The organism is Pseudoxanthomonas beigongshangi, from assembly GCF_016820515.1.
Lineage (GTDB): Bacteria > Pseudomonadota > Gammaproteobacteria > Xanthomonadales > Xanthomonadaceae > Pseudoxanthomonas_A > Pseudoxanthomonas_A beigongshangi.
The window spans coordinates 1-55,831 of the sequence record NZ_JADHDV010000021.1 but is presented as its reverse complement, the minus strand read 5'-3'; the positions used below and the strand labels follow the sequence as shown (position 1 = coordinate 55,831).

Genomic DNA, 55,831 nt, shown 5'->3' with positions numbered 1-55,831 from the left:
GCGTGGAAACATCGCCCAACTCATGCAGCAGGCGCAGAAGATGCAGGAAAACCTGCAACGCGCCCAGGAAGAGATCGCCAAGCTGGAAATCACCGGCAACGCCGGCGGCGGCATGGTCAGCGTGACCCTCACCGGCGCCAAGGAGTGCCGCAAGGTCCGCATCGATCCGTCGCTGCTCGGTGACCAGGAAATGCTGGAGGATCTGGTGGCCGCCGCCTTCAACGACGCCTCCAACAAGATCGACGCCGAATCCAAGTCGCGCATGGGCGCGCTGACCGCCGGCATGCCGATGCCGCCGGGCATGAAGCTGCCGTTCTGAGCCCACGGGTGGACGACGTGCCGACGGGTTCCGATGAACGCCCGCCGCGCGTGAACCGCTTCCGACGGATGCATGCCATGCCGCCCGCCGCGTCGGGCGGCTTCTTTTCCTTCGCACGTCCATGTCCCTGTCCCTGCTCGAACAACTGATCGAATCCCTGCGCGTGCTGCCGGGCGTGGGCCAGAAGACCGCCCAGCGCATGGCCTACCACCTGCTGGAGCGCGAACGCGAGGGCGGCAAGCACCTGGCCGAGACCCTCTCCGTGGCGCTGGAGCGGATCGGGCATTGCAGCCAGTGCCGCGATTTCACCGAGGGCGAGATCTGCGCGATCTGCGCCAGCGGCAGCCGCGATCGACACCTGCTGTGCGCGGTGGAATCGCCCGCCGATCGGCTCGCCATCGAGCAGGCCACCGGCTATCGCGGGGTGTACTTCATCCTGCAGGGCCGGCTGTCGCCGCTGGACGGCATCGGCCCGCGCGAACTGGGCCTGGAACAGCTTGGCGAACGCCTGAAGCAGGGCGAGATCAGCGAGCTGATCATCGCCACCAATCCCACCGTGGAAGGCGAGGCCACCGCGCACTATCTCGCGCAACTGGCGCGCCAGCACAACGTCAAGCCGAGCCGCCTGGCCCACGGCGTACCGCTGGGCGGCGAACTGGAATACGTGGATCGCGGCACCCTCTCGCACGCCTTCGGCTCGCGTAGCGAGATGCCCTGAAGCATTTCCCACCTTGTCTTGTGGGAGCGACGTAAGTCGCGATAGCTCTGTTCGATTTCGTCTGTTCAACCCGCAATCGCGACTCACGTCGCTCCCACAATGCATCGATGTCGACCGCCAGGCACTATGCTTGCACCCACCCCATCCCGGACCGCGCCATGACCCAGAACGACACCCTGTTCGGCAAGATCCTCCGCCGCGAGATTCCCGCCACCATCGTCTACGAAGACGATGAGGTGCTCGGTTTCAAGGACATCGCACCGCAGGCGCCGGTGCACGTGCTGTTCATTCCCAGGCACGTGCTGATTCCCACCATGGACGACCTGCTGCCGGAACAGGCCGCGCTGGTCGGCAAGCTGGTGCTGGCGGCGGCCGAATACGCGCGCCGCGAAGGCTTCGCCCAGGACGGCTACCGGGTGGTGATGAACTGCCGCGAACACGCCGGGCAGACCGTGTTCCACCTGCATCTGCACCTGCTGGCCGGCGCCCCGCTGGGCCACTTCGGCGTCCCCGGCCGCTGATCTCCCACGCGGTGCCCACCGCAAGCCGTCATTCCACCGCAAGCCGGAATCCATGTCCGCACGATGCCTCGCATCCGCGATGATCCATCGTCCCGGAAAATGGATTCCGTCATTCGCCGGAATGACGAGGAAAGGGGCAGTCCAGTGATGTGGGACACGACCAAAGAAAAACGCCGCTCGATGAGCGGCGTTTTCGCATCCGGCCAATCCTCAGGCCACGGGGGCGATCACCACCAGCCCCAATAACCCCAGCGCGGTCCCCAGTAGGGACCCCAGAACGGGTCATAGAACGGCGAAGGACGCACTTCGACCTCGCGCACTTCCGGCCACAGGTAGACCACGTCGGCGTCCACCCTCGGCAGGCGGTAGTCGTACTCGCCGATGCGGGTGTTCTCGTAGCTGTTGATGCGGCCGACGAAGGTCACTTCGCGGCCCGGCGCGAACACGGCCGGATCGTAGAAGCCGGAGCGGCAGGCGAGGAAGCGGCCGTCGGTCGCGTCTGGCGCCGATTCCATAGGCCGGCCGGTGGCGTTCAGCGGACGCGAAACCAGCTGGAAGCAGGTGCTGTCCTGGCCTGGCTTGGTTTCGATGATGCGGCCGCCCCAGCGCACCTGCGAACCCACCTGCGCACCGGCGACGGCGTCGCGCGGCGTGACCGGGGTGAAGGTGCCTTGCAGTGGTTGCGGGGCGGTGGCGCAGGCGGCAAGGGCCGCGACGGCGCCGGCTAGCATGAGGTGACGAAGTTTCATGGAAATCTCCTTCAGGGCCGATGGCGGCGCAGGTCGCGAACCAGCGCGGGAATGTCGCTCACGGCGGCAGCGTAGCGCGCCTCGGCGAAACGTTGGCTGAGCGGCACCAGCACCGCGCCGGCGGCCGGATGGCTGGCGGCGACCCGCCGCGCCCAGTCCAGCGCCGGCTCGTGGGGCTGGCGGCCCAGTCCGATCCGCGCGTAGCGCGCGCCCAGCGCGTGCCAGGCCCGCAGCAAGGGATCGCGCTCGCGTTCGCCGCGGGCCAGCAACCAGGCCATCGCACCCACGGCCAGCAGCGCGGCCAGCGCGAACAACGCGCCCAGCCGGCCGCCGTCCAGCGGAGGCAGACCCAGCGCCCTGAGCATGTGCTGCTGTCGGCGGGCGTCGAAACCCAGCACCAGATCGTTCCAGCCGCGCCGCAGCCAGTCGCCCGCGTCGAACAGCGGATTGCGCTGGAACACCGCGCCGGTGTCCGCGCCCAGGCGATCTTCCAGCGTGTCGAAGATCCGCTCCGGCGCCACCGCGGCGGTGGGATCCACCCGCACCCAGCCGCGTTGCGGCAGCCACACCTCGCTCCAGGCATGCGCATCCATCTTGCGCACGATCCAGTAGTCGCCGAAACGGTTGCGATAGCCGCCGGCGTAACCCACCACGACCCGCGCCGGAATGCCCGAGGCGCGCATCAGCGTGGTGAACGAGGAACTGAAATGCTCGCAGTACCCGCGCTGCTGGTCGAACAGGAACTCGTCGACCGCGTCGCGTCCGGGCAGCGGCGTATCCAGGGTGTAGCCGAAGTCGCGCCGGATCCATTCCAGCGCGCGGCGCACGATGGCCAGATCGTCGCCACCGGCTTCGCGCCGCCACCGCGCCGCCAGCGCGTGGGTCCGCGGATTCAGGCCGGCCGGCAACGCCAGCGCGCGCTCGCGCAGCGGCGTGGGCAGCCGGGTATCGAAGCGCGACGGTGGCGCCGAAGCCACGCGCCAACGGGTAACGCCATTCATGGGCTGAGTGGCCACCAGCGCCCGATCCCGATCCAGTTGCGCATCGGCGGGCGTGGACACCGGCAGATCCAGCGCCACCAGCCAGCGCTGCTCGGTCGGCTCCACCATCATCTCGTAGTCCCAGCGCGGTGCCTGGGCCGACTCCGCCGGCGCCGCCGGCAAGGTCGCGATCCACGGCGAGCGCGTCCACTCGCGACCGTCGTAGTCCCACAGCACCAGTCCGCGCCAGTACATCTCCTCCGGCTTCGGCACCGCGCCGAAGAACTGCACGCGCAGGGCCGGGTTGTCGTCGGCCATCAGGTCCAGCCAGCCGCCCGGCGACATCCGATCGGACAATCCCGGCTGGGCCAGTGCGCGCTCGGGCACGCCCCAAAGCGGGGAAGGAAAACGCGGGAAGAACCAGAACGTCGCCAGCATCAGCGGCAATCCGATCAGCAGCAATCGGCCCACCCGCCACAGGCGCTGGCGCAGGGACACGCGCGGCATCGGCGCATCGGCTTCCGCGTCGGCCAGTTGCGACAGCGCCAGCAGGCCCGCGGCCACGCCGAGCGCGGCCAGCAGCAGGGTGAGCGGTCCCTGGTCCAGCAGGAACGCCGAGAACGGCGCGAACAGCGCGAATCCCAGCAGGCTGCGCGCATCGCGCAGGCTCACCGTCTCCGCCGGCTTCAGCGCCAGCATCGCCGCCAGCAGCGCGCAGCCGGTATCGCGGCCGAAGCGCATGCCCATCACCGCCAGCACCGCGCCGATGATCAGCAGCGCCAGCAGCAGCCGCAGCGGGCCGGGCAGCGCGCGCCGCCAGGACAGCGCGGTGGTCGCCACCGCCAGCGCGCCGATGCCGGCCGCCACTCCGGCCGGCAACTGGATCAGCAGCGCCAGCAGGCACAGTCCGGTCGCAAGCAACGCCCACAGGCGACTGCCGGCGTCCAGCGTGCTGGCGCGGGGCGCGGCGGACTTATCCATGCGGCAACAACGCCAATGCGCGCAGGCAGGCATGCCGGTGCGCGGGGCCGCGCGAGGGCCCCAGCGCGACGTCGCCGGGCAAGCGAAGCCGGTAGCGGCGGCCCTCGCGTTCGGCCAGATCCACCCAGTGGGCGAGTCGGCGGATGCGTTGTTCGCCCGGCAACGCGGCCAGCGCCGACCAGGCCAGATCCACTTCCAGGCCCACCGGCTGCTCGAACTCGCGCACCAGCAGGTGCTCGCGCCGCGCGGAGGGCTTCCAGGCAATCGCGCGCAACGGATCCCCGGCGCGGTAGGCGCGCAGATGGTGCACGTCGTCGCCGCTGGCCTGGCGTCGGGCGCGGCTGCCGCCACCCTCCGAGTCGGGCAGGGGAGGACCGTTCGGCTCCGGCGACGGATACACCAGTAGCCACTGGCGCGGCCAGAACCAGGCCCAGGCGCGCGCCAGGCCAAGCGGTTGCGTGGTCCAGATCTCCAGCCGCTCCGGATCCAGCCAGCCGCGGCGGGTCGTGGGCAGGATCAGTTCCGCCACCACCGCGTCGCCGGTGATCACCGGCACGCCGCCGGCGATCTCCAGGCACGACAGCCGCAATCCGCGACGCTCGCGCTGATCGCGCGTGGACAGCGCCACCTGCACCCGCAGCGGTTGCCCGGCCGGCACCGGTTCGGCGGACACCGCGTCCAGTTGCAGGCCGGACAGTTGCAGGTGCGCGGCGATCAGGCTGGCCAGCCCGGCCGAGGCCAGCAACAGTGCCAGCAGCAACGCCGGGTTGTTGTTGTAGTTGAGCGCGCCGACCAGCATGGCGGTCACCAGCACCGCATAGAACAGCCCGAAACGCGTGGGCAGCACATACACCCGGCGGCGGTCCAGACGGGCCGGCAGGGGCTCGGACTGGCGCGGCCGCGCGAACCGCGACAGGCGCCGGCGCAACCGTTGCCGCAGCGTGTCCGCCATCGACTCAGTCCACCGCCACCGCGTGCAGGATCGCCTTGGCCAGCGCGGCGGTCGAATCGGCTTCCGCCTCGGCGACCAGCCGGTGCGCGGCCACCACGCCGAACAGCGCCTGGATGTCTTCCGGCAGCACGTGCGCGCGGCCGAGCAGCAGCGCATGCGCGCGTGCCGCGCGCAGCAGCGCGATGCCCGCGCGCGGCGACAGGCCCACGCGCACGCCCGGATGATGGCGGCTGCGCGCCAGCAGCGCCTGCACGTAGACGATCAGCGCGTCGCTGGCGTGCACCTGGTTCACCGCCGCGCGCAGCGCCAGCACATCGTCCGAACTCAGCACCGGCAGGGTCTGCGCGATCAGCGCGCGCCGATCCTCGCCGGCCAGCAGCGCGCGCTCGGCATCCGCGCCGGGATAGCCCAGCGCCAGCCGCAGCAGGAAACGATCCAGCTGCGAGTCGGGCAGGGGATAGGTGCCGGACAGATCCACCGGATTCTGGGTGGCGATCACGAAGAACGGATCCGGCAATCCATGGGTCACGCCGTCCAGCGTCACCTGGTGCTCGGCCATCGCTTCCAGCAGCGCGCTTTGCGTGCGCGGCGGCGCGCGGTTGATTTCATCGGCCAGCAGCACCTGGGTGAACACCGGGCCGGGATGGAACTGGAACTGCCGCGCCGCGCCGTCGTAGACCGACACGCCCAGCACGTCGGCCGGCAACAGATCCGAGGTGAACTGCACGCGCTGGAAACCCAACCCGAGCGTGGCCGCCAACGCGTGCGCCAACGTGGTCTTGCCCAGGCCCGGCAGATCCTCGATCAGCAGGTGGCCGTCGGACAGCAGCGCCACGAACGCCAGCCGCACCTCGTATGCCTTGCCCAGCACCAGTGCATTGACTTGTTCCTGCGCGCGCTTGAGGGCATCGCGAAGGGCATCGGATAGCATAGGCGGCGTGGGCGTGGTGGGCATCGCGTGCTCGGGACCTGACCGTTGGGATGAAGAGGAAGTGTAGCGGCATGCAGGACGTGGCAAGCGCAAGGAAAACCTTTCTGGCGGTCTGGCTGATCGCATCCGTGATCAAGGTCGTGATCGCGGCCCGCCTGCCGCTGTTCGTCGACGAGGCGTTCTATTGGCAGGAAGGCCGCCACCTGGCCGCCGCCTACTCGGATCTGCCCGGCCTGACCGCCTGGCTGACCCGGCTGGGCACCGAACTGGGCGGTCAGCACCGCCTGGCCCTGCGCGCGCCGTTCCTGATCATGGCCGCGCTCATTCCCTGGCTCATCGCCCACATCACGCGCCGCTGGTTCGACGAGGCCGCCGGCTGGCAGGCCGGCACCCTGACCGTGCTGATGCCGCTGTCGGGCACGCTGGGCCTGCTGGCCCTGCCGGACGTGCCGATGGCGCTGGCAGCGGTGCTGTGCCTGGATGCGGGTGCGCGCCTGCTGCGCGAGATCGACGCCACCTCCGCCGCCGAACTCGCGCTCGGACTGGCCATCGGCGCGCTCAGCCATTACCGCTTCCTCGGCGTGATCGGCGTGGGTTTCGTCGCCCTGCTGTGCCTGCCGGAAGGACGCCGCATCCTGCGCGACCCGCGCATCTGGATCGCGCTGGCGGTCGGCGTCGCCGCGTGGGCGCCGCTGCTGGCATGGAACCTGGAATATGCCGACGCCGGTCTGCGCTTCCAGTTGGTCGATCGCCATCCGTGGTCGTTCCAGCCTACCGGCGCCTGGTTCGTGATCATCCAGGCGTTGATGGTCACGCCGCTGCTGTTCGCCGCATTGATGATCGCGGGCTTCCGCGCCAGCCGCGGGACCGCCGACGTGCCCTCGCAATGGCGCTACTTCGGCCTGCTCGGCATGGCCTCCACGCTGGGCTTCTTCGCGCTGGGTTTCTTTGCCGACGTCGAGCGGGTGAGTTTCCACTGGCCGTTGCCCGGCTACCTGGCGCTGATCCTGGCGGTGCCCGCGCTGATCGCCGGCTGGCCGCGATTCTGGCGGCGCGCGCTGTGGATACTGGCCGGCGTGGGCATGGTGGCGATGCTGGCCTATTACCTGGTGGCCTCGGTGCCGTCATGGCGCGAGCGCTTCGCCGCCGAAAAGTACTACCCCTACAACTTCGCCGGCTGGTCGCACCTGGCCCGCGCCGTACGCGAGGAACGCGCGCGCCTGCCGGCCGACACCACGCTGCTGGCCGGCAGCTTCAAGGTCGGCGCGGAACTGGGCTTCGCGCTCGACGATCCGGACATCCGCGTGCTCGATCATCCGCTCAACCGCAAGCATGGCCGCGCGCCGCAGTTGCAGCTCTGGAAACTGCAGGACGACGGCACCCGCGACACGCCGGTGTTGCTGGTGATCGGCCAGGGCGATGTGCAGTACAAGCATCTGCTGGACTACTACCACACGCTGTGCGGGCAGGTCGGGCCGCTGCCGCCGCCGCGCGTGGTCAACATCGATCACGGCCACCAGCGTTTCCTGTTGTTCGCCTTGCCGAAGGAAAAAGCGAAGGGCGCCTGCGTGGCGCCGGCGATGGCCTGGATCGACGCACCGGTGTCGCGCGCCGGCGTGTCCTCGCGCTTCCCCGTGCAGGGCTGGGCGTTCAAGGAAGGCGTGGGCCTGAAGGGCGTCGAAGTGCTGATCGACGGCAAACCGGTGGCCAGAGCCGAATACGGCAGGCCCGAACCGGGCGTGGCCGCGTTCTGGCGCATCTCCAACGATCCGCAGCATCCGCGGGTCGGGTTCCGCGCGGACGTGGATGCGTCGGCCCTGTCACCGGGACGCCATTGGCTCGGCCTGCGCCTGCACGGCAACGACGGCAGCGTCGAGGACTGGGAAGAGCAGCCGATCGATATCGAGCCGTGACTGGGCGGATTGCGAGAGCGGGCCGAGGCCCGCGCTACATGGGGGACCCGGTCAGGGCAACTGGAACCCCGCCTCGCGCAGCAGGCGCGACAGCGCGATCAGCGGCAGGCCGATCAGGGCGGTCGGATCCTGCGAGTCGATGGCCTCGAACAGGGTGATGCCCAGTCCCTCGCTCTTGAAACTGCCGGCGCAGTCGAACGGCTGCTCGGCGTCCACATAGCGTTCGATTTCCTCCGCCGACAGCTGGCGGAACCGTACCGTGGTCACGTCGCTGGCCTCATGCCGGTTCTGGTCCCGCAGCAGGCACAGCGCGGTGTGGAAACGGATGGCCCGGCCGGACATGGCGGTCAGCTGGGCGATGGCCGCCTCGCGGTTGCCGGGCTTGCCGATGGCCTGGCCGTCCACCTCGGCCACCTGGTCGGCCCCGATCACCCAGGCCTCGGGGTGGTGGGCGGCAATCGCAGCGGCCTTGAGACTGGCCAGCCGGGCCGCCAGGGCCGCCGGCGCCTCGTCCGGGCCGGTCGTCTCGTCCACGTCCGGGCGGGCCACATGGAAGGGCAAACGCAGCCGTTCCAGCAGTTCGCGGCGGTAGCGGGAGGTCGAGGCGAGCAGCAGGGGCATCATGGCGGGCCGGGAGACGGGGGCGGGCAGTCTGCCGAGCGGGGCCGCGTCCGGCAATCCCTTATCCTGTGACGATTGACCAGGTTTGACAGCTCGGCGCGCAGTCCTTAACATTCAGCGGCTTATGTCCGCGAATACGCCCGAGATGTTGGATGCTTGGCGCATGGTCGCGGCACGGCGCAGTTTTGAAGGTCGCCTGCCGCTGTCGTCCATGACGCGCTTGCAGGGTCTGCTGAACGATACCGATGGCGAAGCACGCTACACGATCGAATTCGATCAAGACGCGCTGCGGGTGCCTTACGTGGAGTTGAGGATCGAGGCGCAGTTGCCGCTGGTGTGCCAGCGCAGCCTGCAACGATTCCTGCTTCCGGTCAGTCTCGTGCAGCGGCTGGGCCTGGTGCGCGACGAGGCCGACGAGGCCGCGTTGCCCCCGGACTACGAAGCGCTGCTGGTGCCGGAGGACGGCATGCTGCACCCGGCGGATCTGGTGGAGGACGAACTGGTCCTCGCCGTTCCGGTGGTTCCGGTCAATCCGGAATCGGACGCGGTGGAACGTGACTGGCCGGCGCAGGAAGAAGAATTGGCAAAGGCCAACCCGTTCGCGGCGCTGGCCTCGCTGAAAAAGAACTAGCCGCTTCGGCGGTCTGGCAATACGAATCGCAGATTCATTTCAAGGTTTATAGCTGGAGCAATCCCATGGCTGTGCAGAAATCCCGAGTCACCCCGTCCCGCCGTGGTCAGCGCCGTTCGCACGACGCCCTGACCGCCAAGCAGCTGTCCACCGATCCGACTTCCGGTGAGACCCACCTGCGTCACCACGTGACCGCCGACGGCTACTACCGCGGCAAGAAGGTCATCGCGACCAAGACCTCGGCCGTCGAAGAAGATTGATGCGCTCCCGGCGCGTCCGCTTAATCGCGGACGCGCCCGCCATCATCGTCGTGGTATCCAGGGCCCCGTTGCGGGCCAGCAACGGGAGCAGGCATGAGCCAGCAATCCAACGGGCGTATTTACGCGCGTATCGCCGGAACCGGCAGCTACCTGCCTGAGAAGGTCCTGACCAACGACGACCTGGCCAAGCTGGTCGACACCAGCGACGAATGGATTCAGACCCGCACCGGCATCCGCGAGCGCCACATCGCCGCGGAAGGCCAGACCGCGGGCGATCTCGGCTACCAGGCCGCCCTGCGCGCGCTGGAAGCCGCCGGCGTCGAGGCCTCCGAGATCGACATGATCGTGGTGGGCACCACCACCCCCGATCTGATTTTCCCGTCCACCGCCTGCCTCATCCAGGCCCGCCTGGGCGCCGAAGGCTGCGCCGCGATGGACGTCAACGCCGCCTGCTCGGGCTTCCTGTACGCCCTGAGCGTGGCCGACAAGTTCATCCGTTCCGGTGACGTCAAGACCGCCCTGGTCATCGGCACCGAAACCCTCAGCCGGATCGTCGACTGGACCGAGCGCACCACCTGCGTGCTGTTCGGCGATGGCGCCGGCGCCGCCGTGCTCAAGGCCGACACCGAAACCGGCATCCTCAGCACCCACCTGCATGCCGACGGCAGCAAGAAGGAACTGCTGTGGAACCCGGTCGGCGTGTCCGCCGGTTTCGACAACAATGCGCCGAACAACGGCAGCCGCATCCACATGAAGGGCAACGACGTGTTCAAGTACGCCGTCAAGGCGCTGGACTCGGTCGTGGACGAAACCCTGGAAGCCAACGGCCTGGACAAGCACGATCTGGACTGGCTGATTCCGCACCAGGCCAACCTGCGCATCATCGAGGCGACCGCCAAGCGCCTGGAGATGTCGATGGACAACGTCATCGTCACCGTCGACAAGCACGGCAACACCTCCTCCGGCTCGGTGCCGCTGGCGCTGGACGAAGCGATTCGCTCCGGTCGCGTGCAGCGCGGCCAGCTGGTGCTGCTGGAAGCCTTCGGCGGCGGTTTCACCTGGGGCTCGGCGCTGCTGCGTTACTGATCGCAGGCGACGTTCTCATCCGCGATATCGCAAAGGGCGCTCTTCGGAGCGCCTTTTGTTTTCGGGGAGAGGCAAGTCGCCGTGCGCGGAAACACCGCGTCATCTCGCACCCTGTCGCGCGTGTTTCGCATCCGCGAATTCGCCATCGTTACAAGCGGGCGAGGTGGCCGTCATCGAGTGATGTCATTGGGTGCGCAGGGTTCGCGCTGGAAGCTCGCGACTGACGTCGCTCCCACAGGAAGCAGGTGTGGGGGCGATGGTTCCGGAGGCGCGGGGCGGGGCGCGCAATACGCCTGGGTACAGACAATCCGGCGCTTTCGCACGTATCATCCCCGCTCGTTTTTTTTCACCGGACCCCCGCGTGACCTCCACCCCGCTCGCATTCGTTTTCCCCGGCCAGGGCTCGCAGTCGCTCGGCATGCTGGCCGAACTGTCGGAGCTGCATCCGATCGTGCGCGAAGCGTTCGCCGAGGCCTCCGACGGCGCCGGCGTGGATCTGTGGGCGCTCTCGCAGGGCGGCCCGGAAGAAATGCTCAACCGCACCGAATACACCCAGCCGGCGCTGCTCGCCGCGGGCGTGGCGGTGTGGCGCGCGTGGCAGCAGCAGGGCGGTGCCCAACCGGCCGTGCTCGCCGGCCACAGCCTGGGTGAATACACCGCGCTGGTCGCCGCCGGCGCGCTGTCGCTGCGCGACGGCGCGCACCTGGTGCGCCTGCGCGGCCAGCTGATGCAGGAAGCCGCGCCCGAAGGCGTCGGCGCGATGGCCGCCGTGCTCGGCGCCGAGGATGCCGTGGTCGCCGAAGTCTGCGAACAGGCCTCCAACTCGCGCGTGGTCGTGCCGGCCAACTACAACTCGCCCGGACAGATCGTGATCGGCGGCGACACCGAAGCCGTGGAACGCGCCATCGCCCTGCTGGGCGAGCGCGGCGTGCGCAAGGTGGTCAAGCTGGCCGTCAGCGTGCCCTCGCATACCCCTTTGATGCGCGAAGCCGCCAACCGCCTGGCCGAGGTCATGGCCGGACTGAGCTGGCACACCCCGGCGCTGCCGGTGGTGCAGAATGTCGACGCGCGGGTGCATGCGGATCTGGACGGCCTGCGCGATGCGCTGGTGCGCCAGCTCTACCTGCCAGTGCGCTGGACCGAATGCGTGCAGGCGCTGGCCGGGCAGGGCGTCGTCCGGGTGGCCGAATGCGGCCCCGGCAAGGTGCTGACCGGCCTGGTCAAGCGCATCGACAAGGCGCTGGACGCGCGCGCCATCGGCGGCGTTGGCGACTTTGAGGCCGCGCTGGCGGACTGGGCCGCCTGAGCCCCGCCGACCCATCCTTCCGGCGCGCGCACCGCGCGCGCCCCTGATTCCGAGGACCCCGCAATGAGCAAACCCCTGCAAGGCGAAATCGCCCTCGTTACCGGCGCCAGCCGCGGCATCGGCGCGGCCATCGCCGATGAGCTCGCCGCCCAGGGCGCGACCGTCATCGGCACCGCCACCACCGCCGGCGGCGCGCAGGCCATCGGCGAGCGCCTGGCCGAGCGTGGCGGCCACGGCCGCGAACTCAACGTCACCGACGCGGCCGCCGTCGAGGCGCTGATCGAGGACATCGCCAAGCAGTTCGGTCCGGTCTCGATCCTGGTCAACAACGCCGGCATCACCCGCGACAACCTGCTCATGCGCATGAAGGACGAGGACTGGCAGGCCATCCTCGACACCAACCTCACCAGCGTCTACCGCACCTCCAAGGCGGTGATGCGCGGCATGATGAAGGCGCGCAAGGGCCGCATCGTCAACATCGCCTCGGTCATCGGCGTCACCGGCAACGCGGGGCAGGCCAACTACGCCGCCGCCAAGGCCGGCATCATCGCCTTCTCCAAGTCGCTGGCCAAGGAAATCGGCAGCCGCGGCGTCACCGTCAATGTGGTCGCGCCCGGCTTCATCGACACCGACATGACCAAGTCGCTGCCGGAAGACGCCAAGAACGCCATGCTCGGCCAGATCGCGCTCGGACGCTTCGGCGAACCGGCCGACATCGCCCGCGCGGTCGCGTTCCTGGCCGGCCCCTCGGCCGGCTACATCACCGGCGAGACCTTGCACGTCAACGGCGGCATGTACATGCCGTAACAAAAAATAGCGGTAAGTGGTTGATTTGGTGACGGATCCGGGCATCTGCCCGCCGCCGCCGGTTTCCACTACACTATCCCCCGGTTTGCCATCGCCAAGCGTGGCAATATCAACTAGTCACCCAATCTCCGTCTGGAGCGATATCCAATGAGCAGCATCGAAGAACGCGTCAAGAAAATCGTCGTCGAACAACTCGGCGTGAAGGAAGAAGAAGTCACCAACAGCGCATCGTTCGTCGATGACCTGGGCGCCGACTCGCTGGACACCGTTGAACTGGTGATGGCGCTGGAAGAAGAGTTCGAGTGCGAAATTCCGGACGAAGAAGCCGAAAAGATCACTTCGGTGCAGCAGGCCATCGACTACGTCAAGGCCCACGTCAAGGCGTAAGCCCGGCGTTCTGAAGTCTTCGTGTCGGGGCCGCGAATGCGGCCCCGCGCGTGTCCGGGGTTGCACCGCCCGGCAAGCAAAACGGGCGTACCGAAACAAATGCATTTGAGGAGCGTGTTATGAGCCGGCGTCGCGTCGTCATTACGGGAATGGGTTTGGTGTCGCCGCTGGGCAACGACATGGCCACCAGCTGGGATGGCATCGTCAACGGCCGTTCCGGCATCGGTCCGGTCACCTCGTTCGATGTTTCGGCCTACACCACCCAGATCGCGGGTGAAATCCGCAACTTCGATCCCACCACCTTCGTCTCCGCCAAGGACGCGAAGAAGATGGATCCGTTCATCCACTACGGCATCGCCGCCTCGTTCATGGCGCTGGATGATTCCGGACTGGAAATCACCGAAGCCAACGGCGAGCGCATCGGCGCCATCATCGGCTCGGGCATCGGCGGCATCCACGGCATCGAGGAACAGACCATCAAGCTGCACGAAGGCGGCCCGCGCAAGGTCTCGCCGTTCTACGTGCCCAGCACCATCATCAACATGCTGCCCGGCCAGCTGTCGATCCTGAAGGGCATCAAGGGCCCGAGTTTCTCGGTCGTCTCGGCCTGCGCCACCTCCAACCACTCCATCGGCGTGGCCATGCGCGCCATCCAGTACGGCGATGCCGACGTGATGGTCGCCGGCGGCGCCGAACTCGGCTCTTCGCCGACCTCCATGGCCGGCTTCTGCACCATGAAGGCCATGTCCACCCGCAACGACGATCCCACCCGCGCCTCACGCCCGTGGGATCGCGATCGCGACGGCTTCGTGCTGGGCGACGGCGCCGGCGTGCTGATCCTGGAAGAGTACGAACACGCCAAGGCGCGCGGCGCGCGCATCTACGCGGAACTGGCCGGCTTCGGCGCCAGCTCCGACGCCCACCACATGACCGCCCCCAGCGAAAACGGCGAAGGCCCGGCCCGCTGCCTGGTCGCGGCCATGAAGGACGCCGGCATCACCGCCGAACAGGTCGAATACCTCAACGCACACGGCACCTCCACCCCGCAGGGCGACCTCGCCGAAACCCTGGCCATCAAGCGCGCGCTGGGCGACCACGCGTACAAGATCATGGTCAGCTCCACCAAGTCGATGACCGGCCACCTGCTGGGCGCGGCCGGCGGCGCGGAAGCCATCTTCTCCGTGCTGGCGATCCACCACGGCATCATTCCGCCGACCATCAACCTGGACAACCCGAGCGAAGGCTGCGACCTGGACTACGTCCCGCACACCGCGCGCGAGAAGAAGATCGACATCGCGGTGTCCAATGGTTTCGGCTTCGGCGGAACGAACGGCACGCTGGTGTTCAAGCGGATCTGACGCCGGGCGATGTTGCGCGATATACGAAACCCCTCGCTGGAAGGCGAGGGGTTTTTGTTTGTCTGGTAGGAAAAACGCCCCCATCCGCCCTTCGGGCACCTTCCCCCGCAACGCGGGGGAAGGGCGATGTATCAACCTTCCCGTGAACTGCAACGAAAGTCCCTTCCCCCGCCTGCGGGGGAAGGTGCCCGACAGGGCGGATGGGGGCAACCCCGCAATGCCAGAACCCCCACCACATCCGGCACAATGCACCCTGCTTCCCCGCGCCCCCGCAAGACGATGATCGAAACCCGCGCGCTGTCCCCCGACACCGATCTGCTCGCCCTGCACCGGCGCGATCCAGCGCGCTATCCGGTGCTGCTGGAATCGGTCGCCTCCGGCACCGTGCAGGGACGCTGGGACCTGCTGCTGATGGCCGCCGAAGGCGAAGGCTTCACCCTGCATCACGACGGCCGCGTGCGCGACTTGCATGGCGCACCGCAGGACGCCAATTTCCTCGACACCCTCGACGCCCACTGGCAAGCCGCGCGCATCGATCGCGAAGAACCGCGCTGGCCGTTCCGCGGCGGCTGGGCCTTGCTGCTGGCCTACGAACTGGCCGGCGAAGTCGAACCCGTCCTGCAACTGCCCCCGCGCGATGACGACGCGCGCATGCCGATTGCCGTCGCCCTGCGTTGCCCCGCCGCGATCCTGCGCGATCGCGGCACCGGCGACTGCGTGGCGATCGCAGAACAGGGCCACGCCGCATTGCTCGACCGCATCGCCGCCGACCTCGCGTCACCCGCACCGGCGTTGCCAGCCTGGCACCCGCCGCTGCGCATCGACGAGGACGCCCCCGAACGCTTTACCGACGGCGTCGTCCGCATCCTCGACTACCTCGCCGCCGGCGACGTCTTCCAGGTCAACCTCTCGCGCGCCTGGAAGGCGTGGTTCGACGGCACCCTAGAACCTTCAACGCTGTACGCGCGCCTGCGCACCGCCAATCCCGCACCGTTCGCCGGCCTGTTCGCAGGGCAGGGCTGGGCCGTGGTCAGCTCCTCGCCCGAACGCCTCGTCTCCGTGCGCGGCGACGTGGTCGAAACCCGCCCCATCGCCGGCACCCGCCCGCGCTTTCCCGGCGACGATGACGCCGCCCGCATCCGCGAACTCGTCGGCCATCCCAAGGAACGCGCCGAACACGTCATGCTCATCGATCTGGAACGCAACGACCTGGGCCGCGTCTGCCTGCCCGGCAGCGTGCAGGTCGACGAACTGATGACGGTCGAAAGCTACGCCCACGTCCACCACATCGTCAGCAACGTGCGCGGCCACCTCAAACCCGACGCCACGCCCGGCCAGGTCATCCGCGCCACCTTCCCCGGCGGCACCATCACCGGCTGCCCCAAGGTGCACTGCATGCAGATCATCGCCGAACTGGAACAGGTCGCTCGCGGCGCCTACACCGGCGCCTTCGGCTGGCTCAACCGCGACGGCGACCTGGACCTCAACATCCTCATCCGCAGCGCCGAAGTCCTCCCGCGCGAAGGCGGCACCGAAGTCCGCTTCCGCACCGGCGCCGGCATCGTCGCCGACTCCATCCCCGACCGCGAACTCGACGAAACCCGCGCCAAGGCCCGCGGCGTACTGAAAGCCCTGGAAGCCTGACCGACTCTCTTATCCCGCTTTGCAGGGAAGAGATTTGCGTAGGGATTTTTGGCCGTCATTCCGGCGCAAGCCGGTAAGTGGGGTGGCGCGGAGCGTGCCCCCATCCGCCCTTCGGGCACCTTCCCCCGCTTCTGCGGGGGAAGGGACTCGCCTCGCGATTTTCGAGGCGTGCCGCCCCGCACATCCGCAAAGAAAACGCCCTTCCCCCGCAACGCGGGGGAAGGTGCCCGAAGGGCGGATGGGGGCAGCCTTTCCGCAACTCACCCACAGCCCTTTCGTCATCCCAACGAACGCCCCGACCCATCTCCGCGAACCTCGCCCAAATGCATCCCGGCCCCCACCGAAATAACAACCCAAAACCCCAACGAAAGTCCCTTCCCCCGCAAAGCGGGGGAAGGTGCCCGAAGGGCGGATGGGGGCAGCCTTTCCCCACAAAGCCAACCCCACCTGTCAACCCATCGCCCCCTTAACACCGAGCGGTTATCCTCCCCAGCTTCCGTCCCACTCCGAGACCTACGTGGCTTCAGGTTGCAAAAGCGGCTGCCGCAACATCGTCATCGTCCTGATTCTGCTGCTGCTGGCCGCGGCCGCCGGTGGCGCCTGGCTGTACCAGCGCTACCACGGCTTCGCCGATGAACCGCTCACCGGCCTCAAGGGCGATCAGGTCATCGAAGTCGCCAGCGGCGACGCCTTCGGCACCGTCCTGCGCAAGCTGCGCGACCAGGGCGTGACCGACGGCCAGAACATCGAATGGCAACTGCTCGCCCGCGAACTCGACGCCGCCGGCAAGCTCAAGGTCGGCGAATACGCCCTGCAACCCGGCACCACCCCGCGCGACCTGCTCACCCGCATGCGCGACGGCAAGACCGTGCAATACCGCTTCACCATCGTGGAAGGCTGGAACATCCGCCAACTGCGCAACGCGCTGAAAGCCGCCACCCCGCTCAAGCAGGAAACCGCCCAGCTCGACGACGCCGCGCTGATGAAGGCGCTCGGCCACGCCGGCCAGCATCCCGAAGGCCGCTTCCTGCCCGAGACCTACGTCTACACCCGCCGCGAAACCGACCTCGACGTGCTCAAGCGCGCCTACGACGCCATGGACAAGGCGCTCGCCAGCGCCTGGGCCGAACGCGACCCGCAGGCGCCGCTGGCCTCGCCGGAGGAAGCGCTCATCCTCGCCTCCATCGTCGAAAAGGAAACCGGCATCGCCTCCGAGCGCCCTGCCATCGCTGGCGTGTTTGCCCGCCGCCTGAAAATCGGCATGCGCCTGCAGACCGATCCCACCGTCATCTACGGCCTGGGCAGCGGCTACGACGGCAACATCCGCAAGCGCGACCTGCTGGCCGACACGCCCTACAACACCTACACCCGCGCCGGCCTGCCGCCCACGCCCATCGCCATGCCCGGCGTGGACGCCCTGCGCGCGGCGGTCAAACCCGAAGCCGGCGACGCGCTGTACTTCGTCGCCGTCGGCGACGGCAGCGGCAAGCACGTGTTCTCCGCCTCGCTGGACCAGCACAACGCCGCCGTCGCCCGTTACCTTGTCACCCGCCGGGAGACCCTCGACAAGGCGGCGCAACCATGACCCAGTCCGTCCTCAGCCATCCGCACTTCATCAGCCTGGAAGGCGGCGAGGGCGCCGGCAAGACCAGTGCCATCACCGCCCTGCGCGATCTGTTGCAGGCGCGCGGCCACGAAGTCGTGCTCACCCGCGAACCCGGCGGCACCCCGCTGGCCGAGCGCATCCGCGAACTCGTCCTCAACCCGCGCGACGAACCGCTGCATGCCGACACCGAACTGCTGCTCGTGTTCGCCGCCCGCGCCCAGCACGTGCGCCAGGTCATCCGCCCGGCGCTGCAACGCGGCGCCTTCGTCGTCAGCGATCGCTTCACCGACTCCAGCTACGCCTACCAGGGCGCCGGCCGCGGCCTGGACGCGCGCTGGATTGCCGAACTGGAACGCCAGGCCGTCGGCATCAAGCCCGGCCTGACCCTGCTGCTGGATCTGGACGTGCGCGAAGGCCGCGCCCGCGCCGCCGGCCGCGACCTCTGGCCCGATCGCATCGAAAGCGAACAGGACGACTTCTTCGAACGCGTGCGCCAGGGCTTCCGCCAGCGTGCCGCCGAGGAACCGCAGCGCTTCCGCCTGATCGACGCCAGCCAGACCCCGGCCCAGGTCGGCGCCGCCGTGCGCGACGCCCTCTGGCAATGGCTGGAAACCCTCGAAACCCTGGAATGATGTGGAAGTGACCCCGGAATGACCGAGTTCTCGCCCTGGCAGCAGCGCGCCTACGACCACGCCGTCGCCGCGCTGGACGGTGGCCGCATGGGCCACGGCCTGCTCATCTGCGGACCGGCCGGACTGGGCAAGCGCGCCGTCGCCGAGCGGCTGGCCTTGCACGTGTTGTCCGGTGGCAATGCCGCGCAGGCCCAGCGCGCCGCCGCGCTAATGGCCGCCGGCACCCATCCGGATTTGCAGGTGGTGTCCTTTGGCTTGACCAAGGACGGCACCAAGCTGCGCACCGAGATCGTCATCGACCAGATTCGCGAGCTCTCGCAGAAGCTCGCGCTCACCCCCCAATACGGCAGCGCCCAGGTCGCCCTCATCGACCCGGCCGACGCCATCAACCGGTCGGCCTGCAACGCCCTGCTCAAGACCCTGGAAGAACCCGCGCCCGGCCGCTACCTGTGGCTGCTCAGCGCCCAGCCCGCGCGCCTGCCGGCCACCATCCGCAGCCGCTGCCAGCGGCTGGAATTCCGCCTGCCGCCGCGCGCCGAGGCATTGGAGTGGTTGCAAGGGCAGGGCCACACCGCCGCCGCCGCGCAGGAAGCCCTGGACGCCGCCCGCGGCCATCCCGGCCTGGCCGACCAATGGCTGCGCGAGGACGGCCTGGCCCTGCGCAAGCAGGTCGCCAGCGACCTGGACAAGCTCGCCCGCGGCCAACTGGGCGTGGTGGAAACCGCGCAGAAGTGGGCCAACGACGAGCTGGCCGACGCCCGCCTGCGCCACGCCGCCGATCTGGCCCTGGCCCGCGCCAGCGACGCCGGCTTGACCGACACCGCCCGATTGACCAAGCTGGCCGCGTGGTTCGACGCCGCCAACCGGACAAGGGATTTGCTGCGCACCACCGTCCGGGGGGATCTGGCGGTGGCCGAACTGCTGCTGCTGTGGACGCGACAGATGGGCGAACCGCGCCCCACCCGCGCCGCACGCGGCTGACGTCACAAGGAGCAAGGGGACACCGATGAACACACCCGCCGCCACCGGTCGCCAGGGCATCCTGTCGCTCGCCGTCAAGGACAAGGCCGCCCTCTACAACGCCTACATGCCCTTCATGAAGGGCGGCGGCATCTTCGTCCCCACCCCCAAGCGCTACTTCCTGGGCGACGAAGTCTTCCTTCTGCTCACCCTCCCCGAATCCACCGAACGCCTGCCCGTCGCCGGCAAGGTGGTGTGGGTGACCCCCGCCGGCGCCCAAGGCGCCCGCACCGCCGGCATCGGCGTGCAATTCCCCGACAACAGCGATGGCGAAGCCATCAAGAACCGCATCGAGACCATCCTGGCCGGCACGCTGAACGCGGATAAGCCGACGCATACGATGTAGTGAGAAAGGCTAATCGCTTAGGGAGGAGCGATGGAAGTGCTGTGGGTAAATATAAAGAGCATCGCAAACTAGCGGTGTCTTTGTGCTGTCCGAAATCTGGACTCGCATTAGTGAAGCTTGTATCGCGGATTTAAATAACATACGGGAACTTAGGGAAGAGATATGAGAATTGTGAATTTCAAGATCACGAATTTCAGATCAATTGGATCTACGGAAGTGCCTAATGATGAAGGTCAAGAGGCCGATATCGCGCCCGGCGTCGATATAGAGATGGATGACAATAATCTCGTGTTTCTATGTGGGTGTAACAACGCAGGAAAGTCAAACATACTCGCAGCCTACGAAACATTCGTAGTCGCTAACAAAGAGGCGGAAATCTCCGATTTTTACGAAAAGGACGTTCGGAACTCAATTGTCATGGAAGTGTCTATCCGAGCGGAAACTGAAGATGATCGTCGGCACCAGGCGTTAGAGCGGATTTGGGATGAAAACGGAATAGCGAAAATAAGAAAGACTTGGCGAAACATTGGAGAAAAGGGTGTAAAGGAGAGCTTTGAGCCCGGCGCAGGATGGCGCGAGGGTGGGGCGGGTGGCTTCGATACTTTGCTTCAGAATGCTTGCCCGACCCCCATTTGGATAAAGGGCGAATCGACGCCCGAAGAAGTAATTGCGAGCCTTAGAACTCTGGTCCAGGAGGCAGTCCTGAAGGCCATAAGCGCGCAGGCTGTTTATGCCGATGCCGTCAATGCAGTGCGTCTATTGGGGGACGCAATTACAGGACATGGCTACTCAAATTCTTTAAAGGAAAATCTGAATTCATCTATGAAGGAGGTTTTTCCTGGCATCAGATTTTCAATAGGGCACGAAAACCCTAAGGAAGTTATTGATATCTTCAAGTCGACGACCACAGTGGGTATCGAAGAAGATGGAAAGCCTGCATTGACCTTGGCGAATAATGGGCATGGTCTTCGGCGGCAGTTTGTCATGGGGGCGTTCCGTGGAATGGCGACGCAGTTGGAAGAGGCAAAAAAAGGAGCCAAGCAACGAAGGGTGGAAAACATGGAGATCGGGGGTGTTGAGAATGAACCCGGCTCCCCGAAATCAAAGATGTTGTTGATAGAAGAGCCGGAGTTGTTTCTTCACCCTTCCGCCGTGCGTAGCGTTAGAGACCTTTTGTACTTGCTGGCAACAGCATCAGAATTTCAAGTAATGGCGGCCACTCACTCTCCAGTGGTTGTGGATCTATCCAAGCCACATACCACATTGGTTCGCGTTTCTTATGGGCCGGGTAAAGGAACAACTATCCATCAAGTCTCAAACAACCTGTTCGATAATGACGAACGGGAGACGATGAAGATGCTGAATTACTTCGATCCGTATGTTTGCGAGGCATTTTTCTCGGATAGAGTGATATTGGTTGAGGGCGACACCGAGGCGGTAGCCATCAGAAGGCTGATTGAACGGATGAAAGACGAGGAAGTGGATGTTCCGAGGGATATTCATGTTGTCAACTGTGGTACCAAGATGAACATACCTTTTTTTCAGAAGGTTCTATCCCATTTCAGGATCAATCACGTCATATTTCATGATTTGGATCGGCGAGAGAATGCCGATGGAAGGCGGAGTGCGGCTTGGACCATGAACCAGCGGATCTGGGATGGGGTAGTGGCTGCTAGGGGGCTTGGAATAGACGTAAATAGATTTGTTTTCAATAGTGAGTTTGAGAGTGCCAACGGTTATGTGCTGAATGAAGAAATAGGGAAGCCGCACTCTGCCTATTTGCAGGTTGCAGATTGGGACATGGCTGATGAAGGGAGGGCAGCTATAAGATTCCTTCGGCTTGCATTCGCTGGGAATGCTCACGAGCCTGACTTTACTCCTGAGCAGCTTGAGCAAATGGCCGGATAGCACTGTCTCCCATGATCTCAAAGTTAGTCGACTCCACACCCACCCTGTAGCAGACTCCTTCCTCGGAGGTTCAAAGCTCCGGTACAGCGGCCAAGCCACCACCGAAACACGGTGGCTTTTCCGTATTGCGTGTCACAATACGGACCGACGCAAGCTCTGCGTCGGGAGGGCGGCTAATACAACACCCGAAAGGGAAATACGCCCACCGTTCTGTACGCGGCTTTGAACCTCCCGACAACCACGCACATCCCGTGCGTGGAGAGCAGAAGGAGTGTTTGCATGAACGGAAAGAAGCCCGCCGCCCCCAGGCCCGATCGCGGCTACCTGATCACCGAGGACAGCCAACGCCAGCTCCGGCGCATGGCCGAGCAATTCCAACTGGCCGCCGTCCTCATCGCCCCCCGCAGCGCCCAGGACGACACCATCCGCATCCCCGTCCACGTCCTCCCGGTCACCGAACTCCTCTACGACCACGCCCGCCACCTGCGCCGCATCCTCAACACCGCCCACCACATCTTCCTGGACGGCGAACGCCGCTGATCGCCCCCGGACTGGCCGCGCCAACGCGTGGGCCGGTCAGTCCTTTTGCCCGGATGGAAGATTGGGTAAGGTGCCGAAGGTGGCAAAGCGCTAAGACGTCGCTTGGTCAGCAGCGCCTGATCAACCCGGACCATTTGAAGGATCATGCACAGTGAATCGGTATCTCGCCGTGCTTGCGGTGACGGCCATTACGGCTTGCGCGACTTCGGTTCCCATCCGTTGGGCTTCGCCGTCCGACTACGACCTGACCATTGTCGATAACACAGCGCAAAGTCGTTTCGACATTACCTGGACGTCCAAGGCGGTGGCGGCACTTTGCTTATCGAAGGAAGCCTGGCCGGACAAGGATGGCCTGCCCCCTGGATTTGACGGTGCCGTGCTGACTACGTCCAGCGGAGAGAAAGCCGTGTTGCCAACCGGTAGCGCATACTGCCCCGGCGGATGCGGTGAGGTGCGCCTGGAATCCGGTCAGGAAGTGCGCGGCATCTTGCCTTATGCAGCCTTCAGCGATTCGGCGATCATCGCCGATGATGCCGGGCGTTCACTCGCTTTCTCGGTTCATCCGTACTACTGCACGAAATCCTCAGCACCACCCATCACATCTTCCGCGACAGAAATCCCCTGACGCAGCCTCGGATTGGCCCCACCAAGGCGGGGCGGTGGCGGTCAGTCCACTCGCTGGAAAGGCGGCATGTCCTGGCCGCAGATATGCGAGACCGCTCAGGACCGAGCCAAACGCGTCGCCCTGATATCGAGTTCCGTGGCTGCAAGCAGCAGTGCTACCGCCCCACATGCCCAGGCAAGGAAGGCGCCATCGACCGGGACGTACTGGTTGCTTCGCAGGACGGGGGGAAACAGGAAAAGAGAAATACCTGCCGCTGCCACGAACAGGCGCGAGGGATAGATTGCCCAGCTGGCAATGATCATCCCAATGCCGACAAGAAATCCGACGCGAAGAAATCGGAAGTTGTCGATGTCCACGAGCCACATGTATCTGACTTCGAAAACAAACCAACTGGCTAAAAGCGCTATGGCCGCCAACAGAGCGAATGCTGCCCACAACGCGGTGACTCGCCTCGACTTGGTCATTGTCCAATTCTCACTAGTCCTTTGGTGCAGTTCATTCCAGCCGCCTCATGCGGATGAATCATAGGTCATGTCGGGAGCTGAGCCGGGAGGCCGAGATAGAAAATCTTCGGCGACTTACTAGAGATGAATTCGCGGGGAAGGGGACGGAATTCTGCGCAGTCACCCTAAGTGTCGACATTTTTTGGTCGGAAATTCCTGCCTCGACCTGCCTTGGGGAACGTCGAAGAGTCAATGTGTATCAACGAACTTTTCGACCAAGAAAAGCCGTGGGAGATCGGAAATTTGCACGGTTGAACGATATTCGCGCGGATGTAAGCCTAAAAAAGGAAATAGCCCGTTCATTCGGGGTAACGCAATGCGCGAAGTTGCACATTCTAGTTTCAATGTCAGGTGAATTCTATTGATTCGGTGCAGGATTTTGGTGACGGTCGGCGGGTCACAGGGGGCACCGGGAAACGCAAATGAAGTGGAGAAAGGGCGCATGCCTGCTGGCGCTTGGATTGGCATCCTTGGCGCTGGCGCAGACAACGCTGGGGCCGGTCATCGTCACCACGCCACCTCCGCCACCAACATTGCCAACAGTGGTCGCCACGGCACCTAGGGCGGGAGGCGGAACCATCATCTGTCGTGATAGTGGATGCGCCGGCGTGCTGGCGAGCTTGAGACAAGAGCGGTTCCAGTTGTATGCCAAGGCGCAAATGCGGCCGCCTCCGCTGGAAGGACTGGCGATTGATCAGAAGCAGTTCTGTGCGAGGTTGAAAAACAGGCGGCCAGCCGGTTGCGATCCAGGCAACCCACCGTCGTCGCCGGGGATCGTCGTTCCCGGAAAATCGCCATGGGCACCGAATGGGTGTGGTACCGGCGGTGTAGGCGGCTGGTTTCAGAACTTCGTTCTCAGGCAGATAGCGGGACGTTCTTACTCTGGCAACATCAATGAGCCATATCCAGGCGTGAGTTTTCTTGGCGCCTGCAACAGTCACGATCAGTGCTGGGCGTCGGGCGGAAACCGGGGTAGATGCGACCTGAGCTTCGCAAACAACATGGCATCGGCTTGCAACCGACTCGGAGACCGGGATGGAATCGCTGCTTGCCAGGGGTTCGCAAGTCTCTATCACGGCGCCGTATCGACCACCAACGGATCACACAGCGCTTATGGCAAGGTGGTGGAGAAAAGGATTTGCGCCGTATGGGCCAACGGCATGAGGGAGAACAATTGTGGAAAGTAACCTCAAGATGATTGTAGGTGGCGCCATGCTGTTCATTGTGCTCGTCGCCTGTACATCCAGGCAGTCCCCAGTATCCGAGCCCCGTGAGAACCCGCGGCCCCACGCGGAAGAACTACCCGTAGCGGCGGCCGGCACAGCCGGCCAAAGCTTGTGGATAGAAGTTCCCACCACGATGCGATATCCAGGCCAGACAAGCCTGGAAGCCGCCGCCTCCTGGGAGGCCCGACTGGCCAAGCTGCCGGAGCGGGACCGTGCTTATCTCGAAACCGTCAACGGCAGGTATTACGGCGCGCTGGCCTTTGCCAGCGAGCAGGAGCAGCGAGAACTGACCGCACAGGGATTCCCCATGCCGGAGGAATGGCTGGCGGCCCGCGACACACCGGATGCCGAACTGGAACGTCAGGCGATAGCGGGCTACCAGAAAGCACGGATGTTCCATATCGACCGCGTCAGCGAGCGGGTGGCGCCCGTCCTGACGGTGCGCGGCTTCGAGAACACGCCGGGTGACCAGGAACTGTTCCGGCAGTTCGTGGACGCCACGGCCATGGTTGCCAACCTGCTGCACGATACCCGCAGTCCCTTTGCCGCCTACCTCGCTGGCAGGATCGTGTCTTCCGGAACGCTGGGCGGCCAGCCGGAGGCCATCGCTGCATCCTTCCAGTTGGCCAGGGAACTGGGAGACCCACGCGCCGACAGCTTCCGCGATGCATTTCTCGACCAACACCCGGGCATGGACGTCGCGACGGTGATGACGGCCTATTCGTACTTCAAGTCGAGCGTGGATAGGACGGCGGCGGATGGGAAAGGGCGGTAGGGGATGGAAGTGTTCGACGGCGTGAATAGGCTACGGCGTACCACGCAATTGAAGACGTTGGCGGCACTGATATTTCCCGCTTCCGGCGGCTGGAACCTCTATCAGGGAATCATGGCCACACCGGAAGGCGAGATCGATTCGCTGCGCTGCTGGGCTGGCGCTGCCTGCTTACTGGCGGCGGTATTGATAGAGAAGTCGCGACGTCGCCCGCAACGCCGTTGACGGCGATCCCTTCCCCGCCCGTGCTTGGGCGGGGAGGGGTTTCTTCCCTAAGGCGCGTCCTTCCGCGCACGACATTCAGAACCGTCCGATGGAAGAACGCTACGTCGGATGATGTTGTGATGCTTGGTCTGATAGACACATCGGCGGATGAATCCAATAAGACGTGAACAGTGTGCGGCGGCCGTCGCCGTATGCCTTCTTCACTGGATGCTGTTCAAATTGCTAGCCTCTCAAGGCACCGTCATCGATTCCAGCAACAAAGCCACACCCCTGCGGATCCGGTTCATCGAACGCGAATCGTCACTGTCGCCAAGTGCAACCAACCGAAAAAATTCGTCAGATACTCCCGTCGCCAGCCAGCCCCACGTAACCCGAATCCCCCAGCATCCTCGAATGCCGGGTTCGATGCATTCGGATGACGACACTGACACCCGTCCACGCGCGAACGAACCACTCAACCTGACACTCGCAACATCCGCCGCACCGGACTTCTCACGACGCCCCTTGGAAGGCGACACTCGCCTGGACCGCTTCGCCGCCCCCACCGAGCGCATCCCCATGCGCAAACCCCTCACCGGAAAGGACGTCATCGAAGGCACCGCCCAGATACTCGGCCTCTGGCCACCCGGCTACACCACCGATCCCTGTCCTCGGATCCGTCGCAATATCGATGAATTGAAGACGGATGGCAGCGCTGCCGGCCGCGAGCGTCTTGACCAGGAAATGGCGCGGCAAGCGCGGTATTGCCCGTAAGCCTTCTATGCTTACTGCGTCAAAACGCTAGGCGGGTTCCGGCTATCCAGATGATTGTTTGCCATTGAAGTGTCAGTTAAAGTCCTGCCGAATTGGGGAAGTGGCAATGACACGGAGTGGGGCATGTCTTTGCAAGATGGGGTAAAGGAGTTCCTGGCGTCCAGAGAACCGTCGGCTATCGTGATTTCGGGGCCATGGGGTCGAGGAAAGACCTGGTTTTGGAACAACCTGATCGCACGGCGAAAAGAGGATAGGGATGCTTCCGTACGGAAGTATTCGTATGTCTCGATGTTTGGCCTCTCCACATTGGATGATCTGAAATCGGCGATTTTCCACGCCGCGACCACCTGGGATTTCGAGCAGCGGGACTGGTATCAGAAGGCCATCGATCCCCGCTGGTGGTGGTTCGCCGTCAAGCGTGCCGGAAGCTGGTGTGCGGGGACCTTCTCGGTGTCCTATATCGGGAATCTTTCCCGAGCGTACTCGTCGCTGGCCTTCGCATCGGTCCGGGATCGCCTGATCTGCCTGGACGATATCGAGCGGCGAGGCGGCGACCTGCGCTTGCTCGACGTCATGGGACTGGTGTCCAGCCTGAAGGAGCAGAAGGGCTGCAAGATCGTGGTCATCCTGAACGAGAACGCGCTTTCGGAAGACGATGCAAAGGTCTGGCGCGCCAATGCCGAGAAAGTCTTTTTGCGCGAACTTCGCTATCAGCCTGAGGCAAGCGACTGCGTGGAGCTTGTTTTCAGGGACACGATGACGGATAGGCTGGAGTTCTGGTGCTCGCGCCATCTGGTGGAGCTCGGCATCAGCAATATCCGGATCATTGAGCGAGTGAGATATTTCGCGGACTGGATTCGTGAGGCGATCAAGGGAGTGCGTATTCGTGAGGCTACCCACCAGCGCGTCGCCAAAGCACTGGTGATGCTGGTGTATGCGCGAACGGGCGAGGGTGAGGGAGCGCCTTCTTTCGACTATTTCTGTGGGCGGCGGATGGCGGATCTGGTCTTCCTGTCCAAAGAAAAGGACACGCGAACACCGCAGCAAATGAATTGGGATGGCGTGCTCTCATCGTATGGATTCTTTCTCGACGATGAATTGGACGAGGTTCTTCGGTTACTGGTGGCTGATGGGTATGGGGACGCAGGGCGCTTGAGGATGGCCGTGCAGGCAACCAATTTGTCGGATGAGGAGCAGCGCCGGTATGACGCCTACTTCGCAGCATGGGAGACGTATCACTGCACCTTGTCTGACAATCGCGAGGAAGTGGTCGAGCAATTTCGAACGACATTCTTCGCCGCCATCAATCAGATATCGGTTAACAATCTGGATGCGACGGTGGGCCTGCTCCGGGAAATCGGAGAGGCGTCACTGGCGGACGAGATGATTGAGGCTTGGGTGGGAATTCATGAAGAGAACGCAGTTGCGGTTTTTGACCCGCGCGTGATTCACCAATTGGGGAGACTGCGTGATTCTGCATTGGTCCAGCGTGTACAGCAGGCGTACGAGGAAAAGCGACGCTTGCCTGAAGTGGCTGGCGCACTGTCTCATATCGGCGAACATTCAAGCTGGAACCCTGAGCACATCCAAGCCATTGCCTACGCAGATAATGACGATCTGGTGCAGGTATTGAGAGGGAAAGACCCAGGTCATCTACTACGAGGGGTTAAAGTCTGCCTTGATTTATCGGGCGGATTGTCTGGAGCGCCCTACGACAAAGCGTCCCAGAACCTGAAGATGGCGTTGGCCCGGATCGCCGAGGAATCAGATCTCTGCTGCATTAGAATCAAGCACAAATTCCCCGGCGTGGTTGACTGAGTCGAGGCTATCGCCGCTGGAGCAGATGCCGGCGACCGACGGACTTGCAGATCGCAGCAAACGTCGTGCCTGGCAGGCGGGGCGCCTTACGGCGACCCCGGTTCCACGTAACTGGCATCCAGCAAAGCAGTCGCCAGATCCCCGATGCGCATATGGTCGAAACTGGTGTTGTTGGCCAGGAACACGCTGTGGCCGTCTTCCAGCACACGCCAGGCGAGCACGCGGAACGCGCCGTTGGACCCGTACTCCCACGCCACCGGGCGCGGCTTTCCCGCCACCGGCAACGTCTTGACCCGGCCACCCAGTGCGTAGTTCTGCGCGGGGCGAACCACGTCCATCAACGTGGTGACGCTGGCAGGCGACAGGACGCGATGGTTGAAGACCGCTTCCATCAGCCGCTGCAGGTCATCCACGCTAGTGTAATAACCGCCGGCCAGCATCAAGAAGTCGGGCACCGGATTTTGCCGGGGTGTCACGACCGGTTGCAACGCGGCATAGCCCGCGGCCATGCCGGTGACGTGGACCGAGTCGCCGACGAAGATGCCGCTGTCGCGCAGTCCCAACGGGAAGCTCAGCACGGTGCGCACCAGCGCGGCATAGGATTGTCCGCTGACGCGTTCGACAATCGCCTTGACGATCAGCCAGTTCGAATGCGAGTAGTCCCAGTCGGTCCCCGGCTCGAACGCCAGATCGCCGCTGGCGTAGGTGCGTACCGCCGTGGCGTTGTCCAGCGACTGCTGCTTGAGCGTCGGGTCGGCCTTGGCTGCGGCGTCCCACTGATTGGGCACGCCGCTGGAATGGCTCATCAGCCAGCGCAGCGTGAGCTTGTGGCCGGTATCGGGCCGGTAGTCCGGCAGATAGGTGGTAATCGGCGCGTCCAGCGCCAGCCGGCCCTGTTCCACCAGCCGCATCGTCATGATGGCCGCGACCCACTTGGAAATCGAACCGGCCTCGAAGCGCGTCCGCGGCGTCATCGGCGTCCCGGCTTCCGCGTCCGCTGTGCCAAAGGCGCCGCTATAAATCTCCCGGCCATTCCGCGTGACCAGCACGGTGCCATTGAAACCTTCCTCGCGAGCGAATTTCTCCGCGATTTCCTTGCACTTTCCGCATTCCGCACGCACCTGGCCGGGCAGGAGCAGGGTGAGCAGGGCAACCGCGAGAGCTGTCAGAGCGCGGGGTGGAACTCCGATGACGGATGACGGCATGGGCGCGGGATGCTGGGAGAGACTGCCATTGGATGCCACCTCGGCCTCGAGGGTTTATGGCCTGTGCGCGGCCAGCCGGGATTCCGGTTGGGATGGGTGTTGTCGGACGTTCCGGGCAACGAGGCATGTCCCAACCGACCTGCCTTGCAGCATCGCGTGGAAGATCCGGGACCTCGTGATTGTTGATCTGGCGGAAAGCCGGTTTGGGTCTCCACCGGCTTGCCGGCTGAATGGTTCTGGCAAGGTGCTCATGAACCATCCTGTTCAGTCCGCCTGGGTGACCAATAACCTCAACGGACATAAGTTGATGATTCATGGTGGCCCCGGTAAGCTGGGGGCATGAATACCCTGAGCGCTCCAACTGGCGCCAGCCGCGGGCCGGCTACTCATGACATTCGCGACCAGATTGTCGTGGCGGCGACTGAGCACTTCAGCCACTACGGCTACGAGAAGACCACCGTTTCCGATCTGGCCAAGGCGATCGGCTTCTCAAAGGCCTACGTCTACAAATTCTTCGAGTCGAAGCAGGCCATTGGCGAGATGATCTGCGCCAACTGCCTGGCGGAACTCGAACAGGAAATCCATCAGGCCATTGATGGCGTGGAGCAGCCCGCAGAGCGGCTGAGGAAGTTTTTCAAGGCTTCCACGGAGGCGCACCAGCGACTCTTCTCCCAGGATCGAAAGCTCTACGAAATAGCGCAGTCGGCCGCCGCCGAGCGGTGGCAATCCGTGTCGGGATACGAGGAGAGACTACGCGCGCTGCTCCAGGAAATCCTCCAGCAGGGCCGGGATTCGGGCGATTTCGAGCGCAAGACGCCGCTGGATGAAACCACCAATGCCGTCTATCTGGTATTGCGCCCGTATTTGAATCCACTTTTGTTGCCGCATAGCCTCGACTACAGCGGGCAAGCGCCCATGCTGCTTTGCAGCCTGGTGTTGCGGAGCCTGTCTCCTTAGGAAATTCGTTGTGACTATTGACTATTTTAGTCACTAGGTTCAGAGTCCCGTCCAGATTGGACCGACGGGACTCCCATGCGTCATTTTGTTAAAAATTCATTAGCCGTTGCTCTCCTGGCTTTTCTGGCGGGATGCGGCGCCGAAGCACCGTCTGACCCCAGAACAAAGGCGCCTTTCGTACGCACGGCGACGGTGGTGGGGGATGGCGCGCCAGCTCGCGCATTTACAGGAACGGTGGCGGCGAGAGTCCAGAGCGATCTCGGATTCCGTGTTCCAGGCAAGGTGTCGCAGCGGCTGGTGGATGCGGGGCAAAAGGTCCGGCGCGGGCAGATCCTGATGCGCATCGACCCGGCTGACCTTCAGTTGTCGGCGCAGGCGCAACAGCAGGCGGTCGTGGCCGCGCAAGCCCAAGCCAGACAGGCGATCGCCGATGAGGCCAGGTATCGCGCCCTGCTTGGCACGGGCGCCATCTCCGCCTCCTCGTACGATCAGAGCAGGGCCGCGGCCGATGCGGCGCGCGCCCAGCTCAGTGCCGCCAGAGCCCAGGCACAGGTGGCCAGCAACGCCAATCGCTACGCGGAGCTTCTCGCCGATGCTGACGGCACTGTGATGGAAACGCTGGCCGAACCCGGCCAGGTGGTGAGCGCCGGCCAGCCCGTCGTGCGGCTTGCGCGAACCGGAGAGCGCGAAGCCATCGTGCAGCTTCCCGAGACCCTGCGCCCGGCACTGGGCTCGGTAGGCCAGGCCAGGCTGTACGGCGATCGCCGGGACCCGGTGCCCGCCAGGCTCAGGCAGCTCTCTGACGCGGCGGATCCGCTGACACGCACCTACGAGGCCAGGTATGTCCTGGATGGCGCGCTCGCGGAGGCCCCTCTGGGCGCCACCGTCACGCTCGAAATCGCCGATGGCCTGCCCGTCACGGCCGCACTTCAGGTCCCGATTGGCGCGCTGTTCGACGCAGGGAAGGGGACCGGTGTCTGGGCGCTGGAGGGCACGCCCGTCAAAGCCGTCTGGCGTCCCGTGCAGGTAATGGGACTTTCGGACGACATGGCGCAGGTCAAAGGCCGCCTGAAGTCGGGCGAGAGGGTTGTTTCGCTCGGTGCGCACCTGATCAAGAACGGCCAGATCGTCAAGCCGCTGGGCGAAGGCAAGGAAACACGCTCCGGAGCTCAGCGATGAGTGAGGGGCGCTTCAATCTTTCGTCGCTCGCGGTTCGCGAGCGCTCCGTAACCGTCTTCCTCCTGTTCTTGATCTCGGTGGCGGGCGTCCTTGCGTTCTTCCAACTGGGCCGTGCCGAGGACCCTCCGTTCACGATCAAACAGATGACGGTCGTCACTGCATGGCCGGGAGCGACGGCGCAAGAGATGCAGGACCTGGTGGCCGAACCATTGGAAAAGCGGCTGCAGGAACTGCGGTGGTACGACCGCTCCGAGACCTACACGCGGCCAGGCCTGGCCTTCACGATGGTGTCATTGCGCGACGCAACGCCACCCTCCCAGGTGCAGGACGAGTTCTATCAGGCCCGCAAGAAACTGGGAGACGAGGCAAAGAGGTTGCCCGCTGGCGTTATCGGGCCGATTCTCAATGACGAATACGCTGACGTGACCTTCGCGCTCTTCGCGCTCAAGGCGAAAGGGGAACCGCAACGACTGCTGGTGCGTGACGCCGAAATGCTGCGCCAACAGTTGCTGCATGTGCCCGGGGTCAAGAAGGTCAACATCATCGGCGAGCAGCCTGAGCGCATCTTTGTATCCTTTTCGCACGATCGGCTGGCGACGGTAGGCGTCAGCCCGCAGGACATTTTCACCGCACTCAACAGCCAGAACGTGCTGACGCCAGCCGGATCAATCGAGACCCGTGGGCCGCAGGTGTTCGTGCGCGTGGAGGGCGCCTTCGATAGCCTGGAGAAGATCCGCCAGACGCCGATCGTGGCACGCGGACGCACGCTGAAGCTCTCCGACGTGGCCACCGTCGATCGTGGCTATGAGGATCCGGCCACCTTCCTTGTTCGCAACAACGGCGAGCCCGCGCTCCTGTTGGGCGTCGTCATGCGCGATGACTGGAACGGGCTGGATCTCGGCAAGGCGCTGGAATCGGAAGTCAGCAAGATCAATGCGCAACTGCCTTTGGGCATGTCGCTTGCCAAAGTCACCGACCAGGCCGTGAACATCAGTTCGGCGGTCGACGAGTTCATGGTCAAATTCTTCGTCGCGCTGCTTGTGGTGATGCTGGTGTGCTTCCTCAGCATGGGCTGGCGGGTAGGCATGGTGGTCGCCGCGGCCGTACCCCTGACCCTGGCCGCGGTGTTCGTCGTCATGGCGGCCACGGGCAAGAATTTCGATCGCATCACGCTGGGCTCGCTCATCCTGGCATTGGGGCTGCTGGTGGACGACGCCATCATCGCCATCGAGATGATGGTGGTGAAGATGGAAGAAGGCTACAGCCGCGTGGCCGCCTCGGCCTATGCCTGGAGCCACACGGCCGCGCCGATGCTATCCGGAACGCTGGTCACCGCCATCGGATTCATGCCCAACGGTTTCGCGCGATCCACCGCGGGTGAATACACCGGCAACATGTTCTGGATTGTCGGCATCGCGCTCATCGTGTCCTGGGTGGTGGCCGTGGTGTTCACTCCCTACCTGGGCGTGAAGCTGCTGCCGGACATCAAGAAGGTGGAGGGCGGACATCAGGCCATCTACGACACCCGCAACTACAATCGCTTCCGGGAACTGCTGGCGCGCGTGATCGCGCGCAAATGGTGGGTCGCCGGCGCGGTGGTAGGGCTGTTCGCGCTGGCCGTCGTCGGCATGGGCGCGGTCAAGAAGCAGTTCTTTCCCACCTCCGATCGACCGGAAGTGCTGGTCGAGGTGCAGATGCCCTACGGCACGTCCATCCAGCAGACCAGCGCCGCCGCGGCCAAAGTCGAAGCCTGGCTCGCCAGGCAGGAAGAGGCGCGCATTGTGACGACGTACGTCGGACAGGGCGCTCCTCGCTTCTTCCTGGCGATGGCTCCGGAACTGCCGGATCCGTCGTTCGCCAAGATTGTGGTACTGGCTGGCGATGACAAGGAGCGGGAAGCATTGAAATTCCGGCTGCGCGAGGCGATCGCCGACGGGCTGGCGCCCGAAGCGCAAGTGCGTGTCACCCAAATCGTGTTCGGTCCGCCATCCCCGTTCCCGGTGGCTTATCGGATCATGGGGCCGGACACGGAAAAACTGCGCGAGATCGCCGGGGAGGTCGGCAACGTCATGCGGGCGAACCCGATGATGCGAACGGTCAACTCCGATTGGGGACCCCGCGTGCCCACGCTGCACTTTGCGCTGGATCAGGACCGCCTCAACGCCGTGGGCCTGACCTCGAACTCGGTGGCGACGCAATTGCAGTTCCTGCTCAGCGGTGCGCCGCTCACGGACGTACGCGAAGACATCCGCTCCGTGCAGGTGGTAGGTCGCGCGGCGGGCGATACGCGTCTGGATCCGCAGAAGATCGCGGACTTCACGTTGGTCGGAAGTGCTGGTCAACGTATCCCGCTCTCCCAGGTGGGGACCGTGGAGGTGCGCATGGAAGATCCCATCCTGCGCCGGCGCGACCGCACGCCCACCATCACCGTCCGCGGCGATATCGCCGAAGGCCTGCAACCGCCAGATGTCTCCACGGCGGTGCTGAAGGATCTGCAGCCGCTGATCGAGCGGCTCCCGGCGGGCTACCGCATCGAGCAGGCCGGTGCAATCGAAGAGTCCGGCAAGGCCACGGCGGCGATGCTCCCGTTGTTCCCGATCATGATCGCGCTCACGTTGCTTGTCATCATCCTGCAGGTTCGCTCCATCGCCGCGATGGTCATGGTGTTCGCCACCAGCCCACTGGGGCTCATCGGTGTGGTGCCGACCCTGCTGGTCTTCCAGCAGCCATTTGGCATCAACGCACTGGTCGGACTGATCGCGCTGTCAGGCATCCTGATGCGTAACACCCTGATATTGATCGGCCAGATCCACCATAACGCGCAGGAAGGCCTGGGTCCTTTCGATGCCGTTGTTGAAGCGACCGTGCAGCGGGCGCGGCCTGTCATCCTGACCGCGCTGGCCGCGATTCTGGCCTTCATACCGCTGACGCACTCCGTGTTCTGGGGGACGCTGGCATACACGTTGATCGGGGGAACGCTGGCGGGAACCGTCCTCACACTGGTCTTCCTGCCGGCGATGTATGCAATCTGGTTCAAGATAAAACCGTCTTCACCCGATGAAACGGCCCAACCCGTGCTTGCCCCTGCACACTGAAGCGTGGTCCGACGCATGAATGCCGAGCCTCTTGCACCGTTTGACGGGACGAGCGCCGACGCGACGCTGAGCCTGTTTCATCGGGCTCTTTCCGGGCCGCCTCTGCCGCACATGCATGGCGCTGTTTCTGACCGAGGTTCCAGTTCCGGGCCCTTCGAGCGCGTATCGCTGGACAATGCGCGCCTGGCCCCAGCCCAGCCCTTCCACCCACAACGCGGAGCCCATCACCATGGATGACGTCATCATCATCGGCGGTAGCTTTGCCGGTCTCGCCGCCGCCCTGCAACTCGGCCGTGCCCGCCGCAAGGTGACCGTTCTCGATACGGGCCTGCCGCGCAATCGCTTCGCGGGCCACTCGCATGGCCTGCTCGGCCACGATCACAAGCCACCGCTGGACATTCTGGCCGAAGCGCGGCGGCAGCTGGCGCGCTATCCCACCGTCAGGCTGGTCAATGCCCGGGCCGACAGCATCTCCGGCGCCATCGATGATTTCACCGTTCTCACCGGGGACGGCGAAAGCCTTGGGGCGCGCCGCCTGATCCTGAGCTATGGCGTCGTTGACCAGATGCCTGATGTTCCGGGCTTTGCGGAAGGTTGGGGGAAAGCCATCGTGCCTTGCCCCTATTGCGACGGCTTTGAAGTCGCCGACCAGCATTGGGGCCTCGTCTGGTCCGGTCCGCAGTCGCACAATCATGTCAGGCTGTTCCACGATTGGACCGACAGGTTGACGCTCTTCGCCGACGGTCACGACATTGCGCCCGACGTCCGGGCCGATCTGGCGCGTCGCCGCATTCCTGTCGTCGCTGGCCGGATCACCGGGATCGCCCGTCACGGGGACCATAACGCCATCATCAAGCTCGATACCGGTCCCGATGTCGCGGTCGACATCCTGTTCGCGCACCCGCGCAACAAGCCGTCCGCAAGCCTGCATGAATCATTGGGCCTGGCCACGGTCGATACGCCCCTTGGCATCGTTCTGAAGGTCGACGAGCGCCGCGAAACCAGCATGCCCGGCATCTACGCCGCCGGCGACCTCGCCAACCCCCTCATGCCCTCGGTCACCACGGCATCATCACAGGGCGCGATGGCGGGTATCTTCGCCCAGCAGTCGATGCTGGTTTGAATGGCCGCCTCCAACCAGTGCGGGGCATCCGGCGCACCTTGTCCGCGTCCTTGCCACTGGCTGTCGATATCACTTCCGGGATTGGCTGCGGAGAGCGGGCAATGTCCTTCAAAATGCCCGCTATCGATCCGAAGCCGGCATTACGCGCAGGGGTGTAGTAGCGGTGCGGGGGAGACCCTGTCGACCGCGCGGACGCATGGGGGCCGCGGTTTTGATGGAGATGAAGGGATCCAGGCCGCAACGCCGCGGATTGCCGCATCTTCACAGCCCATCTACATACGCCAATGTCGGCTGAAGGCTGCTGATGACTCCGGCAAAAAGACCGCTATATTTCGAGCTCCCAGACGAAGGAGGTTGGAATGTTCATGACCCAGAAGCATCTGAAAATTGCACGTACGCTCGGCGTGGCGATCGTCGCCCTGAGCCTTGGCGCCTGCGCCACCTACAAGGACGAGTTCGCGACGATCAACTCGCGCCTCGATCAGCTCGACACGAAGGTGCAGGGCGCGGCTCAAAGCGCCGAATCCGCCAATCAGTCCGCGCAGCAGGCCAACCAGCGGTTGGATCAGATGGAAGGCCGCCTGCAGCGGCTCGAAAGCGCGCCGCGCCGCTCGCCGCGCGGTTGATCGTTCTGCATCATTTGTGACGAACGGTTTGAACCCGGGACCCGGCGGCCTTGCTGGCCGCCGGTCTCCTTTCTTCATCCAGCCTTCGTTTTGAGGAACCGTCCCATCCGTACTTATCTGCACCCTGCGATCCGGACCGCCACTGGCGCGCTGGCGCTGACGCTGGCGCTCGCGAGTGTCGGCGTGGCCACCGCGAAGGATGCCACCGCGCAACCGGTATCCGCCGTCGACCAACTGCCGCGAGGACAGGAAGTGTCCGATACGGTGATTGAGCTCGCGGGCTGGGTGGTCGCAAGCAAGGACAACCTGGGCTATCCGTTCGCGGTCCTGGACAAGGCCGCCGCACAGATCCTGGTGTTCGGCGGTGACGGCCGGCTTCGCGGCGCGGCGCCCGGACTCTTTGGCTCGGCCGTCGGCGATCATACGGCCCCCGGCATCGCCGGCCTCGCGCTTCGCGAAATTCCGGGCCGGGATCGCACGACGCCGGCCGGGCGCTTTGTGGGCGGCTTCGGCCCCTCCATCGACGCGGGGCGCGTGCTGTGGGTGGACTACGAATCCGCGGTCTCCATCCACCCAACCGCGACGGGCGTCCCGGCCGAGAAGCGCCCCGAACGCCTGGCGTCGCCATCGCCGGACGACAACCGCGTCACGCATGGCTGCATCAACGTCTCGCCCGAGTTTTACGAGCAGGTCATCCAGCCGACGTTCGAGCGGGGTGGTGTGTTCTACATCCTGCCGGACAAGGCGTCGCTGGCGGAGACCTTCCCGGAGTTCGCGCAAAGTCGCCCGACGGCGCGTGGCAACGACGGAAAACGCTCGCGGCGCGCCAACAAGTGACGGACGCGTAGGCGTATTGCCTGGGGTGCGCGGAGCATGCGTCCTCGACTCCGGCATCCGTCGCCCAGCAGTCGATGCTGGTTTGAATGACCGCTCCAATCAATGCGGCACATCCGGCGCCGTGATCAAACGGCGCCGCAAGGCTCGAACGGATTGTCAGGCGGCGCCTGCGGGTGGCATCGCGATGACAACCTTGCCCCTTGCCCGGCCCCGTTCCACGTAGGCGATCGCCTCGAGTGTCTCGTCGAACCCGAACGTGCGGCCGAGGATCGGACGCAGCGCGCCAGCATCATGGAGCGCGGAGAGTGTCCGCAGTTGTTGACCATCGGCACGCCCATGCGGAGGCATTCTCCTGTCGCGCGCCCGCCCGGATGACTCATCCCTGGTGGACGAGATCCTGGAGACGTGCCGCGGGCGGATTCTTGCGTCACTAACCACCCAAGACGACGCGGAGAGGGGAACTTCGCGCGGAAAGCGGCCCGGCGATTCGTTCTGACCGAGCTTTGCTTCGTAGGGCAGCAATCCAGGGTTCGCATCGAACAGCCAAGGCCAACGGCCAACCCGTGGGCTGACGAACAGCCATCTCGCCAACCATGCGTTCAGCAGGGCATCCCGGCCATAGGCTTCTCTATTGCGGCAATCCTATGCGTGCGAGCGCGATCGATTGCGCGAACGTGTCGCGGGTCAGTTCGCGTTTTTTTTAAGACGATTCCTAAAGAAATCGCCATTCGGTCTCTTCAAGAATCGATGGCAACGAAAGTTAGCATCGCTAGCTTTCATGGGAGCCCGTCCCGGGAGACCGAGCGCTCTTTCCCGTTCGTGCGGTATGCGTTGAGCAGTCTCTGGTCGCCGAGGCATGCCTGTCTGTCTCCCCCGTGGGGATCGTCATTCGAGCGTGGCCATGCGTCATGCAGGGAGTTCATAGAAGCACCATGAATTACATTGTCCGAATCCTGCTGGCAGCTTCGCTGTGTGTGTTGGCGCATGAGAGCCATGCGATGGTCTGCGTAAAAGATCGGCCCCCGACAGGTGGAGGGACTGTCACCTACGAGCAGGGCATCGGTACCACGGTCGCAGTACCCAGAGTGCTGCCTGCGGGCACGGTCTTGTGGCGATCGCCCACCTATACCTTTGTCATCACCTGCTTTCATGATCGCGATGCCGGTGCCGAGAACGTCTACTTCTACATGAGTCCCGACGACCCGAATTTGAACCAATTGGGGAGGGATGTGGAAATAGGGATCGGACTGGTAGGTCCTGCCGATGGTAGCGGTCCGGGCGAAAAGCGCTGTTCCGCCATCGGCGGGGGACAGGGGGGAGGAAACTGCAAGATCAAGCTCGATGCTGTCGTCCCCGCTTGCTGGGGAACGCAGGGCCGGGGATGTGGCGGCACCCGGTTCATGGTCAAGTTCACGCTGACCTTCAACTTCTTCCTGGCAAAGCGCTCGGGACCCGGCAGCGGTCAGGACGGCCCGCTGACCGGCATACGCGGCGGGTATCCCATCTTCCAGTTGGACGGCGCGCAGGCGCTCAACAACGTGCCAGACCGGAACCTGCGCATGATCGTGACCGGCCTGGACAAGCTGCACTACGTCGCCTGCGCTTCCACCCTGTCCATCGAACCCGGAACCATTCGGTTTGGTGGCATCCATTCGATGTACGCCGAGCGGGACAAGACCGCCAAGGTCGTGCCTTTCAGCATCACCGCCAGGAAACCCTGCACCAGCGTGTACGCGCTGACTGCCCTGATGAAACCCCTCAACGGCACCATTCAGCCCGGCAATCATGTGCTGGTGCCGAACGACAACCCGTCGGTGGGCATCACCCTGCGGCGTGCGGAAGACGAAAGCGCCGTTCCCTTCAATCAGGAGTTTGACCTGATTCCTCGCACCGGTGACATGGTGGTGGTGAAGAAGTTCTTCGCCCAGCTCAAATGGCTGACTGACAAACCCACCCTCGGCCCCTTCAGTACCGGCGCGACGATTGATGTCTACTACAAGTGACGTCCGACACAAGGTGGCGGAAAACGCGCAAGGGAGCGTGCGTCATTTCATGCTGATACCGAAGGGAAGGGTATGGAACGTGACATGGATTGCATTGGAGTTCCGGGCGCTCGTTCGGTTGCAACAAGAGCACAAGTTCGCCACCATCGGCATCGGGAAGTAGCACAAGGGGGAAGGGATGCACATGTGGTTGTTGCTGGTCGCGGTGGGGCTGCCAGTGTTTCTGGTACTGGGCACGGTCCTGTTGTGGCGTCGTGTGCTGGCGCGCGACAACCGTCGCTCTCCGCTCACCATCTCCCTGCATCATCAGGCCGGAGAGCAATTGCGCCGGTCACTGGACAGGGCCACGGATGATTTCTACGAAGCCATGGGCATGGCGGTCGCGCTGGGACCCCTCTTCCTGTCCGGCTGGATGCTGGCAAGGCTGGGCAAGCTCGACTGGTCGAAAATCCGCTTCGGTTGGGGCGATGTCATCCTGGGGCTAGCGGCCGCGGCGATGCTGGCGTGGATCATCCGCAAGGTGATCATCAACGGACAGACGGTTCGCAAGCTGCGACAGGGACTCGAAGCCGAGCTGGCCACCGCACAGTGCCTGACCCCGCTGATCGGCGAGGGATGCTACGTCCTGCACGACATTCCGGCTGACAAGTTCAACATCGATCACGTGGTCATCTCGCCGCATGCGGTGTTTGCGGTGGAATCCAAGTCGCGGATGAAGCCGGAACAGGGTGGAAAGGAGAACGCCAGGGTGCGCTATGACGGCAAGACCCTGCGGTTTCCGGAACATGTTGAAACCAAGCCCCTGGACCAGGCCAAGGGGCAGGCGAGATGGTTGCAGAAGGCGTTGACGGACGCGCTGGGGGAACCGGTGAAGGTCGTGCCCGTGCTGTCGCTGCCGGGCTGGTTCGTGGAAGGACGGGGAGGACGGGAGGACGTCGTGGTCTGCAATCCGGTCAATCCCCGCTTCATGCTCCTGCCTGCCTTTGGCGATCCGCTCCCGGAAGCCTTGCGCAAGCGGGTTCTCAACGAGCTGACAAAGCGTTATCCGGGACAGGGCTGACGGGTACAGCCTCTGGAGGCAACCCCATTGGCTTGTTAGTCGGGCTTGGCGGACCTAAGATCCTGCCGTACCAAGGGGCGCGACGGGGTCTATTTCGGATATGTCGCTTAGCCGTACTCGAACGGCCATTTATCAGCATTTGCCATCAGGAGACGTAATGTCGCGCTTGTTTTTTCTACTATTCCTGCTTCCCTTCACCCTGCATGCGCGTGATTTCAAATCAGAGAGCGAGACCAAGGCGTTCTCCGATTCGGTAATGAAGGAAGTCGCGACAGGTAATCTGAAAGGCGGATTCGATCAGATCGGTGCCGTCTATACCGTCATTCCCAAGGTGGAACTTGATGCGCTGGCCAGTCAGGCCATGCTCCAGGTTCCCGTCATGGAGGCGAGGTTCGGAAAGAGCATCGGATATGAGTTCATCTCCGAAAGCCGGGCCGGCGATTCGGTGCTCAAGTACGTCTATCTTCAAAAGTTCGAGAAGCACGCCATCGTCTGGCAGTTTGTGTTCTATCGCCCTGGGCAGGCGTGGATCCTGAACTCGTTCAAGTATAGGGATTCGGTGCTGGACGAGCTCTGACGGCTGAGCGTTCATGCCATTGGGGCCGCCACGTGTCGCTTGTTGGCTGAACCCAACGATTTCAAAATGAACTAGTGTCGTTGAATCAGCGAATCGCCGGATCGAACATGAAAATTGCGCAAACCTTATTCCTGCTTGTTTGCCTGTTTTCGGCGCCCCATTTGCATGCGGCGGATACGGCGGGGGGCGGAAGAGTCGCCTCATGCAGAAGCGATTCGCCTTGTCATGCAACATCGTGCTGACGAGGTCAGGAAGATGGATGAGGCGGATCAATGGTGGCATGACACGGAAGAGCGGACCTGGTCGGCCAAACGTCCTTTTGGGCCTGGTGTTGTCGACAGTACCCACCTCTTCATTGTCACGTATGCAATCGATGGTCATATCGTAGGCACCTGGAGGGTGGATACCCGAACCGGCGAAGTAGCAGGCCCAGCTGAATCCATTTCAGCCGAGTGAGGATGTATCAACTCGAACTGGATTTCCTTTCTGGCGGGATGCAGCCGCCGTCTCGTCGAGCTAAAGAAATGATAGGAGAGGGCGATTGATAGAACTCCCCATAAGAGACCCCTGCGATCTTTGTGAAACGGCGGGACGCGAAGACAGATGGGCGGTCATCGATGAGGGCGAACATACGCTTACCGTGATCAATCCCTGGCAATTCGAAGTCGGCCAGTGTTGTGTCATCACACGCCGGCATGTCGCCACGCTGCTCGATCTTTCCCGCCAGGAATGCGAAGAAGTACTGGTGTCGGCCAAGCGGCTCGCGGAGGCGCTGGTCAGGACATATCAGCCCCTTGGAATACTGACTTTCCAGAACAACGGGGTCTACAGTGGACAGGAAACACCGCACTTCCATTTCCATGTCGTGCCCCGGCAGAAAGGCAGCGACTGGGGCATCGGACCGCCCCAACTCGCGACCTTCGATGGCGCCGGACGTCAACGGGGGACGCCGCACGATCCGAGCGGGGATGCGCAGCGTCTGGCCAGGGTTCGGGTTTCCGCCGGGCAGTTGGCTGAAACCGCTGCCTTGGTCCGGTCGAATCTGCCGAGCTAGCCAGTTGATTCCTGTGGGCGGCTGAGCTGTCCGGAAACACGCAGGCGGGAGCCGCGGGGCGAATCGGAAGTGCCGCTTTTGCGCTTGTTTGCTGGTTTGGCCGAGCGGTTATGTCAGGTGGACTGAGGATGGCAGCCCATAGGGTGTTCCGTAAATGTACGAATAGCCCGGTTCCGGGTACCTGCTACCAGGTAATCAAATGGTCATGACAGATGAATCCAAACTACTGAAACAACTGGAATTGGATCTGCTCGATCCCGCAGGCCGTTCCGATTCCGTTCTTCTGGACAGGCTCATCGCGGACGACTTCATTGAAGTGGCAGCCAGCGGCAGGGCGTTTGGAAAGGACGAGGTGCTCGCCCGCCTTCCTTCGGAGATGGGCATTTTGTTTCGCGCCGAAGATCTCACGGTGCGCCTGATCGCGCCCACGGTCGGTCTTGTTACTTACTCGGTAACCCGTACCGCGGGCGGCGCGCCCGCCGTATCCAGGCGCTGCTCAATCTGGCGCCTCGATCAGAAGCAGTGGCGCATGGTCTACCATCAGGGGACAGCTGAACTCAGCCAGGAATCCGCGCAATCACCTTGATCTCGAAGTCGAAGCCCGCCAGCCAGTTCACGCCGACCGCAGTCCAGTTCGGATAGGGCGCCTTGGGGAAGATTTCGCTCTTGATCTTCATGACGGTGCCGAACTGGTGTTCCGGGTCGGTATGGAAGGTGGTCACGTCGACAATGTCGTCCAGCCCGCAGCCACCGGCTTCCAGGGTCGCTTCGAGATTGGCGAACGCCAGCCGGACCTGCGCTTCGAAGTCCGGTTCGGGCGAGCCATCGCCGCGGCTGCCGACCTGGCCGGAAACAAACAGCAGATCGCCCGATCGGATCGCGGCGGAATAGGTCTGGGAGGAGTAGAGGTCGTGCCGGCCGGCAGGGAATACGGGGTCACGCGGTGTCATGGGGATGCTCCTGTTGTTGTCAGGTCATGCGGCCGGGTGCGCGGCGTCCGGCAGCTTGGCGACGGCCTTGATCTCGAACTGAAAGCCGTACAGCCACGTCACGCCGATACCGGTCAGCGCGGGATGCGGCGCCTCGCCCCAGAATTCGGGCACGATTTTCCACGCGCGTTCGAAGTTCCGCTCCGGGTCGACGAGGAAGACAGTGACGTCCACGACATCGTCGAAGGTGCAGCCGGCTTCGGCCAGGATGGCGTTGAGGTTGCGGAAGGCCTGGCGCACCTGGTCCTCGAAACCCGGCTCCGGCGAGCCGTCCTCGCGGCTGCCGACCTGCCCGGACACGAACAGGAAACCGTTGGAACGCACTGCCGGGGAATAGCGGTTGCGCTCGTACAGGGCACGGCGGCCCGGGGGAAAGACGACATCACGGGTACTCATGGAAATCTCCTGATGGGGCGGCGCCCGGTTTCTGCCGCTCACTCTAGGTAGCCGCCCCGGAGCGATAAACACGCCGAACGCGGGATCACTGTTTGTAGAATCCAAACAATCCCAACGTCCGGAACCCCCATGGACCGTCTCGATGCGATGCAGGCCTTCGTCCGCGTGGTGGAAACCGGCAGCTTCACCAAGACGGCCGAGACCTTGCAGTCCAGCAAGACCCGCGTCACACAGCTGGTGCAGCAACTGGAAACCCATCTGCGGGTCAAGCTGCTGAACCGCACCACGCGCAAGGTCAACGTCACCGCCGACGGCGCCGCCTACTACGAGCGGGTGGTGCGCCTGCTGGGCGACCTGGACGACGCCGAGACCAGTCTGTCCGCTGCTTCCGCATCGCCGCGCGGGCGCCTGCGCGTGGACGTGCCCGCACCGCTGGCCAGTCTGGTGCTGGTGCCGGCGCTTCCGGATTTCCACGCGCGCTATCCGGATATCCAGCTCGATCTGGGCGCGAGCGATCGCAAGGTGGATTTGATCGACGAGAACGTGGACTGCGTGGTACGGGGCGGCGAACTCGCCGACCCGTCCCTGCGCGCCCGCCATGTCGCCGATCTGCCGCTCGGCGTCTATGCCGCACCGGCCTACCTCGCGCGCAACGGCACGCCGGCGCATCCGCAGGCACTGGAAGACAGCCGGCACCGCATCGTCGGCTATCGCAGCTCGCGCATCCGCAGTGCCTTGATGTCTCCCCTGCGCCAGGGCGGGGAAGAGGTGCGCGTGCAGGGACGCCACGTATTGTCGGTGGATGACGGCAACGCCTATCTGGCCGCCGGGGTGGCCGGCCTGGGGGTGATTTGGCTGCCGCAATACATGGCCAACGGACCGACAGCGCGCGGCGAGTTGGTGCGGCTGTTCGAGGACTGGCAACTCGATGCGATGCCGTTGTATCTGGCGTTCCCGCCCAGCCGGCACGTCAGCCGCAAGCTGCGGGTGTTCATCGACTGGGTGGTGGAACTGATGGCGCGGCACGCGCCGGCCATCCAGCCGCCGGGGACGCCGGCGTCGCGATGAGGCAGGTTTACCGTTGCCTTCGTCGTGGCTTGGCGGGCACTTTGCCTATCAAGGCTGTTCGACGGACGGGACAGTCGGCCGTCGGTGCAGGGATGACGACGGTTGGATTTGTTTGTCCTGGCGCATGCGAATGGACACGGGTTTCCGCACGGCGCTAGGATGCCGGGACTTGGGGACACAGGGAACGTATGAGAATTTCAATCTGCGGCAAGGGATTTGCGTGGAGTCTGGCCGTGTGTGTGATGGCGGTGATATCTCCTGCGTGGGCAGGGAACGATCTGGACCCCTTGCGCGCGCAATTCGCCCTGCAGGATGAGCGCATCGACTACGCCGACGCCAAACTGGTGGTGGACAGGCTGGTCGAACCGGCAACCGACACTGATGCCGTGATGCGCGAACTGGACAACTGGGAACGGACGGTTCGTAGCCAGGTGCCGGCCAATGCGACCTCGCGACAAGTACTCGATGCGTTGCTCCGCACGCTATATGAGCCCGGTACGTGGAACCAGGAAAAACCGTTCACGTACGACTTGGGCGATCCTTTGGGCCATAACCCGAAGAACAAGCAACTGGCCGTCTATCTGGCGACGCGCAAGGGAAATTGCGTCTCCATGCCCATCCTGTTCGCCATTCTGGGCCAACGCCTGGGCTTGCCCGTGGCGTTGGCGACGGCACCCAATCATGTACTGGTGAAGTTCGCCGATGAATCCCAGCAGGCCTGGCTCAATGTCGAGGCCACTGCCGGGGGATTCAAGTACGACAGCAGCTACGAACGCGAGACCGGCATCTCCGAAAAGGCGATTCAGAATGGGATCTATCTACGTCCCCTGTCGCCCCGTGAGGGCGTGGGCGTCATCGCCAGCTCGCTGATGGAGCACTACGGTGCCAGCCAGCAGGTGGACGACCTGATGGCCGTCACCGACATGGCCCTGTCCGCGAACCCGAAGGACCCGGTGGCGCTGGTATGGAAGGCGAATGCCTACTATTTCCAGTTGCAGGAGCGCTACGTGCGTCGTTATCCGGATGCGGCGAAGATTCCCGCCGCAGAGTTGGCGGACTACCAGCGCTTGAGCCAGGAGAATCTGGCCTGGTTCGGCAAGGCCGAGGCGCTCGGCTGGACACCGGGAACCGACGAGCAGGATGCGGACTATCTGAAATCGGTCGAGAATGAAAAATTGAGAAGGGGGCAATGATGTTCAGACGCTGGAGAGCACTTTGTACGATTGCCTTGTCCGTGTTTCCACTAGGCGTGGAGGCGCGGTTCCTTTCGGTTGACCCTGTGCAGGCGAGTCCAGTTACCGGGGCAAACTTCAATCGCTATTGGTATGCAAACAACAACCCCTATCGATTTTATGATCCAGACGGCAGGGTTGCATATCAAAATGGCAATACAGTAGTCATCCCGGTTTATTATCAAGGTTCGGGCGCTACGCCGGAGTTCATTGCGGGCCAGGTAAAGGCGGCGAGCGGTCTGGTCACCGAAGATGGGACGAAGTTCCAGATCATTCCGCTCGCAAAGAACATGTATCCATCCGGAAATGTGATGGATGTTTCACCAGGACAAAACCCGCGTACACCAAAGGGTGAAGGTGTCATACCAGGCTTCAACGGTTCTGTGGCACATATTGATTCGACTCGTTCTGACGTCGCGGGCGCCACTCTGCACGATACGCTCCATTTCGTTCCTGGATTGGGAGATCCGAGGAAATCGGATGGCTATCTCGAAACCAAGAATCCTCAGACGGGTGCGAGGGAGTTTTCCGGATACAAGAATGGTTTTGGCCCTGACCAGATAATGGCGAATACATCAGGAAACATCTTGCGGGCGCACGAAACATCTTTCATGAAGGATGCGAATAATGGCTTGGGTAGCAAGCAAGACTTGGACAAGGTGCTGGAGCATGGGAAGTAGAATATCATTTCATTTCTCCCCTCGGATTCGTAAATCTACATTGGGTGTGATGGCTTTTGGTGTGTTCGCTGGCGTGCAGGCAACTCCTCCGCCTGTGAGGCATCCGCTTGCATGTACTCCGATCTTTTGCATCGACGTTGCGTCACGTGCTCCTTACTTTCCTCAAGAGGTGCGCTCTTCATTCGAGCTTGAACACAGGAACTCCGCGCTCGTCGTGCAGCTTGAGAACAATGTCGAGGTGGCATTTCACTCGGTCATCCGAACGAATGTCGACCAGCGAGGGCGCGCGGGTCCAATCCAATGGAAATACTCGAATGGCCGGGCCGTCGCCTCCGGATGCCTCGACTGCGGCAGCACCAGGAATCGAAACCCAGGAAGGATTTTCATGGGGATTGTGGTCAGTCCGGTTCCATCGGAGTTCAATGGTGCTCTCTCCCAGGCAATCGAAGTCTGCGTTTGGCCAGTTAGCATGGAGCCCTCTCCCGGAGGGCCGAAAGATCATCTCGTGCTAGGCGACAAAATCTGCGTTTCCAGATAGTGCTGGTGCCATGAAAAAAGTATCCATGAGCGCTGCAGGGAATCAACTCAAGCCGGGTGGCCACCGCCTGCGGCGCTCCGGCTCTCAATATAGCTAGTCGCACTGATCAACCGATCGAATTCAACAGTCCCGCCAATCGGTAAGGCTTGGGAATGAACTCGAAGCGTTCCGGCAGTTGCGGCAGATGCCCCAGCTGATGGCCGGAGGCGACGATGATTTTCGCCGCGGGATTGAGCCGCGCGGCCTCGTGGGCCACGTCGATACCTGAGACGCCGTCCGGCATGCTCACATCGGTGATGACTGAGTCGAATGGAATGCCGGTGTGAAGCAATTCCAGTGCGTCACGGCCGTTGGCGGCCACGCAGACCTCGAACCCTTCGGAAGACAGGGCGTCGGCCACGACTTCCGCGATGTCGGGTTCGTCTTCAACGAACAGTATCCTGCGAACCTTCTCCATCGTCTTTCTCCATGCCTGCGGGCAACCAGATGCGGAAGGTGGCGCCTTGACCGGGATTGCTGGCGAGTTGGACAAATCCACCGGACTGGGAAGCCAGGCCGAACACCTGGCTGAGTCCGAGGCCACTTCCCTTTCCTACTTCCTTGGTTGTGAAGAAGGGGTCGAATACCCTGGCTTGCAGCTCGACGGGGATGCCGGGCCCGTCATCGCTGACCTCGGCACAGACGTGCAGCGAGGGTTCGCTGTCGGGCTGCAGGGGATTGTTCATCAGGGCGGCGGACGTCCGCACGACGATGCTGCCGTTCCCGGACAGGGCGTCGCGGCTGTTGCAGACGAGGTTGAGGATGGCCGCTTCCAACTGGGCCCGATCCACCAGCACGGGCGGGAGATGGTCGGACAGCTCGAAGCGCAGGCTGACCTGATCCGCGCAGGCACGCTCGAACAGGTCGGCCGACTTGCGAATGAGTTCGCTCAGGTGGGTAGGTTGTGAAAGCAGGTTCTGCCCGCGCCCGAAGGTCAGCAACTGGCGGGTGAGCAGGGCGCCACGGTCGCAGGCGCGGATGGCGGCCTTCAGCGGCGAGGCGATGTTGTCGTTGCCGACCGTCCTGGCCGCGATCACGTCCAGGCTGTTGAGGATGACCGTGAGCAGGTTGTTGAAGTCGTGCGCCAGCCCGAGGGTGAGCTTGCCGATGGCCTCCATCTTCTGCGCCTGGAGCAGGGCGTCGCGCGCTTCCTCCAGTCGCTTCTGCGCCGAATACCGCTCGGTCACGTCGCGCGTGACCTTGGCGAATCCGATCAAATCGCCATCCTCCCAGATGGGTTCGATGACGACGCTGGCCAGGAACCGGCTGCCGTCCTTGCGCACGCGCCAGCCTTCGGCGGAGAGGCCGCCGTGCTCGGCGGCGGCGCGGAGATTGTTGCGCGGAACCTCGGCGGCGATGTCCTCGGGCGTGTAGAAGCGGGAGAAATGCTCGCCGATGATTTCCCGCGCGGAATAACCCTTGATGCGCTGGCCGCCCGGATTCCAGGAGCAGATGTAGCCTTCGGGATCGAGCATGTAGATGGCGTAGTCCGTGACGCTCTTGATGAGCAAAGACAACTGCCTGGATTCGTCCTCCAGTGTCTTGGGTTGGCTGAGTCTGAGCATGTGAATGTCTCGTGGCCCCATGCCTGAAAACTAGGATGCTGTTTGTTAAAAAGGAGTGAGTTCGGTCCCTCGATTCTTGCAGGACCCGTCCCGAGAGCGTATATGTGTAGGACTTGCTGAGCGGCAGCTCATTCTCGCCATCCATCCAAGGCGACCACACTTCCTTTCGGCACACACTCATGGCCTTGTGGCCAAGGATGCATCGTGTCCCGAGGTCGTCGTCAGGTGTTTGTCCTGCATGTGGGCGCCGCGCAGTCCGTCGGTCCGGACGAGTTGCGGGTCATGTGGGCGACTGCCTGCGGTTCGCTGGATATCAACGTGACGCGGCAGGCGCGCGGCGGCGAGCACCCGGGACGCCCCAGCTACGGACTCTGGGTGGGCGAGACGTTCGACCGGCACGGCGCGGAAGCCCGGATGCGGGATCTGCTCATGGCGCGCGGCTATTTGTTCACTCTCAGAAGTACGGCCCAGTAGGAGGTTGCATGGCGTTCGACATTGGAATCGGGAAGTGCCGTTCGATTACGAACGATACGGTGGATGTGTGGGTGGACAGTTCCGTGGTCCGCCGGATTCTCCCCGATGTGGCGTGGAAGCAGGCCGGCATCAGCGTGCTGCGGATTCCGCAGACGGTGTGCAGCACGGTCCGACCGCTGGTCGTTGGCGAGGAAGTGTTTCTGGGCAGCGACGCACTGAACGCGAAGAGCTTCGGCCAGCTCGACTTCCACGGTACCGGGGATTTCAGCCGTGTTGGCCTGGGAAAGCTGGTGCCCGTCCTCGACGAAAGCCAGCCGCCGCCGCCGAGCCGGAAGAACAGCTGGCGCTGAAGCGTCGCCCGCCAAGGCTGTTCACCCTGAAAAGGCCGCCACAGCTGCGGATTGTCCGCCCGTTCCAGCTCGGCTAAAGTGCCGCGACCGGCGGGGGACGGGTGATGACAGGGAAGTTGGACCAATGGATCATAGGAATGGCCTGGTTGCTGGCCGGCCTGTGCGGCAGGGCTTCGGCGCAGTCGCTGGACCGCATCACCCTCAACGCGCCCGAGCTGTCCGCCGGCGCCTATACCTGGGACGCACCCGGCGCCCGCATCGAAGAAAGCCTGGAACCGGGCGATGAAATCTACGGCGGTACCGTGAATCTGACGCCCAGGGGCGGACAGGGTGGCGGGTACCGCATGCGTGTGCAGTTTGAAACCAGCCTGGGCATCAGCGGAGAAGGTCCGCATGTGGACCTGATCGATTTCCGCCATTGCGTCTCGGAATGGCATGTCGCCAGCAGCGCCGACGGGCGCCGTTTCACCGTGCCAACACCGACCGACGAGGAATCCGGATGCGTTCCCCGGGCCGCTCCCGATGAAATCCGCGTCGCCGCCCGCAAGGCATTGGCCGGTTGGAGCGACACGCAGGAGACCACGGAGCATTGGCTAGGCCTCATCAAGGACATCAAGTCACCGGCCGACTCGCCGATGTATTCGGCCATGAGCGAAATCAGAATCCAGGTGGAAGCGCGTGTGGACGGTCGCTGGAAACCGGTGACGCGACTGGTGTTTGCGGTGCCGATGGGATGTTGAATGGCGCAACACGGGCGCCCGGAACGACAGGACCTTGGGGGGGGAATGTACGAGGAACGCGTGGAAATCTATTCCGACCGCACCAACGCGGTCGTGCTGCGCCATCACGGTCGCAAGCATCCCGGCGTGCTGGTGCAGGGCGATGCATTGTTCATGATGTTCCAGTGTGCCGATGCGGCGTGCGAGGCCGCGCGTGGCGTGCTTCCATCGGAAGCACAGGATGAACTCACCGACTTGCGCGATACGTTGCTGGCCTATCTGGATCACTACAAGACCGTGCTGGGTGAGCACGGCATGGCGATGCCATTTCCCGAATCTCCGTGAAAGGGAAGCGTCGCTATGACTTCTGGCGCCACAGCCAGATCGCCAGCGGCACGAAGCTCAGGTAGACCAGCGGCAGGTAGAGTGTGCCGTAGAGCGCGTCGAACTTCGGTCCGATGAGGTAGCTGTCGATCATCCGCAGGAACAGTCGCACGGCATTCAGGCCGAAGGCCCACAGCGCCAGCCAGTGCATGCGGTCGCGGCCCAGCGCGAGGCATGCCAGCACGCTGCCCAGCAGCCACGACAGGCCCAGCGGGAAGTACAGCGCGTACTGCACCGACTGGAAGCTGCCCTGCGCGGCCAGGATGCGTGCGTGTTCGGCCGTGTCGGTGGTGGCCCGGTATTGCTCCGGCAGGGCCAGGTAGACATGGAACAGCTCCACCGCGCGCAACTGGACTTCCAGCAGGCAGAACACGAAGAAGCCGAGGAACGCCAACACCGCCAGTGCAGGATTGCGCCGCCAGGCGATACCGCAAGCCACCAGGAACAGATAGGCCAGCCCGAAGAACGACAGCAGCATGCTGGTCGCGCGCGCCAGGTTGAGCGGATGTGGCCCCTGCAACAGTTGCTGCACGGGATCGCCGGCTTCCGGCAGATGCCCGAACACGTACCACTGGAACGATTGCACGGCGACGTAAATCAAGGCGACGACAGCGGCGATGCGACGGTGCCGAGGGGTATCGAACATGCGGACTCCCGGAACGGGGACGGGAACGAACGGCGCAAGCGTACCCGAATCGGAGCGCCGGGCGAGGGCTGGCCTCCGTTTTATGCATGCGTCTTTTCTGTTGATAGTGGTCTGATGCGCAGGCCACTGATGCCTGTAAAAGTCCCTTCCCCCGCGCTGCGGGGGAAGGTGCCCGAAGGGCGGATGGGGGCGCTCCTTCGCCCTGCCGTCCCGGCTCGCTCGCCACCCTGTGAAAGCCGAGCACGGACTGGTGTGACCCGGCAGGCCGCGGATACTTCACCCGTCCCGCGAAATCAGCAGACGGATGCCTCTCAACCGTCCAGCATCGCTTGCGCCAGATCGGCGACGGCGAAGTCCGAGGCGATGCCCTGTTCGTCCTCATCCTCCAGGAACCATGCCGCCGACAGGCCGGCGAAGGCGACCACCCAACGCAGCAGGCGTTGCGGCTCCAACCTTGTGGCTTCGGCAATCACGTCGAATTGGCGATGGAAGCGTTCGGGCCGGGTGACGGTGGGCAGGTCCGGATTGGTCAGCAGGTTGGCGTAGTCGAAGCCGCGTTCACCGGTGACGCATTTGGGATCGATGGCGAGCCAGCCGCGCTCGTCGAAGTCCAGCACGTTGCGGTGATGCATGTCGCCGTGCAGGACCACTGGATCCTGCGGATCGTCCAGCAGCCCCAGCGCCATGGTCCAGCAACGCGCGAAGCGGGCATCGATTCCGGCCACGGCTTCCAGCGAACGAAACCACGGCCGCAGCGGCACCAGGTGCGCTGGCGGCGGAGCGGCGCGTGGCGCATGCAGGCGGGCGAGGGTGGCGCAGAGGATGCGGCTGGCTTCATCGTCCCGGCCGTCCAGCGCCATCGCGAACAGATCGCGCGTGCCGGTGGCGCGTTCCATCAGCAGGGTGTCGTCTTCATGCCCATACACGTGCGCGGCGCCGTCGCCGTTCCACCAGCGCATCAGTGCACCGCCGGATTTTTCCTCCGCGGTCAGTGCCCGCTTGAGCATGGCGGGGCGGCCCCGCCAGCGTACCGGCAGCAATTGGCTGCCGGGCGTGGCGAAGGCGTCGCCATCAACGGTGAGTTGCCATTGATCGAGCAGGGGCTGCCAATTGAAGGAGAGAGGCTTCATGCGACCGGATCATAGCCAACCTCGTCGACACTATCGGATCCTGGGCCGGCATCCCTGTGGGAGCGACGTCAGTCGCGAACCTGTCAATCCGGATCGACGCTCGTCAGGACGCGTTTGGCATCGCGAATCGCGACTGACGTCGCTCCCACAAGAGGAGGTTCAAAAGAAAAAGGCCGCGTCGCGGCCTTTTCTTTTGACTCATGCGGCGGGTTGCCGCAGCGCTTCCGAATCCCAGCCGGGACGCGGGGCGAAGCGGTCGCCGTGGCGCGCCTGCAGGGCCTTGAGCCTGGCCAGCAGCGTGTCGGCGCCGGTGCTGCGGATGTACTGGATGGGGCCGCCACGGAACGGCGCGAAACCGGTGCCGAAGATCACGCCGGCATCCAGCAGATCGCCGTCGGACACCACGCCATCGTGCAGGCAGGCCACCGCTTCATTGAGCAGCGGCAGGATCAGGCGGTCCTCCAGATCCTCCGGCGCCTTGTAGTCCTGCGGCACCTCCGGCTTGACCGGCTTGCCGTTCTCCCACTTGTACAGACCCTGGCCGTCCTTCTTGCCGCGCTTGCCGGATTCCACGTTGCCCAGGGCGGCGGGAACCGTGAGGCCGAGGAACGGAGCCAGTTCCATGCCTACGCCGGCGGCCACGTCCAGGCCGACGGTGTCGATCAGTTCGATCGGTCCCATCGGCATGCCGAACTTCACCGCCGCCTTGTCGATGACCGGGCCGGGAATGCCTTCGGCATACGCGTTGGCCGCTTCCAGCATGTACGGGAACAGCACGCGGTTGACCAGGAAGCCGGGCGTGCCGGCGACCGGCACCGTCAGCTTGTCGATGGCCTTGCAGAACGCCGCCAGGCGCTTTTCGGTCTCCGGCGCCATCGCGTCGTGGCGGATGATTTCCACCAGCGGCATCAACGCGACCGGATTGAAGTAGTGCAGGCCGGCGAACTGCGCCGGTCGCTGGATGTGCTCGCGCAGCTCGGTCAACGGAATGGACGAGGTGTTGGTGGTCAGCAGCGCGTCGGGTTTCAGGCGCGGCTCGACCGACTGGTACAGATCGCGCTTGGCTTCCGGGTTCTCGATGATCGCCTCGATCACCAGATCCGCTTCCGGCACGCCGTCGCCGGCCAGGTCGCTCTTCAGCCGCGCGGCCACCGCCGGACGCTTGGCCTCGTCCTTCACCCGCTTGGCGAACAGTTCCTGCGCGCGGGTCATCGCGCCGTCGATGAAGCGCTGCTCGCGATCCTGCAGGGTGACTTCGAAACCCTTGTAGGCCGACCAGGCGGCGATGTCGCCGCCCATCACGCCGGCGCCGACCACGTGCACGCGCTGGATGCCGTGATCCTTGCCGCCCAGGCCCTTGAGCCGCTCGGTCAGGAAGAAGATCCGCACCAGGTTGCGCGCGGTCGGGGTGGACGCCAGCTTGACCACCGCCTTGCGCTCGGCGTCCAGGCGGCCCTGGATGCCCTTGCCGCCGGATTGCTGCCAGGTGTTGATGAGCGCGTAGGGCGCGGGGTAGTGCGCGCGCGGCGCCTTGCGGGCGACCTGCTTGGTCATCTGCGGCGCCAGGATCTTGCGCGCGATCCAGGTGTTGCTGATCCAGCCCAGGAAGCGCTGCTGGAACGGACGCTGCACGCTGTTCTGGATCAGGCCGATGGCGGTGTCCAGCAATACCGCCGGCTCCACCACCTTGTCCACCAGGCCCATCGCGCGGGCGGCGCTGGCCGACAGCGTGCGGCCGGTGAGCATCATGTCCATCGCCTTGGGCGAGCCGATCAGCCGCGGCAGGCGCGCGCTGCCGCCCCAGCCCGGGAAGATGCCCAGCTTCACCTCGGGCAGGCCGATGCGGGTGGACGCGTCACTGGAGGCGACGCGATAGCGGCAGGCCAGCGAAATCTCGGTGCCGCCGCCCATGCAGAAGCCGTGGATGGCCGAGACGGTCGGGCAGGGCAGTTCGGCCAGCTTCTGGAACACGGTCTGGCCGCGACGGATGGCGTCGTTGACGGTGCCGCGGCGATCGAATTCCTGGAACTCCTTCAGGTCCGCGCCGGCGATGAAACCGGAGCTCTTGGCCGAGCGCAGCACCAACCCCTTGGGCGGGTCGATGGCGAGGCGTTCGAGCAGATCGGACAGCTCGATCAACGCGTCCTGGGAGAACGCGTTGACGCTGGCACCCTGGCGGTCGAAGCTGAGGACGACGATGCCGTCGCTGCGCAGTTCGGTCTGCCAGTGACTGAATCGAAGCCCATCGAAGTTTGCGGCCATGATCGGACCATCCGTTTACGTATGGACAAGACCGCTATCATCCCGAGGTTGTTTAACCCGCGTCAAATCCGCATATCCGGGAGAGGGGTTGATCGACGGCCGGGGAAATGATCCCGCGCCGGCGGTTAAATTCTTGATATCCCGCCGGTTTTTCCCGGCTGGCATGCCGGTTCCGGGCGTTGTTGCCCGGAGCCGCGCGATGGCCCGGCCCGGAGCGCCGGCGGGATGGGAAACGGGGCCGGTCAGGCCCGCGACCCACCCGTGAACTTTTTTCCGCGGATGCGGTCACATTGCCCGGCTGATGGCCGAGCTCACAGGAGTGCAGCCCGGCATGGCCGGAACCGATTCAACACAGGAGTTGGACCTCGAACTGGTCAAGCGGGTGCAGCGCGGCGACAGCGCGGCCTTCGATCTGCTGGTGCGCAAGTACCAGCATCGGGTGGTGGCCCTGATCGGGCGCTACATCCATGACTGGAGCGAATGCCAGGACGTGGCCCAGGAAACCTTCCTGCGCGCTTATCGCGCGCTGGGGAACTTCCGCGGCGATGCCCAGTTCTATACGTGGCTTCATCGGATTGCAGTGAATACCGCCAAGAACCACCTTGTAGCGCACAACCGCAGGCCGCCGACGGATGACGTCGACGCCGCCGACGCCGAGCAGTACGACGCCGGCAGTCGCCTTCGCGACACGGATACCCCCGAACGCGAATTGATGCGCCAGGAACTGGAGCGCACGGTCATGAAGGCCGTGGACGCGCTGCCCGAGGAATTGAGGACCGCCATCACCCTGCGCGAGGTGGAAGGTCTGAGCTATGAGGAAATCGCGCAGAAGATGGATTGCCCCATCGGCACCGTGCGTTCCCGCATTTTCCGTGCGCGTGAAGCCATCGATGCCGAGTTGCGACCCTTGCTCGATACAGAAAGTGCCACCCGGGAGCGTAGCCGCCCATGACCGTAGAACTCGACAAACTGGACATCCACAACCGCCAGCAGCTTTCGGCGTTGATGGACGGCGAGTTGTCGCCCGATGAAGCCCGTTTCCTGCTGCGCCGCCTGCAGCACGACGGCGAACTGAACGCTTGCTGGGAACGCTGGCAGCTGTGCGGCGACGTGCTGCGTGGCCAGGCCCAGGCGCCGGCACCGGAAGGTTTCGCCGCCCGGGTGGCGCTGGCCGTGGCCGCCGAGGCCCGCCAACCGGCCGCCAACCAGGAAGCGACCGGCGCGCCGCGCGGCCGGCTGGCACGCTGGGGCGGCGGTGCATTGGCCGCCTCGGTCGCACTGGTCGCCTTGTTCATGGTTCGCCAGCAGGCCCCGCAGGAGGACGCCGCTTCCGCCGCACCGTCGGTGGCCGCGGTGCCAGCCGCGCCGGCCGAAGACGCGGGTGTTCCCGCCACCGTCGCCGATACCGGCACCCTGGCCGATGGCGCCGGAGCGGCCGAACAGGCCCTGGCTTCGGCGGCGACCGCCGCGGTGGCCGTGGCCAGCGTGCCGCGTCGTGCCGATGC

At 64.2% G+C, this 55,831-nt stretch carries 58 protein-coding genes (1 of these 58 cut by a window edge); 43 read left to right on the top strand and 15 right to left on the bottom strand.

Annotation, left to right across the window (positions count from 1 at the left end; translation table 11 throughout):
• The 3 genes from IQ458_RS15105 to IQ458_RS15095 form a co-directional block, all read left to right on the top strand.
• A protein-coding gene (locus IQ458_RS15105; protein ID WP_141456287.1) for a YbaB/EbfC family nucleoid-associated protein crosses the window boundary here: on the top strand, positions 1–319 show its 3' portion. 2 nt of this gene lie to the left of the window's left edge; the window shows 319 of its 321 coding nt (coding positions 3–321); its start codon straddles the left edge of the window (only 1 of its three bases is visible, at position 1); the stop codon is at positions 317–319.
• 121 nt (positions 320–440) lie between these two features.
• Positions 441–1,037, top strand: coding sequence for a recombination mediator RecR (gene recR / locus IQ458_RS15100; protein ID WP_183637662.1), 597 nt, complete (start codon positions 441–443; stop codon positions 1,035–1,037).
• A 158-nt stretch (positions 1,038–1,195) separates the two neighbouring features.
• Positions 1,196–1,558 (top strand): histidine triad nucleotide-binding protein, encoded by a 363-nt coding sequence (locus tag IQ458_RS15095; protein WP_183637660.1) that lies wholly within the window; start codon positions 1,196–1,198, stop codon positions 1,556–1,558.
• A gap of 227 nt (positions 1,559–1,785) precedes the next feature.
• Here IQ458_RS15095 and IQ458_RS15090 read toward each other — a convergent pair whose 3' ends face one another.
• The 4 genes from IQ458_RS15090 to IQ458_RS15075 are packed head-to-tail and all read right to left on the bottom strand — an operon-like array spanning position 1,786 to position 6,175.
• Positions 1,786–2,307 (bottom strand): Slp family lipoprotein, encoded by a 522-nt coding sequence (locus tag IQ458_RS15090; RefSeq protein ID WP_183637658.1) that lies wholly within the window; start codon positions 2,305–2,307, stop codon positions 1,786–1,788.
• An 11-nt stretch (positions 2,308–2,318) separates the two neighbouring features.
• Entirely contained in the window at positions 2,319–4,268 is a 1,950-nt protein-coding gene (locus tag IQ458_RS15085) for a transglutaminase TgpA family protein (RefSeq protein WP_183637655.1), read from the bottom strand.
• Positions 4,261–5,208, bottom strand: coding sequence for a DUF58 domain-containing protein (locus IQ458_RS15080; protein WP_425504703.1), 948 nt, complete (start codon positions 5,206–5,208; stop codon positions 4,261–4,263). The genes IQ458_RS15085 and IQ458_RS15080 overlap by 8 nt, the downstream gene beginning before the upstream one ends.
• A gap of 16 nt (positions 5,209–5,224) precedes the next feature.
• Positions 5,225–6,175, bottom strand: a complete 951-nt coding sequence (locus IQ458_RS15075) for an AAA family ATPase (protein WP_141456294.1) — start codon at positions 6,173–6,175, stop codon at positions 5,225–5,227.
• A gap of 47 nt (positions 6,176–6,222) precedes the next feature.
• Between IQ458_RS15075 and IQ458_RS15070 the strand changes: the two genes are divergently transcribed.
• Positions 6,223–8,064, top strand: coding sequence for an ArnT family glycosyltransferase (locus IQ458_RS15070; protein WP_203323328.1), 1,842 nt, complete (start codon positions 6,223–6,225; stop codon positions 8,062–8,064).
• Between the two features lie 51 nt (positions 8,065–8,115).
• Here IQ458_RS15070 and IQ458_RS15065 read toward each other — a convergent pair whose 3' ends face one another.
• A complete protein-coding gene (locus IQ458_RS15065; RefSeq protein WP_203323327.1) occupies positions 8,116–8,688 on the bottom strand; it encodes a Maf family protein in 573 nt (190 codons plus the stop codon).
• A 121-nt stretch (positions 8,689–8,809) separates the two neighbouring features.
• Here IQ458_RS15065 and IQ458_RS15060 point away from each other — a divergent pair, with 121 nt between their 5' ends.
• The 15 genes from IQ458_RS15060 to IQ458_RS14990 all read left to right on the top strand — a co-directional run bounded on the left by IQ458_RS15060 (position 8,810) and on the right by IQ458_RS14990 (position 22,841).
• A complete protein-coding gene (locus tag IQ458_RS15060; RefSeq protein ID WP_183637643.1) occupies positions 8,810–9,316 on the top strand; it encodes a YceD family protein in 507 nt (168 codons plus the stop codon).
• Between the two features lie 65 nt (positions 9,317–9,381).
• Positions 9,382–9,576: a 50S ribosomal protein L32 gene (gene rpmF / locus IQ458_RS15055; RefSeq protein ID WP_097119893.1), complete on the top strand. Its 195-nt coding sequence runs from the start codon at positions 9,382–9,384 to the stop codon at positions 9,574–9,576.
• Between the two features lie 93 nt (positions 9,577–9,669).
• Positions 9,670–10,662, top strand: coding sequence for a beta-ketoacyl-ACP synthase III (locus IQ458_RS15050; protein WP_183637640.1), 993 nt, complete (start codon positions 9,670–9,672; stop codon positions 10,660–10,662).
• A gap of 361 nt (positions 10,663–11,023) precedes the next feature.
• Positions 11,024–11,968: an ACP S-malonyltransferase gene (gene fabD / locus IQ458_RS15045; protein ID WP_203323326.1), complete on the top strand. Its 945-nt coding sequence runs from the start codon at positions 11,024–11,026 to the stop codon at positions 11,966–11,968.
• Between the two features lie 63 nt (positions 11,969–12,031).
• Positions 12,032–12,775: a 3-oxoacyl-ACP reductase FabG gene (fabG, locus tag IQ458_RS15040; RefSeq protein ID WP_183637634.1), complete on the top strand. Its 744-nt coding sequence runs from the start codon at positions 12,032–12,034 to the stop codon at positions 12,773–12,775.
• 147 nt (positions 12,776–12,922) lie between these two features.
• Positions 12,923–13,162 (top strand): acyl carrier protein, encoded by a 240-nt coding sequence (gene acpP, locus IQ458_RS15035; RefSeq protein ID WP_093297108.1) that lies wholly within the window; start codon positions 12,923–12,925, stop codon positions 13,160–13,162.
• Positions 13,163–13,281: 119 nt separating this feature from the next.
• On the top strand, positions 13,282–14,520 hold the full coding sequence (gene fabF, locus IQ458_RS15030; RefSeq protein WP_183637631.1) for a beta-ketoacyl-ACP synthase II: 1,239 nt from the start codon (positions 13,282–13,284) through the stop codon (positions 14,518–14,520).
• A 279-nt stretch (positions 14,521–14,799) separates the two neighbouring features.
• Positions 14,800–16,164 (top strand): aminodeoxychorismate synthase component I, encoded by a 1,365-nt coding sequence (locus IQ458_RS15025; RefSeq protein ID WP_203323325.1) that lies wholly within the window; start codon positions 14,800–14,802, stop codon positions 16,162–16,164.
• Between the two features lie 517 nt (positions 16,165–16,681).
• Positions 16,682–17,749, top strand: coding sequence for an endolytic transglycosylase MltG (gene mltG / locus IQ458_RS15020; RefSeq protein WP_328805195.1), 1,068 nt, complete (start codon positions 16,682–16,684; stop codon positions 17,747–17,749).
• Positions 17,746–18,402, top strand: coding sequence for a dTMP kinase (gene tmk / locus IQ458_RS15015; protein ID WP_141456307.1), 657 nt, complete (start codon positions 17,746–17,748; stop codon positions 18,400–18,402). The genes mltG and tmk overlap by 4 nt, the downstream gene beginning before the upstream one ends.
• An 18-nt stretch (positions 18,403–18,420) precedes the next feature.
• A complete protein-coding gene (locus IQ458_RS15010) occupies positions 18,421–19,383 on the top strand; it encodes a DNA polymerase III subunit delta' (protein ID WP_203323323.1) in 963 nt (320 codons plus the stop codon).
• Positions 19,384–19,408: 25 nt separating this feature from the next.
• On the top strand, positions 19,409–19,768 hold the full coding sequence (locus tag IQ458_RS15005; protein ID WP_141456310.1) for a PilZ domain-containing protein: 360 nt from the start codon (positions 19,409–19,411) through the stop codon (positions 19,766–19,768).
• Between the two features lie 171 nt (positions 19,769–19,939).
• Positions 19,940–21,676 carry an AAA family ATPase gene (locus tag IQ458_RS19650; RefSeq protein ID WP_203323322.1) on the top strand — a complete coding sequence of 579 codons (1,737 nt, stop codon included), beginning with the start codon at positions 19,940–19,942 and terminating at the stop codon, positions 21,674–21,676.
• A gap of 279 nt (positions 21,677–21,955) precedes the next feature.
• Positions 21,956–22,216 carry an XAC0095 family protein gene (locus IQ458_RS14995; RefSeq protein ID WP_203323321.1) on the top strand — a complete coding sequence of 87 codons (261 nt, stop codon included), beginning with the start codon at positions 21,956–21,958 and terminating at the stop codon, positions 22,214–22,216.
• 151 nt (positions 22,217–22,367) lie between these two features.
• Entirely contained in the window at positions 22,368–22,841 is a 474-nt protein-coding gene (locus tag IQ458_RS14990; protein ID WP_203323320.1) for a hypothetical protein, read from the top strand.
• Between the two features lie 95 nt (positions 22,842–22,936).
• Here IQ458_RS14990 and IQ458_RS14985 read toward each other — a convergent pair whose 3' ends face one another.
• Positions 22,937–23,305, bottom strand: coding sequence for a hypothetical protein (locus tag IQ458_RS14985; protein WP_203323319.1), 369 nt, complete (start codon positions 23,303–23,305; stop codon positions 22,937–22,939).
• A gap of 1,398 nt (positions 23,306–24,703) precedes the next feature.
• On the opposite strand from IQ458_RS14985, the gene IQ458_RS14980 reads away from it, so the two are divergent.
• The 4 genes from IQ458_RS14980 (at position 24,704) to IQ458_RS14965 (ending at position 28,138) form a co-directional block, all read left to right on the top strand.
• Complete coding sequence (locus IQ458_RS14980; protein WP_203323318.1) at positions 24,704–25,345, top strand: hypothetical protein; 642 nt, start codon at positions 24,704–24,706, stop codon at positions 25,343–25,345.
• A 3-nt stretch (positions 25,346–25,348) separates the two neighbouring features.
• On the top strand, positions 25,349–25,567 hold the full coding sequence (locus IQ458_RS14975) for a hypothetical protein (protein WP_203323317.1): 219 nt from the start codon (positions 25,349–25,351) through the stop codon (positions 25,565–25,567).
• Positions 25,568–25,774: 207 nt separating this feature from the next.
• The gene (locus IQ458_RS14970; protein WP_203323316.1) at positions 25,775–26,320 is read left to right on the top strand and encodes a hypothetical protein; all 546 of its coding nucleotides are present in this window, start codon (positions 25,775–25,777) and stop codon (positions 26,318–26,320) included.
• Between the two features lie 123 nt (positions 26,321–26,443).
• A complete protein-coding gene (locus tag IQ458_RS14965) occupies positions 26,444–28,138 on the top strand; it encodes a P-loop NTPase fold protein (protein ID WP_203323315.1) in 1,695 nt (564 codons plus the stop codon).
• A gap of 86 nt (positions 28,139–28,224) precedes the next feature.
• On the opposite strand, the gene IQ458_RS14960 is transcribed toward IQ458_RS14965, so the two are convergent.
• Positions 28,225–29,343: a serine hydrolase domain-containing protein gene (locus tag IQ458_RS14960; protein ID WP_235996875.1), complete on the bottom strand. Its 1,119-nt coding sequence runs from the start codon at positions 29,341–29,343 to the stop codon at positions 28,225–28,227.
• A 339-nt stretch (positions 29,344–29,682) separates the two neighbouring features.
• Here IQ458_RS14960 and IQ458_RS14955 point away from each other — a divergent pair, with 339 nt between their 5' ends.
• From IQ458_RS14955 to IQ458_RS14930, 6 genes are all read left to right on the top strand, one after another.
• Entirely contained in the window at positions 29,683–30,300 is a 618-nt protein-coding gene (locus tag IQ458_RS14955; protein WP_192198836.1) for a TetR/AcrR family transcriptional regulator, read from the top strand.
• A 75-nt stretch (positions 30,301–30,375) separates the two neighbouring features.
• Positions 30,376–31,479: an efflux RND transporter periplasmic adaptor subunit gene (locus IQ458_RS14950; protein ID WP_203323313.1), complete on the top strand. Its 1,104-nt coding sequence runs from the start codon at positions 30,376–30,378 to the stop codon at positions 31,477–31,479.
• Positions 31,476–34,574, top strand: coding sequence for an efflux RND transporter permease subunit (locus IQ458_RS14945; RefSeq protein ID WP_192198838.1), 3,099 nt, complete (start codon positions 31,476–31,478; stop codon positions 34,572–34,574). The genes IQ458_RS14950 and IQ458_RS14945 overlap by 4 nt, the downstream gene beginning before the upstream one ends.
• A gap of 229 nt (positions 34,575–34,803) precedes the next feature.
• On the top strand, positions 34,804–35,697 hold the full coding sequence (locus tag IQ458_RS14940) for an NAD(P)/FAD-dependent oxidoreductase (protein WP_203323312.1): 894 nt from the start codon (positions 34,804–34,806) through the stop codon (positions 35,695–35,697).
• Positions 35,698–36,056: 359 nt separating this feature from the next.
• On the top strand, positions 36,057–36,323 hold the full coding sequence (locus IQ458_RS14935; protein ID WP_183637577.1) for a hypothetical protein: 267 nt from the start codon (positions 36,057–36,059) through the stop codon (positions 36,321–36,323).
• 156 nt (positions 36,324–36,479) lie between these two features.
• The gene (locus IQ458_RS14930) at positions 36,480–37,160 is read left to right on the top strand and encodes a hypothetical protein (RefSeq protein WP_425504702.1); all 681 of its coding nucleotides are present in this window, start codon (positions 36,480–36,482) and stop codon (positions 37,158–37,160) included.
• Positions 37,161–37,316: 156 nt separating this feature from the next.
• Here the strand turns inward: IQ458_RS14930 and IQ458_RS19985 are convergent, their stop codons facing one another.
• Positions 37,317–37,598, bottom strand: a complete 282-nt coding sequence (locus tag IQ458_RS19985) for a zinc-binding dehydrogenase (RefSeq protein ID WP_425504701.1) — start codon at positions 37,596–37,598, stop codon at positions 37,317–37,319.
• A gap of 494 nt (positions 37,599–38,092) precedes the next feature.
• Between IQ458_RS19985 and IQ458_RS14920 the strand changes: the two genes are divergently transcribed.
• The 5 genes from IQ458_RS14920 to IQ458_RS14900 all read left to right on the top strand — a co-directional run bounded on the left by IQ458_RS14920 (position 38,093) and on the right by IQ458_RS14900 (position 42,440).
• Entirely contained in the window at positions 38,093–39,163 is a 1,071-nt protein-coding gene (locus IQ458_RS14920; protein WP_203323310.1) for a fimbrial protein, read from the top strand.
• 184 nt (positions 39,164–39,347) lie between these two features.
• Complete coding sequence (locus IQ458_RS14915) at positions 39,348–40,223, top strand: nuclease-related domain-containing protein (protein ID WP_183637568.1); 876 nt, start codon at positions 39,348–39,350, stop codon at positions 40,221–40,223.
• Positions 40,224–40,380: 157 nt separating this feature from the next.
• Complete coding sequence (locus IQ458_RS14910) at positions 40,381–40,800, top strand: hypothetical protein (protein ID WP_183637565.1); 420 nt, start codon at positions 40,381–40,383, stop codon at positions 40,798–40,800.
• A 541-nt stretch (positions 40,801–41,341) separates the two neighbouring features.
• Positions 41,342–41,854 carry an HIT family protein gene (locus IQ458_RS14905; RefSeq protein WP_203323309.1) on the top strand — a complete coding sequence of 171 codons (513 nt, stop codon included), beginning with the start codon at positions 41,342–41,344 and terminating at the stop codon, positions 41,852–41,854.
• 205 nt (positions 41,855–42,059) lie between these two features.
• Positions 42,060–42,440: a nuclear transport factor 2 family protein gene (locus IQ458_RS14900; RefSeq protein WP_203323308.1), complete on the top strand. Its 381-nt coding sequence runs from the start codon at positions 42,060–42,062 to the stop codon at positions 42,438–42,440.
• On the opposite strand, the gene IQ458_RS14895 is transcribed toward IQ458_RS14900, so the two are convergent.
• Both IQ458_RS14895 and IQ458_RS14890 read right to left on the bottom strand, forming a co-directional pair.
• The gene (locus IQ458_RS14895) at positions 42,412–42,804 is read right to left on the bottom strand and encodes a RidA family protein (RefSeq protein WP_203323307.1); all 393 of its coding nucleotides are present in this window, start codon (positions 42,802–42,804) and stop codon (positions 42,412–42,414) included. The genes IQ458_RS14900 and IQ458_RS14895 overlap by 29 nt on opposite strands.
• Positions 42,805–42,828: 24 nt before the next feature.
• On the bottom strand, positions 42,829–43,239 hold the full coding sequence (locus IQ458_RS14890; RefSeq protein WP_203323306.1) for a RidA family protein: 411 nt from the start codon (positions 43,237–43,239) through the stop codon (positions 42,829–42,831).
• A gap of 129 nt (positions 43,240–43,368) precedes the next feature.
• Between IQ458_RS14890 and IQ458_RS14885 the strand changes: the two genes are divergently transcribed.
• The 3 genes from IQ458_RS14885 to IQ458_RS14875 all read left to right on the top strand — a co-directional run bounded on the left by IQ458_RS14885 (position 43,369) and on the right by IQ458_RS14875 (position 46,219).
• Positions 43,369–44,307 carry a LysR family transcriptional regulator gene (locus IQ458_RS14885; RefSeq protein ID WP_203323305.1) on the top strand — a complete coding sequence of 313 codons (939 nt, stop codon included), beginning with the start codon at positions 43,369–43,371 and terminating at the stop codon, positions 44,305–44,307.
• Positions 44,308–44,549: 242 nt separating this feature from the next.
• Positions 44,550–45,500 carry a transglutaminase family protein gene (locus IQ458_RS14880; RefSeq protein ID WP_203323304.1) on the top strand — a complete coding sequence of 317 codons (951 nt, stop codon included), beginning with the start codon at positions 44,550–44,552 and terminating at the stop codon, positions 45,498–45,500.
• Entirely contained in the window at positions 45,497–46,219 is a 723-nt protein-coding gene (locus IQ458_RS14875) for an RHS repeat-associated core domain-containing protein (RefSeq protein ID WP_203323344.1), read from the top strand. The genes IQ458_RS14880 and IQ458_RS14875 overlap by 4 nt, the downstream gene beginning before the upstream one ends.
• A gap of 644 nt (positions 46,220–46,863) precedes the next feature.
• Here the strand turns inward: IQ458_RS14875 and IQ458_RS14870 are convergent.
• Positions 46,864–47,214 (bottom strand): response regulator, encoded by a 351-nt coding sequence (locus tag IQ458_RS14870; RefSeq protein WP_203323303.1) that lies wholly within the window; start codon positions 47,212–47,214, stop codon positions 46,864–46,866.
• Complete coding sequence (locus IQ458_RS14865) at positions 47,183–48,361, bottom strand: two-component system sensor histidine kinase NtrB (RefSeq protein ID WP_203323302.1); 1,179 nt, start codon at positions 48,359–48,361, stop codon at positions 47,183–47,185. Before IQ458_RS14865 ends, IQ458_RS14870 begins: the two co-directional genes overlap by 32 nt.
• Before the next feature lie 204 nt (positions 48,362–48,565).
• Here IQ458_RS14865 and IQ458_RS14860 point away from each other — a divergent pair, with 204 nt between their 5' ends.
• The 4 genes from IQ458_RS14860 to IQ458_RS14845 all read left to right on the top strand — a co-directional run bounded on the left by IQ458_RS14860 (position 48,566) and on the right by IQ458_RS14845 (position 50,249).
• Positions 48,566–48,835 (top strand): hypothetical protein, encoded by a 270-nt coding sequence (locus IQ458_RS14860; RefSeq protein WP_183637538.1) that lies wholly within the window; start codon positions 48,566–48,568, stop codon positions 48,833–48,835.
• 8 nt (positions 48,836–48,843) lie between these two features.
• Positions 48,844–49,185, top strand: coding sequence for a hypothetical protein (locus IQ458_RS14855; RefSeq protein ID WP_183637536.1), 342 nt, complete (start codon positions 48,844–48,846; stop codon positions 49,183–49,185).
• A gap of 137 nt (positions 49,186–49,322) precedes the next feature.
• Complete coding sequence (locus tag IQ458_RS14850) at positions 49,323–49,925, top strand: hypothetical protein (protein WP_203323301.1); 603 nt, start codon at positions 49,323–49,325, stop codon at positions 49,923–49,925.
• A complete protein-coding gene (locus IQ458_RS14845; protein WP_425504700.1) occupies positions 49,926–50,249 on the top strand; it encodes a DUF6959 family protein in 324 nt (107 codons plus the stop codon).
• 13 nt (positions 50,250–50,262) lie between these two features.
• On the opposite strand, the gene IQ458_RS14840 is transcribed toward IQ458_RS14845, so the two are convergent.
• The 3 genes from IQ458_RS14840 to IQ458_RS14830 form a co-directional block, all read right to left on the bottom strand.
• A complete protein-coding gene (locus tag IQ458_RS14840; protein ID WP_203323299.1) occupies positions 50,263–50,934 on the bottom strand; it encodes a hypothetical protein in 672 nt (223 codons plus the stop codon).
• A 311-nt stretch (positions 50,935–51,245) separates the two neighbouring features.
• Positions 51,246–52,064, bottom strand: a complete 819-nt coding sequence (locus IQ458_RS14835) for an aminoglycoside phosphotransferase family protein (RefSeq protein ID WP_203323298.1) — start codon at positions 52,062–52,064, stop codon at positions 51,246–51,248.
• A 198-nt stretch (positions 52,065–52,262) separates the two neighbouring features.
• Positions 52,263–54,326, bottom strand: a complete 2,064-nt coding sequence (locus IQ458_RS14830; protein WP_203323297.1) for a 3-hydroxyacyl-CoA dehydrogenase NAD-binding domain-containing protein — start codon at positions 54,324–54,326, stop codon at positions 52,263–52,265.
• A 331-nt stretch (positions 54,327–54,657) separates the two neighbouring features.
• Here IQ458_RS14830 and rpoE point away from each other — a divergent pair, with 331 nt between their 5' ends.
• On the top strand, positions 54,658–55,278 hold the full coding sequence (gene rpoE, locus IQ458_RS14825) for an RNA polymerase sigma factor RpoE (protein WP_141456371.1): 621 nt from the start codon (positions 54,658–54,660) through the stop codon (positions 55,276–55,278).
• Positions 55,275–55,831: sigma-E factor negative regulatory protein (locus tag IQ458_RS14820; protein ID WP_203323296.1), on the top strand; the 557-nt coding region annotated here is incomplete at its 3' end. The genes rpoE and IQ458_RS14820, both read left to right, overlap by 4 nt.

Coding starts and splice junctions, on each gene's coding strand:
- IQ458_RS14970 (WP_203323316.1), top strand. CDS start 25,775: ATGCTGTTCAAATTGCTAGCCTCTCAAGGCACCGTCATCGATTCCAGC.
- acpP (WP_093297108.1), top strand. CDS start 12,923: ATGAGCAGCATCGAAGAACGCGTCAAGAAAATCGTCGTCGAACAACTC.
- IQ458_RS14830 (WP_203323297.1), bottom strand. CDS start 54,326: ATGGCCGCAAACTTCGATGGGCTTCGATTCAGTCACTGGCAGACCGAA.
- IQ458_RS14870 (WP_203323303.1), bottom strand. CDS start 47,214: ATGGAGAAGGTTCGCAGGATACTGTTCGTTGAAGACGAACCCGACATC.
- IQ458_RS15005 (WP_141456310.1), top strand. CDS start 19,409: ATGAACACACCCGCCGCCACCGGTCGCCAGGGCATCCTGTCGCTCGCC.
- IQ458_RS14865 (WP_203323302.1), bottom strand. CDS start 48,361: ATGCTCAGACTCAGCCAACCCAAGACACTGGAGGACGAATCCAGGCAG.
- IQ458_RS15065 (WP_203323327.1), bottom strand. CDS start 8,688: ATGATGCCCCTGCTGCTCGCCTCGACCTCCCGCTACCGCCGCGAACTG.
- IQ458_RS14895 (WP_203323307.1), bottom strand. CDS start 42,804: ATGACACCGCGTGACCCCGTATTCCCTGCCGGCCGGCACGACCTCTAC.
- IQ458_RS15085 (WP_183637655.1), bottom strand. CDS start 4,268: ATGGATAAGTCCGCCGCGCCCCGCGCCAGCACGCTGGACGCCGGCAGT.
- IQ458_RS15070 (WP_203323328.1), top strand. CDS start 6,223: ATGCAGGACGTGGCAAGCGCAAGGAAAACCTTTCTGGCGGTCTGGCTG.
- IQ458_RS14935 (WP_183637577.1), top strand. CDS start 36,057: ATGTTCATGACCCAGAAGCATCTGAAAATTGCACGTACGCTCGGCGTG.
- IQ458_RS14835 (WP_203323298.1), bottom strand. CDS start 52,064: ATGAAGCCTCTCTCCTTCAATTGGCAGCCCCTGCTCGATCAATGGCAA.
- IQ458_RS15050 (WP_183637640.1), top strand. CDS start 9,670: ATGAGCCAGCAATCCAACGGGCGTATTTACGCGCGTATCGCCGGAACC.
- IQ458_RS14975 (WP_203323317.1), top strand. CDS start 25,349: ATGGAAGTGTTCGACGGCGTGAATAGGCTACGGCGTACCACGCAATTG.
- IQ458_RS15090 (WP_183637658.1), bottom strand. CDS start 2,307: ATGAAACTTCGTCACCTCATGCTAGCCGGCGCCGTCGCGGCCCTTGCC.
- IQ458_RS14950 (WP_203323313.1), top strand. CDS start 30,376: ATGCGTCATTTTGTTAAAAATTCATTAGCCGTTGCTCTCCTGGCTTTT.
- IQ458_RS14960 (WP_235996875.1), bottom strand. CDS start 29,343: ATGCCGTCATCCGTCATCGGAGTTCCACCCCGCGCTCTGACAGCTCTC.
- fabF (WP_183637631.1), top strand. CDS start 13,282: ATGAGCCGGCGTCGCGTCGTCATTACGGGAATGGGTTTGGTGTCGCCG.
- IQ458_RS14985 (WP_203323319.1), bottom strand. CDS start 23,305: ATGACCAAGTCGAGGCGAGTCACCGCGTTGTGGGCAGCATTCGCTCTG.
- IQ458_RS15075 (WP_141456294.1), bottom strand. CDS start 6,175: ATGCCCACCACGCCCACGCCGCCTATGCTATCCGATGCCCTTCGCGAT.
- IQ458_RS14875 (WP_203323344.1), top strand. CDS start 45,497: ATGATGTTCAGACGCTGGAGAGCACTTTGTACGATTGCCTTGTCCGTG.
- IQ458_RS14840 (WP_203323299.1), bottom strand. CDS start 50,934: ATGTTCGATACCCCTCGGCACCGTCGCATCGCCGCTGTCGTCGCCTTG.
- recR (WP_183637662.1), top strand. CDS start 441: ATGTCCCTGTCCCTGCTCGAACAACTGATCGAATCCCTGCGCGTGCTG.
- IQ458_RS14940 (WP_203323312.1), top strand. CDS start 34,804: ATGGATGACGTCATCATCATCGGCGGTAGCTTTGCCGGTCTCGCCGCC.
- IQ458_RS15095 (WP_183637660.1), top strand. CDS start 1,196: ATGACCCAGAACGACACCCTGTTCGGCAAGATCCTCCGCCGCGAGATT.
- IQ458_RS14880 (WP_203323304.1), top strand. CDS start 44,550: ATGGCGGTGATATCTCCTGCGTGGGCAGGGAACGATCTGGACCCCTTG.
- IQ458_RS14885 (WP_203323305.1), top strand. CDS start 43,369: ATGGACCGTCTCGATGCGATGCAGGCCTTCGTCCGCGTGGTGGAAACC.
- IQ458_RS14900 (WP_203323308.1), top strand. CDS start 42,060: ATGACAGATGAATCCAAACTACTGAAACAACTGGAATTGGATCTGCTC.
- IQ458_RS14965 (WP_203323315.1), top strand. CDS start 26,444: ATGTCTTTGCAAGATGGGGTAAAGGAGTTCCTGGCGTCCAGAGAACCG.
- rpmF (WP_097119893.1), top strand. CDS start 9,382: ATGGCTGTGCAGAAATCCCGAGTCACCCCGTCCCGCCGTGGTCAGCGC.
- IQ458_RS14910 (WP_183637565.1), top strand. CDS start 40,381: ATGTCGCGCTTGTTTTTTCTACTATTCCTGCTTCCCTTCACCCTGCAT.
- IQ458_RS14995 (WP_203323321.1), top strand. CDS start 21,956: ATGAACGGAAAGAAGCCCGCCGCCCCCAGGCCCGATCGCGGCTACCTG.
- fabG (WP_183637634.1), top strand. CDS start 12,032: ATGAGCAAACCCCTGCAAGGCGAAATCGCCCTCGTTACCGGCGCCAGC.
- IQ458_RS14945 (WP_192198838.1), top strand. CDS start 31,476: ATGAGTGAGGGGCGCTTCAATCTTTCGTCGCTCGCGGTTCGCGAGCGC.
- IQ458_RS14915 (WP_183637568.1), top strand. CDS start 39,348: ATGTGGTTGTTGCTGGTCGCGGTGGGGCTGCCAGTGTTTCTGGTACTG.
- tmk (WP_141456307.1), top strand. CDS start 17,746: ATGACCCAGTCCGTCCTCAGCCATCCGCACTTCATCAGCCTGGAAGGC.
- IQ458_RS15010 (WP_203323323.1), top strand. CDS start 18,421: ATGACCGAGTTCTCGCCCTGGCAGCAGCGCGCCTACGACCACGCCGTC.
- IQ458_RS14850 (WP_203323301.1), top strand. CDS start 49,323: ATGGCCTGGTTGCTGGCCGGCCTGTGCGGCAGGGCTTCGGCGCAGTCG.
- IQ458_RS15060 (WP_183637643.1), top strand. CDS start 8,810: ATGTCCGCGAATACGCCCGAGATGTTGGATGCTTGGCGCATGGTCGCG.
- IQ458_RS14920 (WP_203323310.1), top strand. CDS start 38,093: ATGAATTACATTGTCCGAATCCTGCTGGCAGCTTCGCTGTGTGTGTTG.
- IQ458_RS14845 (WP_425504700.1), top strand. CDS start 49,926: ATGGCGCAACACGGGCGCCCGGAACGACAGGACCTTGGGGGGGGAATG.
- IQ458_RS14980 (WP_203323318.1), top strand. CDS start 24,704: ATGCGATATCCAGGCCAGACAAGCCTGGAAGCCGCCGCCTCCTGGGAG.
- IQ458_RS15025 (WP_203323325.1), top strand. CDS start 14,800: ATGATCGAAACCCGCGCGCTGTCCCCCGACACCGATCTGCTCGCCCTG.
- IQ458_RS14955 (WP_192198836.1), top strand. CDS start 29,683: ATGAATACCCTGAGCGCTCCAACTGGCGCCAGCCGCGGGCCGGCTACT.
- rpoE (WP_141456371.1), top strand. CDS start 54,658: ATGGCCGGAACCGATTCAACACAGGAGTTGGACCTCGAACTGGTCAAG.
- IQ458_RS14855 (WP_183637536.1), top strand. CDS start 48,844: ATGGCGTTCGACATTGGAATCGGGAAGTGCCGTTCGATTACGAACGAT.
- IQ458_RS14890 (WP_203323306.1), bottom strand. CDS start 43,239: ATGAGTACCCGTGATGTCGTCTTTCCCCCGGGCCGCCGTGCCCTGTAC.